Origin of the sequence: Amycolatopsis panacis (genome assembly GCF_003600245.1) — a bacterium.
Lineage (GTDB): Bacteria > Actinomycetota > Actinomycetes > Mycobacteriales > Pseudonocardiaceae > Amycolatopsis > Amycolatopsis sulphurea.
Genome location: NZ_QZFV01000068.1, coordinates 54,828 through 97,824, shown reverse-complemented (window position 1 = coordinate 97,824; position 42,997 = coordinate 54,828). Strand labels below are relative to the sequence as shown.

Here is a 42,997-nt window from a genome sequence, read left to right as displayed (position 1 = left end):
CCACATATCGCCAAGAAACTCCTGCGTCCCGTTATGACGCAGATACATGCACGCGATCTCCACCGCCCGGTGCAATCCACACGACTTCGGCCGCCCGATCTTCTTATTCCACGGCTCGGTCAACGATCCACGGACTCGCCACACAAGCTCCTGCATCTGCGACAACATGAGGCCTGTAGTACGATGGTAGCGCAACGGTTCTCCCGGGTATTGAGAATTCTTTGGTCGGAACTCTCAAATTTTCTCGCGAGGACCGTTGCCTTTCTCGGTGACACGCCGGAGCGGATCAGAAATTCGCGTAATTACTCACAATGGTTTTGAATAACGCTCACAGTTGGAGTTGACGACTGTACTGTTCCGGAAAAGAAAAAATAACGAATGTGAAGCCATGCTGTCCGACTTGATGCTCAAAATACGGCAAGGGCTCAGGTGGCACCATGAGATCGTGAAACATGCACATGAGATACAAGCACTGCTAAGAAGTGGTCACTGATCCGAATATCCTTTTTTCGAAAAATGTAATGTGTATTTGGTGAACACGGACCGGTCGGTGTTCGTGGCATCGCTAATAGTCTTAGGAGGTTGCAGTGGCCGGGTTGGGGTCCCGGCCTGGCTTGTGACGCCTGTCGCGAACGTAGACTGTTGCTTGTTTTCCTTCACCGGGAATGCGCCGGTCGAGGTCGAACAGCGTGGTTGCGGTGATGAGGTCGCTGAGCTTGGAGTAGCCGTAGGTGCGGGAGTCGAACTCCGGGCGTTGCTTGGTGATGATGCTGCCGACCGCGGACAGCGGTGCCCAGCCGTCGTCGTCGGAGGCGGCTTCGACGGCGTTGCGCAGCAGGGTGACCAGGGTCGTGTCGCCCTTCAGTTGGGCGCTGGAGGTAACCGATTTCGGTGCGAGCGTCGTCTCGGCCGTCGCTGCGGAGTGTACGGCGTAGGCCAGGTTTTCGACGTAGACGAATTTGTCGCAGGCGGCGACGAAAGGCTTGGGTGTCTTGCGCTCGCCGAAGCCGTACACGGTGAGCCCGGATTCGCGCAGCCGCGCCGCCAGCCGGGTGAAGTCGGAGTCGCTGGAGACGATGCAGAACCCGTCGAAGCGTTGGGAGTAGAGGAGGTCCATGGCGTCGATGACCATCGCGGCGTCGGTGGCGTTTTTGCCGGTGGTGTAGGCGAATTGCTGGATGGGCTGGATCGACTGGGCGAGCAGGTGGTCTTTCCATCCTTTGAGGTTGGTGCCTGTCCAGTCGCCGTAGGCGCGTTTGACGTGCGCGGTGCCGTACTTGGCGACCTCGGCGAGCAGGGCTTCGGTGATTGAGGGCTGTGCGTTGTCGGCGTCGATGAGCACCGCGAGTTTCGCAGTGCTGTCGCTGCTCGTGGCCACCTGCTGCCTCCTCCGCTGACAATGCCAGCTGTCTTGCCCGCAGCCGCTCGCCCGATCGCCGCTGCGGTGGGCAACTACGGTTCGGTCGGACGTTTCAGCGCCGAAGAGTACGTCGTGCGGTTGCCTGTGTTCCCGAGCATACGGTGGTGTAGGTGACTCAGCACCCCGCTTTGATCTGCGCTGGCGTGGAGTCCCAGGCGATCCAGCGGACGCTCAGTCGGTGAGTGCGCGGGGTGTGGGGCTGAATCGGTCTGCGAGCAGGTCGTCGAGCAGGGCAGGCACGGCGGCGGGCAGGAGCTTGTCGCGGCACTGCCGTAGCTCGTCTGCTGTCCACCAGCGGCGCTCGATCAGCCCTGTCTTCTCGTTCTCGGTGGGTTTGAGTGCGACTTGCGGCGCGGTGGTCGGTGTGCGGCTGAGGAAGACGTGCTCGATGCGATGGTGGTCGCGGTTTTTTGTAGCGGAAGCGGGATTCGCGGATCCACAGCTCGCGGTCGAGAGTAGTGAGCGTGATCCCGGATTCCTCGGCGAGTTCGCGGCACGCTGCGGTACGGAGGTCTTCGCCTTCGTGGAGGCCGCCGCCGGGCAGTTCCCACCAGTGGTGTTCGGGGTCGGTGGGGTCGAGAGCGTGGATGAGCAGTACGCGGTCGGCGGGGTCGAGCAGGAGGACGCGGGCACCGATTCGTGGCGTGACCGTGCTGGTGGAGGCAGGCATCCTGCGGCAGATCCCTCGCGTTCGGCGGACGGGCATGCGGCCCAGCAGCCGACGACGAGCTATGGAGGCCGAGCGAGTTAGAACAGAGTCGGCTCCGGTTCGGCGCGTGTGGCCGCCGTGGCGGGGTTCGATGTTAGCAGTGAGATAGCCGCGGTCATCGACACCCGCACGGCGAGTCCCGAATGGTCGGTGAGCCGTGGGCGTGGTCGTAGCGGTAGCCCAGGTCCGCGCGTCGTGCCCAGCTGTGCGCGACGGAGTCGGGGTGCAGGTGCCGGTACAGGTCCGCCAGGCCGTGCTGCTCGGTCAGCCCGGTGTAGAAGTCGTACTCGACCGGGGCGAACTGGCCGCGATGCGGCGGCTGGTGGGCGGGTTCGAGCACGTTGAGGTCGCCGAGCAGCAGCGGTGCCTTGCTCGCGGTGGCCTCGAGGGCACGGCTGAAGTGCTGGATCCAGGTCTTCTTCCGTTCGGTCTTCGCGGCGGTGGCGTCGTGAGAAGGCACGTAGGCGCCGATGACGCGCAGGGGTCCGTCGGCGGTGTCGAGCACGATGCCGGCTGCGCGAGCGGGCAGGTAGTCCAGCGTCGCGCCGAGCGGGTCCGGGGTGGAGGCGAGCTTGCTGACGATCATCACGCCGAGTTCGCCGGGCGCGTGGTCGGGAAAGGTCACCGCGTAGCCGGCGGCGGAGAACGCCTCGGCGAGGAACTGGCTTCCCGCGGTGGCCTTGGTTTCGGTCAGGACCAGCACGTCCTCGGTGCGTTCGGCGAGCCAGCACAGCTGGCGCTGGGCGCGCTCCAGCGACGGGGCGCCGACGTTGACGGTGATCAGGCTCAAGACATGCCGGACTCTTCTCGGTCAGGACGTGCTGGACGAGGGACGCGACCGTCGCGGCGATCGCGTCAGGCGGGCCAATGGTGGCGTTCAGGCCGACGACTGGCCAGCCCCGGTGTTCCAGGTCGGCAGGGCGTCGGCATAGAGGGCGGTCTCCCTCTCGCTGTTGTCTTTGGCGCGCTCGAAGCGGCTGTTCCCTCCGCGCGCTCGCAGCCGGGCGTCGATCACCTGCGGGACGCCATTGAGGATGATCGACAGGTTCGGCCGGTAGATGCCGTGGTTGAGCTGCCACACGGTCTGTGCGGGGACATCATCCAGCTCTTGCAGCACCAGGGAGGACGCCACGTAGCGGTCGCACACCGCCACGTGGCCCTTGCACAGCGCGAGCAGGATCTCGGCAGCGAGCTGGTGATGCCGGTCGGCCGCGCACAGGCAGGCCAGGGCCATGCCCCGCGGAGCAAGGCGCGCCCACCGACGGAATGGGTCAGGTTTGAGCGGGCAGGGTGGTGGCGAGCCATTGCTGGTCGTCGCCGTTGCTGTCGGCGAACTGCTGGATGGGTGCGCCGTTGTGGGTGGCGGAGTCGAAGGCGGTGGCGACGCCGCCGCTGAAGACGCTCTGGAGCTTGACGGCGCCGTTCTTGCCGGTGACGAAGGTCCATTGCTGGTTGATGTCGAGGCGGCAGGGGTACTGCGTGAGTGCGACGCCGTTGCGGGCCTGGTAGCCGGTGACGTCGAGGCACTTGCGTGAGTTGGCGTTCTTCAGCGCGTATTTGTGGGCGCCGAGGTCGACCAGTTCCCAGCGCTGTTTGCCGTTGTTCACGCAGTCCCAGAGTTCGGTGCCGCGGCCGTCGGCAAGGGCGTCCTCGGCACCGCCGGAGACCTGGACACAGCGTTGGGACTGGACGCCTTTGAGTTCGAGGACGCCGGGTTGCATGGCGATGGTCTTGCCGGTGTGGTTGACGTCGATCAGGCGCCAGGCCTGGTTGCCGCTGTGGGTGTTGGTGTACTGGACGACCAGGGTGGCGTTGTCGGTGCCGCCGTTCGCGGTGCTGGCGGCCTTGCCGCTCTTGACGTTACGCAGCTCCATCATGCCGTCGTCACCGACCGGTATGAACTCCCACATCTGCTCGGTCGCACTTTCGACGCAGTCGTTCTGCACGAGGGCGTCGTTGTTGTTCACACCGCCACCCGCGACCGCGAGGCATTTCAACGAGTTGACGTTCTGCAGCGCGTACTTGTCGTTGCCCTTGGCCCGCAGCACCCAGCGCTGCTTGTTGCCGTTCACGCAGTCCCAGAGTTCGGTGCCGGCGCCGTTGTTCTCCGCGCCCTGCCCCCACAGTCCCGCGACCTGCAGGCACCGCCCGGACTGCAATCCCTTGAGTTCGATGACCAGGCCTTCGGCGGGCTTGGCGAGGTCGAGCTTGGCGGCATCGTGCTGCCCCTTGTCCAGGAAAGCGCTCAGCACGGCCAGCGTCGGAGTTTTCAAGGCCTCTCGGGCGGCGGCGGCCAGGTGGGGGCGGAAGCCGTCGCGCTCGGCGGCGTCGAGGATCTCCTTGGTCTGACGGGTCTTCAGCCCGAGGTCCTTGGCGTCGCGGGCTTCGATGTCGCGCTGGTGGGCCGCGTGCACCCCGGTGGCGATGAACTGCTTCAACGCGGCGGGGGTGTTGGCGTCGAGTGCTGTCCTGGCCGCGATCTTGACCTCGGCGCCGGTGGTCTTGGTCCAGATCATGTCCACGAAGTCCCGGTCGGGCAGGTTCTTCATGTTGTCATCGGCCACGACGCCGAGAGCCGCCGAGACGGCCAGCGCTTTGGCTTCCTGAGCCTCTTTCAGCTCCTTGGCTTTACGTTCGGCTTCTTTCGCGTCCGAGATCTCTTTCTGCCGATCGAGTTCACGCGCGTCGTAGATACCCTTGTTGATGAACTTCTGGTAATCTTCGGGGGTACTCTCCGGCCGGAGCGCGTCAGCGGCGGCGTTCTTGACCGCGGATCCGTCTTTGGCTTTCTGCCAGACCCGGAAGACGAATTCCTTGTCCGACAGGTTGATGACCTCGTCGGTGGCTTCCATGCCGGGCACCTGCGCGACAGCGTTGCGTTTGGCGGTGCGGGCCTTCTGCTTGGCGAGATAGTCGGCGATCTCGTTGTCGTCGTCGGCCTTCTTCGCGGTGTAGATGCCGGTCTTGATGAACCGGGTGCACGCGTACTCGTCGGAGCTGGTGAACGCCAGCAGCGCGGCGTTTTTGACCTCGCTGCCCTCCTTGGCCTTGCGCCACAGCGCGAGCACGAAGTTCTTGTCGTTGAGGACCAGCATGTCCTCCCGGGCGCTGATGCCCAGGACGGCGGCGGCCTTGAACTTCTCGTCGGTCGTCGACTCCTCCAGCAACGCCGGCGCCGACACGGCTGCGGGGGTCGGTGCGGGCGCGGCCATCGCGGCCGGCGGACCCAGCGTCGTCGCGAATATCGCCAGAGCCAGCGAACCGATGGCGACGTGACGCCCGCCACCCGAAATGGTCATTCCCCGCGCACGTCTACTACGCATTCATGCATCCCCTCGAAACGTGGTGAAACCGTTCCACCCATGAGCGCATCGATTACTGACTCCCCGGCGTTACGTCCGTTATGGCAGACCCCGTGTTTTGTGTCCTGGATCACCAGTGAGGTTTGTTTGCGCTTGCGCAGCGACCATCCCGTGCTGTTGGATGGATTACCGTGCGGGCCATTCGGTATGTCATACGAAGGTCACTGACCAGTCGAGGGGAATTGTTATGAACAGGCGATCGTTGGTCGCGGTCGCGTTGCTCGCGGCTACGACTGTCGAGATGGTGACTGTCGCACCGACAGCCGTCGCGGCTTCCGCGACGGCGGGGACCGTCGCCGGTCAGGTCGGCTGGAAGCAGGCCATGGTTCGGCGGCTCACCGAAAAGGACGCCCGATCCGAGGTGCGGCTCGCCGCGTGGAACGCGTTACTGAGCAAGGATGTCGACGCCGCGGTCACGCGATTCCTCGCACCGGGCGGGGGTTACGAGACAGCGAAGACGCGCGCCGCACGCAACGCCGCGCGCAACGAGGACATCATCCGTCGGGTGCTGTCGACCACGTCCGCGCTGGCCTCGCCCGCGGTGCACATCGCGGCAACCCGGGCTTCGCACGGAACCCTGGACGAGCAGGACGAGTTCGTGCGCACGGGATGGGACCAGGCCAGAGCACAAGACGAGAACTCCGATGGCCGGAAGGATCGTGAGGTTGCGCGCCAGGCGCAGGCCGATCGCGACTACGTCACCAGGCTCGCCGCGAACGCCCCGGGCCAGTGGGTGCGGGCCGCCGCCCAGCGGGCCATCGGGAGCGACGCCGGCCTCGTGGAGTTCTTCGGCTACGAATGGGCCGGCGCGGCCCGCTGCGACGTGCAGGCCTACCGGGTTCGGCTGGCCGATCAGGAACTGCTCTGGCAGGCACGGCTGAGCCAGCTTGTCAGTTTCGCCGAGGAGGCCGAGGCGGCGTTGGCGCGTGCCGAGGCGGCTGTAGCGGACAACGCCCGAGCTGCGGCCGTGCAAGCCTGGCGCACCGTCGCCGAGCATGCCACCGCTGCTGAACATGGCTGGGACACCGAGCGGCAGCGCGCGGCTGAGCAGGCGAAGTCGTGGGGCGCCGTCGCCGAATTCGCGAAGACCGCGAGCACGGCGCAGGACTGGACCACCATCGCCCGGCAAGCCGATGAGAGTCACGCCGCGTGGGCCGACGAACAGGCGTGGGCCCAGTCGCAGGCAGCACGGTGGCGGACACTCCTCGACACCGCCCGCGCCGGTGAGGCCCGCGCTGCGGCTTCCCGCTGATTTTCGTCCACACGAGACGTCACTCTGACTTCAGGAGTAGCTTTCCCATGCGCACCAACATCTTTAACGCCTTACTGAGACACGGGCGGGGGATTTCGCGCGCGCTGGTCGCCGTACTGGCCTTCGCGGTGTTCCTCGGTTTGGCCGCGCCCGCTCAGGCACTCGACACACCACCACCCACGACCGCCGCGCAGCCGATCTCTCCGCCGATCACTGAGGAAGAAGCCGCGTTCAACCGGCAGCTGGTTCATGACATCGTCGATTTCACCAGCGATGCCGAGGTTCGTGACGCGGCGAAAGCCGCCTTGGCGACCAACGATCCGGTGAAGATCAAGGAATACCTCGACGTCGGCGACGCGCTCGCCAAAAAGGCCGCCGCCGAGCGGAAGAAGCGCGTCGTCGTCGAGAACCGCGCCCAGGTCGCCGAATGGGCACGCACCGCCGGCCCCACCGCACGGGCCCGCGCCGCCGAACTACTCGCCGGTGGCGACGACGCACGGATCGCCGACTTCGTCGCGTTCGGCAAGCGACTCGCCGACGACGAGGACAAACAGATCGCCGACGACGCGGTCAAACGCGCCGCGGTGATCGAAGCGCGTGTGGTATCGATGGTCGCCGCAGGCGGCCCCGAGGTGAAAGCCGCCGGACAGGCGGCCCTGGACACCCACGACCCAGTAGTCATCGCCGAGTTCTACAACCACGAGTACGCCATCGCCAACCAGCGCGACGCCGATGCCCGCGCGGCAATCGAAGCGGCCATGGAAGCGCGGAACAAGGCGCTGGCCGAACTCAAGGACCTCGCCGAACGCTCCACCCGGGCGGCGAACGCGCGCACCGAGATCCTCAAGGCCAGCGTGCAGGCGGTGCGGTTCCTCACCAACGCCTCCACCGCCATGAACCTGGCCAACCAAGCCGCCAAAAAAGCCGGGAAAATCTTCGAGGTCGACAAATCCGGCCGCCCCGCGCGTCCCGGCCGAGCGCCGGAGCTGGCGCAGCAGACCCGCGACGCCAAACGCGAATGGGACAACGCCGTCGCCGCGGCCCGGGAAGTCACCATCGCCGCGGCGATGTCGGAGACCGCGACACGGCAGCTCGCGGAGACCGGTCTGACCCACGGGATCGAATGGGGCAAGGTCACCAAGTCCGTGGACACCGCGGCGCAGTCCGCGGTCAAGGCGGCCGAAACCGCGTTCCACGCCGCCGAAGCGACCGAAGCGGCCAGCAAGGCCCTCGACGCTGACGCGAACGCCCAGGTCCACGCGGACAACGCCGCCGCGTGGCGGCAATCCGCCGAAGACCACGCCAAGTCAGCTGCGGAGATCGCCGAGGCCGCCCGCCAGCAGGCACAGGCCGCCGCGGACGCTGCGTCGCGTACCACACAGGCCCGTGACGAGGCCGAACGCGCCGAACAACAGGCCTGGGCAGCGGCGAAACGTACCCGTGACGCCCGGCTGGTCGCGGAGAAGGAGCAGCGCACCGCGGCCGCCGCGCGAGCCCGCGCGGAGCAGGAAGCCCGTAACGCCGCCGGAGCCCGTGCCAAGGCACAAGCCAACGCCGCCATCGCCGCGGCCGCACGGGGCAACGCCACCCGCCTGGGGCAAGCCGCCATCGCGGCTGAACAGCTTGCCGGGCGGGAGGAGAAGAACGCTGTCGACGCCAGTGGGCGAGCGATTGACGCGGAGCGGGCGCAGAACGCGAAGCTCGCTCATGCCCAAGCCCTGGAGTCGATCGCCGCGAACGCGGCATCGGGAGAAGCGGCAAACAACGCTCGCGCCGCGGCCACCGCAGCGCGTGCCGAAGCCAATACCGCGACAGCGGCAGCCGGGCAGGCCAGGGCGGCGGCCAACGTGGCGACAGGTGCCGCGGTACGGGCACGTTCGGCGGCCATCGAAGCCGCGAGTGCGGCTGCTCGGGCGAACGCCGCCGCGAACAAGGCGGAGTCGGAAGCTGCCGCGACGCACGCGTCCGCGGTGACGGCCAACGCCGCCGCAGCGACCGCCACCGCCGAAGAAGCCCTCGCCGCCGAACACGCCGGCGCCGCGCAACGGCTGGCCGCACAGGCCGCGACCGAGGCGGCGCAGGCCCTGGTCGCCGCCAACCGCACCAAAGCCGAAGCCGACGCCGCGCTGGCTGAAGCCGTCGCCGCAGCCGTCCAGGCAGGAATCGCGGTGCGGGCGGCACAAGCGGCCGGAGCGTCGGCAGCCGGGATCGCCGACCCCGCCGGAATCGCGTCGGGTACTCCGGAAACCGCTAGCGACCTCGCAGCGGAGCTCGCGAAGCAGGTCGCCGAACAGGCGAAGATCATCGGTGCCGAGCAGGCCAAGGCCGCCCAAGACCGGGCAGCCGAAGCCACTGCGGCGGCGGCCCGAGCCGCTGAGGCTGCCAAGCGGGCCAGGGCGGAGGTGGCCCCGGCATACACGGCTGCCGCTGCAGCCGCTGAATCGGCGTCGGCCGCATCACGGTCCGCGGCTGACGCACAGCGTTCCGCAGCGGCAGCTGCCGAAGACGCTGCCGCCGCGCGCGATGCCGGTGCCCGAGCATCGCAAGCAGACGCCCAGGCACAAGGCGACGCTCAAGCAGCACGCCGCGCCGCCAACGCCGCCGCCAGCGACGCCGCCATCGCCGGCCGCTCAGCCGCCAACGCTGAATCCGACGCCGCCATCGCCCGCGGCGCCGCCAGCAAAGCCGAATCCGACGCCGCCATCGCCCGCGACTGGGCCGAAAAAGCCGAAGCCGCCGCGACATGGGCCGAGCAACACGCGAAGAACGCCGCCGCTGCGGCAGCCGAGGCCGTCGCAGCCGCCCAGCGCGCCGCGCAGGCCGAGAAACAACCCGACCCTGGGACAACACAGCCCTCGGGCGCCGCGGATGACCTCGGTGAACCCGCCCTTGGGCACGACCTGCCCGCTGACCGCCTTGAGGCGCTGCGTGGGATTGGTTACACCGGATCCAGCCGTTTCACCTGGCAGGAAGCCCTCGACTTCGCCGACCGCGGCCCCTGGCCGCAAGCCGAAGTCTGTTTCGCCCTCGGCGGCACCATCGACCAATGCCGCCCCGGCGGACCCCTCCGCGGCTTCGCCGGATTCATCTACGACGTCTTCCTCTCCGACATCAAAGCCTGCGCACTCCTCGACGCCAAAGCCTGCGCCAGCTTCGCCGCCGGCGCCGTCGGACGCGGCGCCAAAATCATCCGCGAAGCAGCCCAAGCCGGGAAAATGGCGGGCCGCAAGGTGCCCGGCTACATGCCGGCCCCTGATGATCCGCCGCCTGGAGTGAAGGGCGCAACGTGGGCAAAGCGGAAGACGTCAGTTCAAGGTGGTGGCGGACTCCGCAAAAGGTGGAAGGACGACAAGGGAAACATCTACGAGTGGGACTCGCAACACGGCGAGTGGGAGATGTATAACAAACGCGGCAAACACCAAGGCGTCCTTGACCCCAACACGGGGGAGCAGATCAAAGGCCCCGACCCCACCCGGAGCGTCGAACCATGAACGATCCCGCAGTCGGATGGCAGATCGAAGCGTTTCGCAAGTCGGACGAACTTTTGGACTGGGTCCTGGATCTGCCTCCGGGGATCAGTCATCACACCCTCGAGGACATACTCGGCTATGACGATATGTCCAGGCCCGAGGGGTATCCCGCCACTGCTGAACAGGTCCGCGCCGTCCTGAACCACTTCGACGTGCCAGCAGATACTGCTTGCCCGCTCGACGACACCAAACTCAAGTACTACGTGGCAGCCTTCGCCGACACGCGCACGACTCAAGCCGACCCCGATCCCACCCGGAGAGTCGAACCATGAATGATCATGCCGTGGGATGGCGAATCGAGGCATTCCGCGAGTCGGACGAACTCGTGGAATGGTATTCGGACCTCCCTCCGGGGACCAGCCATCACGTCCTGGAGAGGGTGCTCGGTGTGGACGACATGTCCATGCCCGAGGGGTATCCCGTCACGGCGGAGCAGGTTCGTGCCGTTCTGGACTACTTCGACGTGCCGGAAGGCGCTGCCGGCCCGCTCGACGACGCCAGATTCGCGTATTTCGTCGCCGCCTTCGCCGATACGCGCACCACGAAGCCAGCTTCAGGCCCGTCCAGTGGCGGGCAGACACCGCCCTAGGAGTAGATCGAGTGGTCTGCCCGTTTGAGCGTGACCGTTGCCCGCTCCGGCGCGACTGGTGATCACGCTCTAGTGTCGCGCGTCGTTAGTTGGTTTACGGTGGTGTGTTTGCGATGATGGGTCATGCCTTCGTCGGGTTTGGTGGTCAGTGACGAGGACCGCGTGGGTCTTGGAGCCGTGGGCACGGTCGCGGGCGATCCGGGCGAGCCATGTCGAGCGGGCCCGGATCGTACCGGCGTTCGCCGGCGGGAACGGGACCCCGGGCACTGCCCGACTGCTCGGGGTGTCCCGCCCGACAGTGATCAAGTGGCGCGATCGGTTCGCCGAGCACGGCCTGGCGGGTTTGGACGACCAGCCGCGTTCCGGGCGGCCGAAGACCGTCGACGCCGCCTCCATCATCGCCGCGACGCTGGAGCCGCCGCCGGAGGTGCTGGCGGTGACGCACTGGTCGAGCCGACTTCTGGGCCGGCACCTCGGGATCGGAGACGCAACCGTGGCCAGGGCGTGACGCAAGTATCACGTGCAGCCCTGGCGGCAGGAGACGTTCAAGTTGGATTCGACGTTTGAGCCTGGCCGATCGTATGGACAACGACGTACGAACAGCTCGTGAACGAGGGGCACATGGCCGTGACGGACGTGCCCTACGAGCTGACATCCGAGGAACGCGCGGTGCGCGGCGACGCAATTCGCGTGCTCCAGGACAGTGCCGCCCACCGCGGCCACCCGTCCGCGTCGCCTGGCGACAGCGTCCCGGTGCTCCACGCCATGTTGCTCGCGCTGGCCTCGGATCCAGCTGAGAGCGAACTCTCTGAGCGTGCCTGGGCGGTGTTGGACCGCATGGAGGCCATGCAACGGTCGACAGCCGGCTCGTCGCGGTGGACAAGCTCGCGCAGCAGGCCACGAAAAGGGTGGCCGATGTGTGATCATGGCGTTCGCCAGAGCCGACGTGCGGTACATCGCCGACCACCTCGCCAGCCTGGGCAAGGTGCCATCCGCGGTCATTGACGCAATGACCCCCGCTGAGGATCGACGCTCGGCCCTGCGCGAGCTGCCGCCAGGTGGCCTGATTGTCGCCACCACCGCCCTATGCGAACCGGCAGACCTGTGGCCGACACGGATAACCGTGGTGCTGTGGCCCACGCCGAACCGCCGGCGACAGGTGCCCTCGGAGCTGTCGCTGGTCGTGGAGGTGCGACCAGACATCGCGATTCACGCACTCTATTCCGCAGAGACAACAGATTGACACAATCTGGGACTACGCAGGAGGGCCAGCTCTATCCCATGATAGGCAAACCCTGAGGTTGGAGGGCAAAGCTGACGGCACCTGACGGCGTCGGGCACCACCACCGCCGGACGGCGCAGGCTGATGACAGGCAGCGTTCTCAGATCGGGCTGCATACGTGCCCTGCCTGCCATCGGGAGTTTGGCTGCGCCTCGCAATGTGTAGCCCCGGCTGAGTGGTCTACCGCCGGGACCGCTGGCCCGGGTGTCGTCGCCGCGGACTGTTGGTGGTGGCCGTTACCGTGGGTCCGGCTGGCCGTGAACGTGCACGTCGTTGCGTGTTTACGACAACCGGCGGGAGGGATGTGAGTGGGTGACAGATCAGGAGTTGTTCTCGCGTAGCCAGCGCTCTCCGGGTGCTCTGAAGCCTGCGGGTTTGGCGATGCGATGCGCGGGGCTGGCCGCGGCGGCGATGAGGCCGTCCGCGATGGCTCGGTTGGCAATGGAGTCCGGCGCGGAGCGCCGGAGGCAGGACCACGCTGGTCTACCGCACCGACCTTCCGCGACTGCCGCAATGGAGTCCGGCGCGGAGCGCCGGAGGCAGTCGGAAGTTCTAGTCACAAGGCTTGGTGGATTGCCGCAATGGAGTCCGGCGCGGAGCGCCGGAGGTAAGACTCGCGGATTCTATAGGTCGTGACCTGGGACGTTACCTGGCCCTGCGAGCGGTCGTCGATGTACGCCTTGAAGTCGGATGGTCGAGGTTGGATGGAGGCAGGATTCGCGGTCTGATCTGCGCGCGAGCGGTGCTTGGGAGTTGGGTGGGTGCTGGACCGCTCGCGGTTCATATGATCTTGGCGTTGGGGTCGGGTAGCGTTCGAGGTTTCCCGAGGGTGCGGATCGGTGCCGCGGATCGGAGCGGGCCGAGGTCGATTTGGATGATGCTGGCGTGGGTGAGGTCGATGACGTTGGTGACGAGTGATTCGAGTTCCGCTCGTTCGGCGAGGGACAGGTCGCAGAGGAAGACCGAGTATTGGAGGCGTTCGCCGTGGTCTTCCATGAGCGTGCAGACTCGTCGGAGTCGCGCGGGGTCCGCGATGTCGTAGGCCATCATGGATCGATGCCGGGCCATGAGTGCTTACCTGGTGATCATTGGTTTGTATTCGGGGATCTCGCCGACGAGGGCACCGGCGAGGAGCCGGGCTTGTACGTCCATGACTCGACGGTACGAGATGCGGTAGCCGAAGACCGGATGCCGGATTTCGGTGTCGAGCCGGCGTTCGTAGGCGCGGAGGACGGTGCGCCGACCGTCGGCGGTCAGGGAGACGGCACCTGCGCGGCGGAGGAAGTCCGAGTCGTTGATTTCGCCGTTGTTCAGCAGGCCGACCACGACCGAGTCCGCGATCAGTGGCCGGAACTCTTCGGCGAGGTCGAGGGCGAGCGCAGGTCTGCCGTGGCGCGAACGGTGGTAGATCCCGAGGTAGGGGTCGAGGCCGACACCGAGTGTGATCGCGACCAGGTCCTTGGTCAGCATCGCGTAGCAGAACGACAGCAGGGCATTGAGCGGGTCCGTCGGTGGTCTCCGGTTGCGTCCGAGCTGTGAAAACGTGTGGGCGATTTCGTCGGCTGCGGGAGCGATCATGGCTGGGAAGGCAGCAAAGTACAGTCTCGCTGCGGTGCCTTCGATGCCCAGGAGAGTCGGGAAGGTCTCGGCGGATCGTGCTTGGCCCGCAAGTCGCTTGAGTGACGCTAGGGTAGCCTCCACGTCGCCTCGCGTATTGCGGCGGAGCAGGGTCCTGGCGTTGAGGATCTTGCCGCCGATGATGCTCTGCGCGAGCCCGGTACCGCCTTGGGCGTGCATGGCGGTTTGCCTCCGCCGCAGCTCGGCGTATTTCGGGGGTTGCCCGAGCGCGTAGCCGTGCAACCAGCCTCCGGTGCTCAGCCAGAGGACCGGTATTTGCCGGGCGAAGCACGCTTGCAACGCTTGCGTGCTGACCTGGACTCGGCCGAACACAGCGAGCTGGGCGACATCGATCAACCGGAACGAGGCGAGCTTCTCGTTGTCCCGGGTCACGTCCAGCCGCCCGCTGCGGACTCCGACGAACGATCCTGGCTCGGTGACGTACACCGGCCGTTGGTCTGGAGCGCTGGGCACCAGCGGCCGCGGCGGCTGGTCTCGACGCGAGAGAATCGCGTTCGTTTCGTCGGGCAGGCACAGGCCGACGAGCGGGCATCGAACGCATTTGGGACTGTCCACCAGCGGCAGCGGTGCGGTGGAGTGCTCGGCCACGCTGCGGGCATCGGCGACGATGGCTTCGACCCGGGCTATGCGTTCCGCAGTCAGGTCGATGCGGACCCGTTGCCTCGTGGCGGCGTAATACAGTTCCGCGTGCGTGCACGGGTATCCGTTGTCGCGCAATGCCAATGCCTGTAGGCATACCTGGACTTCGTCGCTTGGCCACGGGCTGCCGTCGGACTGCGGCTTGCCCTTCTTGTAGTCGATCGGGACGACTGCTCCGGCACCATCGCTTTCGAGCAGGTCAAGTTTGGAGATCACGCCAAGCCGGGGCGAACTGACTGTGACCGATCGCGTGGCCTTCACTGGGCCGTCCTCCGGAAGCGGCACTGCTCCGGACGCTCGGTCGACGTTGCGGTGGATCTGCTGGCCGAGACGGGTGTCGTCGTTGTCGGCGAACCGGGCCTCGACCCATTCGAGGTAGAACAGGCGCGGGCAGTAGACGAATTCGTTGACCATCCGCGCGGGTAACAGGTCTTCCGTCGTTGCCGCTCCTCATGGTTCGGGTGCGAACAAGCCGAGCCCGAAGTGGCTCAAGTGTCCCAGTGTAAGTGGTCCGGCGATTTCCCGGTCCAGTGTGACGGTGACGGACGCGGATGGTCGGCGGCGGGCAGGGGCGGATGGCCTGGCCTGTCTGAACGGGGCGTTTTCTGGCCGCAGGGTGAGTTCGTGGACGTGCAGGTCGTTGTGTCCTCGGTAGGCGAGTTCTCGTTCGATCTCGGTGCGGAGGAAGTCCGGCCAGTCTTTCTTCTTCGGGTACCGCGCTGGGGCGAGCGGGGTCAATGAGGTCCAGCGGCGTGAGGGCCGGGCTAGTTCCGGGGCGATGTCGTGGATGTCTCCGGTGTCAGCGGCGCGGAGTGTGAGGCGCCATTTCTCGTTCATTCCGGTCCTGAGTTGCGTCACGGCGGTCAGGGCGTCGAGTTCGTCCCCGCCGAGCCCGGCGGGGATCCAGACCAGCAACCCGGTCAGGTGACGGCCTTGGGTCAACGGCAGGTAGTGCGCATGCTGATGGTCGTCGCGTGTTGTGGCACCGGCGGCGGTTTTGCCGCCGAGCAGGCTGTCCGCGGGTTCGGCGCGGCGGTCGCCGAGTTTCCGCAGCGCGGCTTTGCGCAGGAGGTCTGTGTAGATCAGCGCGTCAGCGCGGGGCGGTCGTACGCGCTGTGCGACGGCGAACCGGACAGCGGTCACGGTGGGTTTCCGGCGCTGTCGTCGCGGTCGGGGTGCGCCGGGCTCTTTCTGGTAGCCGGCGAAGCGGGTGCCGCGGGGGAACAGCAGTCCGCCTTTGCGGACGTTGACCGGCCGTGCAACCAGCGCCTCCAGGTCGAGGGGGTGTGTGGCTGCCAGCACGGCGGTGACCTCGGCGTTGTCGGGGATCATTTCGGCCGTGTTGACGGGTATCCAGGTGTCGTGACCTGCTGGTGCCCAGCGATCGGTCAGGGTGGCTTCGCAGATGCTGTCGGCACGGCCCAGGTACGGCAGGGACGCGGCGAGTGTGGCCAGGGCGTCGCGTTGCGGGCCGGTGAGTTCCAGGCCGTGCCATTGGAGGGCGAGTTCGCTGTCGGGGTCGAGGACGGCGAAGGCGTCCAGGGTCTTGTCGATGCTGGCGGTGGCGGCGGTGTGTTTGCTGTCGGGGTAGTAGTGCCGGGTGTGGGCGATGGTGTGGGCGGGCACGAACATCGTCGGCGGGAGGGCGAGTTTGTCTAGGAGCGCGTGAACCACGTGCTTGTCGAGGTCGGGGGCTCGGGTGCACCAGACTGCGTACAGTGCCCGCAGGATCCGCCAGGGCGACGGTGGGAGTTCGACCGCGCCTTCGTTGACGTGCCGTCCCCAGGGGGTGGCGTGGTAGCGGCCCCAGGGGAAGCGCAGTGCGAGGGTGATGGTCATTTCTTCTTGCCTTTGTCGGCCCAGTGCACGGTCAGGGGCTCGCTGGTGCCGAGTATGTCGGAGCAGCGGGGCACCAGTTCTGCGATCCTCGCGGTCAGCTCGTCGAGTTTGGGCAGCGGCGGGCTGTTGCGGCGGGCCTGCACGTCGCCGTCGAGATCGAGGTCGCAGGCGGTGCGCAGCCGCAGACCGCCGGACAGCAGGGACCTGATCTCCCACAGCGCCACCGTTTCGAGGAGGTCGGCGGCGGGCGCGGGCAGGCTGTAGGAGCGCAGCAGTTCGGTGTCCAGGACGAAGGAGGCGCGGATGAGTTTGGCGGTCCATTCGGTCCGGGCGAACGGGACTGATCCGTAGCCTTCCGAGGTTCCCCCGGCGTCGTCGGAGATCTGGTGGCGGACGCGGTCGGATTTCCGTCCGCCGCTGTCGGCGCGCTCGACGTGGTGGGCTTCGATGACGCTGGACAGTGCGCGGGGGAACTTCGGCTGTCCCCACCATTCCTTCTGGGCGAAGAACACGCCGTGGATGAGGCAGAACGGGTCCAGCCCGGCGACGGCCGCAGCCATCGCGGACCGGTTGAGGGGGGTGTCTTTGGCCAGGCCGAGACGTTCGCGGATGAGGTCGAACACGGGTTTGCCGTCCACAGTGGAGGCGTGGACGAACGGGGAGGCGAGCCGGTGGGCCTCGAGCCGGCTGGAGGTAAGGAATTCGTCGGTGCCGTTGCGGACCACCCGGATCCAGGGCAGGCCGTTCATGGCGGACACGGGCTGGTTGCTCGGTTCGTCCCATGCTGTGGCTTCGAGCCGGTTGGCCATCGACTGCACCGATTCGACCAGCAGGGCCGGGACGTCCTGGCCGTCCTCGAACCGGGTGAAGGTCGCCGCGCCCAGGTCGGGGAACCCGGTTGGCTGGAAGGTGCTGCCCAGGATCGGGACGAGATCGGCTTCGTAGGCGATGCGGGTTGTCACTGTGCGGACCTTTCTGGAGTGGGCAGGACGGCGATCCGGTGCAGAGCCCGGATCCGGTCGCGTTCGGTGATGCGGAACAAGAGCACGGCGGCCAGCCGATCGCCGCTGACGCGGGCGTCGGGCGGCGGCAGCACCTGGGGGATGCCGGTGATCGTCAGGCGGCGGGCCGCGTCGTCGAGCACGTCGGCGACGCGGCCCGCGATCAGCCGAGCGGGCCACGCATTGCCGGGACGAAGCCGCACCCAGGTCGTGACACCGTCCTTGCCAGGCAGTTCCAAGGCCGCGGTCGACGCGAAAGGCAGCAGGTAGTTCACCGTGCTGACCAGGAGCCCTGGCTCGACGGGAGGCAGCCGAAAGTCGGTTCCGGCCCAGTCGACGGTGACCAGCCCGGCCAGCAGATCGGCGATCCTCAGCTCGTCGAGATGACCGGCGAGCAGAGCCTGCACGTCCGAGGGCCGGGCGAACATGCCCTGGTCGAATGAGATCCTGGCACCGCGCACTGCAGGGAACGGAACTGCGTTGTCGGGTTCGTCGGGGCGGGGCATCGAACGACGCCGCGCGAGCGACGCCAAGGCTGGGACAAGTCCCTGGCCGAGCGAGACCGTGCTGGGACGGCCTGACCACACCGGGCGTCGGCGCGGGCCGGCAGCGACCGGGGACAGCAGGGCACGCAGTCCTCCGAGCGTCGGGCAGTCGGCACCGGGGTCCCGCGCTGTCGCGAGCGCGAGCGCCACCCGCAGTTCCGGATCGTCGGGCAGGGCGTGTCGCAGTTCGTCAGCGAGGGCGCGGCCGTGGGGAAGGACCAGTGGCGACACGAACTGGCGGGTGCGCCCGGCGCGGGCGGCCGTCTCGTGGCATCGCCCGAGAGCTGCGAACACAGCTACCAAGTCGGCCGGGTCTCCGGTCTTCGCGTGGGCGAACAGCGTTTGCTCGACGCCGCGAACCCGGGCTGCGACCGCGTTGCTCGCCGAGCTGCGCAGCGCGTCCAGCCACGGATCCAGCCCGGCGAGCAGTTCGACCGGTCGCCGTGTCCTCGGGACGACGATGGCTCCTGCGGGCACGGCAAGCGGGTTCTGGCCATGGCGGTCGACGAAAGCGTGCCGGTGCATGGCTGTGATGCGCCGGTCTACAGCAAGATTCGCGGCTGCGCGGACGAAGTCGAGCGCCGATCGTGCCGGTTTCGCTCGCCACAGTGCTTTGCCCTCGCCGAGCAGTGCCGCCAGTTCCGGCAGGCGGGTGGGCTCGGCCCATTCCGGGGCCAGGAACTCGCCGAGAGCCGATTCCCCCGGGGCTGCCGTCGCGAATCCGCTGGCCGAGCCCTGGACCTGGAACGGCAGCGCCGCGCCCGCGTAATCGGCACCGTGGCGACGGACCACGGCGGAGGCGAACAGCAGCGTTCCCTCGACCGTCATCAGGAACGCCCAGGGGTTGACGAACCCTTTGTCGTCCGCCTTTTCCAGCGGTGACGACTGTATGCCGCCGGCGCGGCCCGGGTCGAACTGCCCGACCGCGTCCCGCAGATACGGTGCTGATTCGTCTCCGGTGAGCAGTGCGGTCAGCCAGCGGCGGCTGCGCCGGTCGCCTGTGATCGTCCGGACCCGGGCCAGGTAGGTGACCGACAGGTCCTGGCGGCCGAAGTTCCCGCCGGTGCCCAGCAACCGGCTGAACGCGACGTCCGTGTCACCGGTCAGTGCCGTCGCAGCGTCGAGCCAAGCCAGCGCGGCGTCCGGGAACTCGTTGCGGCACAACTGCAGCACGTCGCGCTTGCGGGCGGGGTCCCACAGTGCGTCGTTCTTGCCGCCCCATCCCCGCTGCCGCCCCCGTGCGACCACTCGGTCCGCTGCTTCGACCGCGTCGCGCAGAGCGGTCAGACTGGGTTCGTGCGAGGCGCGTACCCAGTCCAGCGCGGCTTCAGCGGTGGTGTTCTTGCCGTTACCCGCGAACCCTGAGCCGGCGTTCCACGGCGACACGATCGCTTCCGGTTCGAACCGCTCGTCCAGCACCGCCACGAGCGCCTCGACGGTCGGCACGGTACTGCGCAGGACGAACGCGCCGCGTCGCCAATAGCCCGCAGCCTCGTCATCAACGCATCGCGTCACGGCCCGCAAGATCCCCAGGGCCGACAGGTAACCGGCTAGCGGCGTCGTCCGGCAGCCCGGCAAGACGAGATCCGGCATCACGCGCCTCCCGTGGCGCTTGCCCGGCCGTCCGCGGCGCGGACGAGAGCTTCGCAGAACGCCAGCCGGAACGGCCCGAGATCCTCCCGGTCCCGCAGCCGCAGGGCACGGTCGGTCAGCGAGCCGACGCCCAGCCGCGTCGCGGCCAGCGACAGGGCGCGCTCCTCCAGACGCGGCCGGCCCGGCAGGTCGGTCGCTGCTGTCACGGAGCCGTCCCGAACACCCAAGACGGTGTCTTGCGGTTCGTCTTCGAAGGCACGCACGGTCAGCCGCGCCTTTCCGTGATGCGCCAACGCGAGATACACCACGAGGTCACGCTCCGCCACGCCGTCCAGCAGCCCGGTGTCCGGGTCGAGCAGCAGCAACGCGCTGACCAGTTCGTGCCGGAAGTGCCGAGGATCGTGACGCAGCGGTGCCCGGCTGGGCGACTTCGCCCACACGATGCCGGTCGTCGGCGGCGGGCTGTCCGGGTTGGCTTTCTCCAGGGACGCGACGAAGGTGGGGTGGGCTTTGCCGAGATCGTGGTAGCGCGCGGCCAGCGCGATCGCCTCGCGCATCTCCTCCCCGAGGCCGGGGTTCAAGTCGTCCAGCAGCGTGCGGGCGGCCTGCTCGGTGTCGGCAAGATGCTCGGCCAGGCCGACCCAGGCTCGCCCGCTCGACTCCGGGTCGCGGTCCAGTCCATCCGGTCCGGACCGTTGCATTTCCGCGACGGGCTCGACGGGCTCGACCGGGCTCGTGCTTCTCGGATCGAATCCGGCCTGGGGTGTGTAGCCGCCGCGCCTCGCGTCCAAGACCAGCAGCGCGGTCGGACGGACATCGTCCTCGCGGGCGAAACGCCAATCGCCGTCACGCTGGTCAAGCACCACAGACTTCCCCGCCGACACCAGGCGCTTGACCGTGCCCACGGGTGCCGGGCACAGCTCCTCGCGCCGCGGAGCCGGCATCGTCGTCCACTCGTCATCCGACAGATCGCGCCACGCGACCGACACCGTCCGGTCGCTGGCGTCGCGGATGAACGGGCTGACGTCGATGTCGTTGCCGGACAAATCGGGTGCGGTGTCGAACAAACTGATCAGGTCACGCCGCCGCAACACCGGATGCAGCTCCTCGCGCTCGACGACGCCCTGCGCCGCGAGTTCCGACCCCGTCAAGCCGCGCCCCTCCAGGCTGCGCAACTGGCGCACCGAGGCCTCGACATCGGCGGACTCATAGGGCAGGTACATGTCACGGCTTTGCGGTGGCACCACCCACAACAACCGAGCCGCCCGGCTCTCCCCCTACCGATTGCATCGGCCCGCGCGTTGGACCAGCGACGACCACGGCGCCGCCTCCGTCACCAGCGTCTCGGACGTGACGTCCACTCCCGCCTCCAGGACCTGCGTGCTGACCACGATCGTTCCCTGTGCGCCCGGCTGCGTGAGCGCGCCGTCGACCTGGCGTCGCCGATCCCCGGGACGAAACCGCGAATGCAGCAGCACCAGCCGCGCCGCCGGTGCCGCCCTGCGCAGTTCGGCGAACACCGCGGCTGCCCGGTCGACCGTGTTCACCACGACCAGCGTCCGAGTCCCCGCTCGATGCTCGGCCAGCACCCGCTCGGCCAGCGCCTTCGGATAATGCCGCCCGTCCGGGTCGCCCAGCCGAAGCTCAGCCACGGTTCTCCGGGCATCCAGCTTCTTCCACAAGCCCTCGTCACGATCGTCGTCTCCCAGCTCGACAACCGACAAATCCCTGGCGAAGTCCGGGGCTCCCAAGCGATCCGGATCCAGCGTCGCCGACATCCACATCGACCGACACGGCAATGCGGTGCCGAAACTGTCCCGCAGTCCCTGCAACTGCAACGACGTCGGCAACCCGGGCCCCATCAACTGCACCTCGTCGAACACGAACTGCACCCCGGCATGCAGCAACCCGAAACTGCGCGGCCAACTCGACCGCGCCTCCCCGAAACCGCGCATCAACAACCGCGACAACACCATGTCCTGCGTGCCCACGAACACCCGATCACCCACAGGACCGGACGTCCACTCCAGAGCCTCGGGATCCTCCCCGCCCATCAGCACATGCACACCGACCGGCAACCCCAGCCGCTCAACCCACTCCCGAACCCGGGCAACCGTCTGCTCGACCAGCACCCGCTGAGGCAGCACGAACACCAACCACCGCGGAGTGACACCAGGCTCCACCTGACGCCGATACAGCCACGGCAGCACCGCCGCTAACGTCTTCCCCGTCCCGGTCGGCACCCGCAGGACATCCGGAAGCCCCTGCTCGGCCAAACGCGCCTGATACCGGTAAGGACGATTCTTTCCGCCTGTCGCCTTAGCGACGAAGTCCTCGAAACTCCTGACCGCCACGCCCGTTCCTTTCCTGGTCTCCGCCGATCGTCTGTGACGCACCTCCAGGATCGGCCGAGTACTGCGCTGGCATGCGCATCGCGCGGGGCGCCTCTACTACGCATAGCGCAGCATAAGAGCGTCGATCGCTGTCGCGATCGTCGCGATGGGAACGCATGCGGGCATCGTCGATCACGCCGACATTGGAACTCACTGTGCTCACCTGGCGAACTGTAGGACCGAACCCCCGATAGTTTTCTGTTCCGACGAAATCCGGAGACCATGATTGTCTCAGCCCATGCCTCCTCAGCTTCCGTCGATCGTCAGTGGTCTCTCGTGTGACGCCGCCGCGGCTGTCTGACCCGCCCAAACCGTACCGCCCGCAGCAATGAAAGTCGAAGTTGCCTGCATTGTGGATTTTCGATGTGTGCAAACAGGCACGATGTGAAATGGTGCTGCTGTGGGTGCTATCGTCCCGCCGGGACCGCGTCCGACGTGCCTCCATTGGGGCTGAGGTGTCACCTGATGACCGAGTAGTTCGCCGCTGGGCGTGGTCCCTCATCCGCATGCACAACCTGCCTGGGCAAGCGCCGCGGTCGTGCCACTGCGAAGGAGTTGCACGATGCCGAGCCTGGCCAGGAATACCTGGCTGGACTTTGGAAAGGAACATTTGCGGTGACCACCGGCAACACCGTGGGTCGATCGCTGGATGTACCGCGAATTGGCAGCCACTCGGGACGGCCAACTGGTTCGGAAACGATTGGATGTGAGTCCGGCAGGCTCGCCACGCCGTCTGGAGCTACGGCACTCGTCGTTGTCCGGGGACCGACACCCGAAGCCCCGACAACACCGCGTGCCATGTCCGCACTGCAATGTCGCGGCGACGCAGATGAGGACACTCATGATCGAACTCGCGACGATCACAACCGTGGCCACGAGCCTGTTCGCTTTCCTCAGCCTGATGGCCACTCTCGTGTTCCTCTGGAAGGTTTACAACCGCGGCGGACCTGACCATCTCAAAGCCGCCGCACGAGCGCTGCGTGACTCCCGCCCGCACCGGCTGCCCGGCATCAGTTCTGGACTGAGATGCCCGCGCCGACGAAGATCTCCGGCCGAGTGGCACGACCGCGACCTGTCTAACGACGGTGACAAGTATTGAGGTTTCAAAATGCCCTCTTACACGCCGCTGTCCAGCGGGAACGAGAGCAGCGCCTTGCCGCCCTGCGACGCGAGATCGACGACACCACCCGGATGGTCAAGAACCTCGTCCGCAACTTCTCCCGTATCGACAAACCGACCGAGGACTTCGTCCGCGACATCAACGAGGAGCGCGCCGAACTGCACCAGCGCAAGACCCAACTTGAAGCCCAGCTTGCCGAAGCCGAAGAGGCCAACCAGCAGGCACCCAACCCCGACCTGCTCGACACGCTGCCCATGGGCGAGGTCCGGATCGAGGAACTACCCGAAGACACCGCGCGGCGACTGTTCGAAGCCCTCCGGCTCGAACTTCGCTACCGTAAAGAGACTAACCAGATCAAGTGCACAGTCACCCTGGCCGGAACGACGCTGCCAGCGGCGCGTCACGCCGCCCACGCGGCCGTCGTCCTGCCGTTCAGCCGAGAACGGCGGGCTGACCAGCTCAAACACGAAAATGAGAACGAGGAGGATGCCATGTCTGACATCTCTCCCGTTCCCATCCTTGTGGTGCCCTCGGCAGGATTCGAACCTGCGACACCTGCCTCCGGAGGGCAGTGCTCTATCCCCTGAGCTACGAGGGCTTGCCGCTTGCGCGACTGGAGAAAGCTTAGCGCACCCCGGTTTCACCCCCGCACCGGAGGGGGCCCGCCCGTCCGGAAACCCGATAATGTCGATCTTGCCGGGCCAGTGAGGGGACAGCAGAGGGGAGACAGCCGTGACCGCAGAGCCGTTCCGGATCGAGATTGACGAAGCGGACATTGCGGATCTGCGGGAGCGGTTGCGGCGTACGCGGTGGCCGGAGGCGGAGACCGTGGCGGACTGGTCGCAGGGGATTCCGCTCGGATACGTCCAGGAGCTGTGCCGCGCCTGGGCCGAGGACTACGACTTCGGGTTCGGCGCCCGGCTCAACGCGTTTCCGCAGTTCCGGGACACCGTGGACGGGCTGGGGATCCACTTTCTGCACGTCCGCTCGCCCGAGCCGGGGGCGTTTCCGCTGGTGCTCACGCACGGGTGGCCCGGGTCGGTGCTGGAGTTCCTCGACGTGCTCGGGCCGTTGACCGACCCCCGGGCGCACGGCGGGGATCCGTGCGACGCCTTCCACGTCGTCGCGCCGTCGTTGCCGGGGTTCGGCTGGAGTGACAAGCCGGCGGAGGCCGGGTGGGGCGTGGAGCGCATCGCGCGGGCCTGGGATCGGCTGATGGTCTCGCTTGGCTACGAGCGGTATGGGGCGCAGGGCGGTGACTGGGGGTCCGCGGTGTCCGGTGCGCTCGGCGAGGTCGCGCGGGAGCGGGTCGCCGGGGTGCACGTGAACATGGCGTCGGCGCCCTCGGGGGTGTTCGACGACCCGACGCCCGAAGAACTCGCGGCCGCGGAAGCGTCGAAGGAGTTCGCGCGCACTGGGCGTGGTTATTCGGGTCAGCAGGCCACTCGGCCGCAGACGCTCGGCTACGGGCTCACCGATTCGCCCGCGGGGCAGGCCGCCTGGATCGCCGAGAAGTTCTGGGCCTGGACGGACAACGACGGGCATCCGGAGGATGCGTTGTCCCGGCAGCAGATGCTCGACATCATCTCGGCCTATTGGTTCACCGCGTCGGCCACCTCGTCCGCGCGGCTGTACTGGGAGAGCTTCGGTGCTTTCCGTCGCCAGGTCACAGCGCCGTCCGGGGTTTCGGTCTATCCGCGGGAGATCAGCCGGCCGTCGCGCCGGGAGGCCGAGCTGGGGTACCTCGACCTCCGTTGGTACGAGCAGCTGCCGCGAGGAGGGCACTTCGCGGCGATGGAACAGCCGGAGTCGCTGGTGGCGCAGATCCGCGGGTTCTTCCGGCTCGTGCGCTGACTCCCACTTCCCGGGAGGGGGATGGGCAGCCCCCGCCCTCCCGTGCTAGAAGTGAAGTGAGCCTAGCCTGTATTGCACATATGCGCATTCGACTATATATTCCGGTCGAGGGTAGGCGGCAATGCGCGCTAACGGGAGGCAGGCAATGGGACACGGGCACGGACACACCGCCGCTCCGGCGAGCGCGTCCGGTCGTTACCTGCGGGCGCTGCTGATCTCGCTGGTGATCGGCGCCGGGTTCATGGTCCTGGAGTTCGTGGTGGGCTTCGCCACCGGCTCGCTGGCGCTGGTCTCCGACGCGGCGCACATGTTCACCGACGTGCTCGGGGTCGGCATGGCGCTCGTCGCGATCATGCTGGCGCGCCGCAGCGGGCCGACGCCGAGCCGCACGTTCGGCATGTACCGGGCCGAGGTGCTGGCCGCGCTGGCCAACGCGGTGCTGTTGTTCGGGGTCGCCGGATACGTGGTGGTCGAGGCGATCGGGCGGATCACCGACCCGCCGGAGGTGCCCGGCCTGCCGGTGCTGCTCGCCGCGACGGCCGGGCTGGTCGCGAACGTGGTGTCGTTCTTCCTGTTGCGCTCCGGCGCGCAGGAGAGCATCAACGTGCGGGGGGCCTACCTGGAGGTGCTGGCCGACCTGATCGGCTCGGTCGGCGTGCTGGTCAGCGGCGCGATCACGCTGACCACCGGCTGGCGGTACGCGGACCCGATCATTGGCGTCGCGATCGGGCTGTTCGTGCTGCCCCGCACCTGGACGCTCGCCCGCCGCGCGCTGCGGATTCTGTTCCAGCACGCGCCTGTCGGCGTGGACGTGTCCCAGATCAGCAGCGAGCTGTCCGCCCTGCCGGGCGTGGCGGACGTGCACGATCTGCACGTGTGGACGCTGACCTCGGGCATGGAGGTGGCCTCCGCGCACCTGACTGTGGCCGGGGAGGCCGAACAGTCCGCGGTGCTGACCAGGGCGCAGGACTTGCTGGCGAAGCGGTATTCCATCGAGCACGCCACGTTGCAGGTCGAAGCCCCGCAGTCCGCCCGCAGGTGCACGGAGCTGTCCTGGTAGACCGGGAGTATGCGCAAGGACTTCGACCCCGCGGAGATCGCCCCGCATGTGTTCTACCGGTTGCTGACCGCCACGGTGGTGCCGCGCCCGATCGCCTGGGTGTCCAGCACTTCCGCGGCGGGCGTGGACAATCTGGCCCCGCATTCGTTCTTCACGGTCGCGTCCACCTCGCCCGCGGTGCTGCAGTTCACCTCGGTGGGCCGGAAGGACACCCTGCGCAACGTCGAGGAGACCGGGCAGTTCGTGGTGAACCTCTCGCCCGAGGAGCTGTTCGAGCAGGTCAACGAGACTGGCACGGATTTCCCGCCGGAGGTCAGCGAATTCGACGAGGCGGGCCTGACCCGCGAGCCCAGCCTGCGGGTGCGCCCGCCCCGGGTCGCCGAGTCCCCGGTCTCCTTCGAATGCGAACTGCACAGCACGCTCGGCTTCGGCGGATCGACCGTGGTGTTCGGCCGGGTGGTCCACCTCGCGGTGGCCGAAGCCGTCCTGGACGGCGACCACCCGGTGATCGACCGCCTCCGCCCACTGGCCCGCCTCGGCCGCGACGAATGGTCGACGATGGGCGAGGTGCGGGAACTGCGACGGCCCCGATACTCCGACCGGAAGCCCCGCTGACGCCGGTCGGTTGCGCTGCCTCGTGCTCGCCCGTGCCGTGAAGGGACCCTTCACGGACTCTGAGACCGTGAAGGGTCCCTTCACAGCCCCGCGCGTCCCGGAGTGCGGCCGGTCGGTGACCCTGGATGGCCGCTCGGGTCCGGAGTGGACAGACCGCCACCGCAGAGAAACCGTTGCGCAGCCCTGCCGTGCCCGTGCCGTGAAGGGACCCTTCACGGACTAAGAGGCGGTGAAAGACCCCTTCACGGCCCCTGAGTAGAGCTGCGCCGGTGAATCGGATCAGGCGGCAGGCAGCGGCTGCGCTCCCCGCGCCTGCAGCATCTGCTTCATCTGCGCCATTTCCGCGCCCTGTGAGGTCAGGATGCTCTGGCAGAGCTGCTTCACCGCGGTGACGCTGGTGTGCTGCTGGGCGTATTCGGCCATCGGCACCCCGCCCTGGTGGTGGCGGAGCATCAGCTGCAGGAAGTACACGTCCATCGCCTGGCCGCTGAGCGTGCGCAGCTTCGCCAGCTCGGCGTCGGTGGCCATGCCGGGCATCAGGCCATCGGCGATCGGCACGGAGGTGGCCCCGCCGGACATCTGCATTCCGTTGTGGCCGCCGGGTTCGCTCATCCAGCTCATGTACTGCCCGATGGACTGCTCGGGCTGATCCCACAGCATGAGCCAGCCCTTCATCCGGCCGACCTGCTCGGTCTGCGTGCTCGTGATGTCGAAGGCGAGCTGCCGGACCTCCGGATCGGCGGTGTGATCGCGCGCCCAGTTCGCCATGGTGACCGCCTGCAGGTGGTGCACCGACATGTCCTGCGCGAAACCGACCTCGACCGAACCCGCCTCCGGGCTCGCGGTGGTCGAGTCCCCGCCGGAGAGCCGGGCCGCGAACAGCCCGAGGGCGGCGCCGGCCAGCAGCACGGCCACCAGCGTGCCGGCGATGATCACCCAGCGCGACCAGTTCGGCCGCTCAGGACCGGCAGAACCGGCAGGACCGGCGGCGTCGGCGGTCTCCGGGGACGGCTCGGCCTCGGTCATCGGATCACTGCCCGGCCGGCATTCCGGGCTTCTGCTCCTTGGCCGCGCCGGTGCTGCCCTGGTAGTCCATCGGCTTCGCGTCCGGGCCCGGCTTGCTCGGGTCGAACTTCGGCGGGTTGGCCGGGTCGAACTGGCCGGGGCCGAGCGCGTCACAGGACGCGCCGATCTCCGGGTACACCCCGTTCGGGTTGGTTCGCAGCGCGGCGATGAACTCGTCGATGCGCGGGTCGTCGGCCTTGTCCAGCTTCAGCTGGTGGCCCCAGGACTGCAGCGAGATCGGCTTGTCGAGGCCGGGGTAGGGCGACATCATCGTGTAAGGCTTCCCCTTGACCCGCGCCGAGAGCAGGTCGATCTGGTCGCCCTTGACCTGGTCCGGGTTGTAGGTGATCCACACCGTGCCGTGCTCGAGCCCGTGCACCATGTTCTCGTTGCGCACCGCGGTCGGGTAGACGACGCCGTTGCACGCGGCCCAGTAGCCGTCGTGCGGACCGCCGAAGGGCGGGCTCTGGTCGTAGGCCACCCGTTCGGTGGGCAGGATGTGCACCGAGCCGGTGTACTGCTTGGTGCTCACGCCGGGGATCTTCTTCGACGGGTCGGGATCGCTCGCCGTCGGCGCGAACGCCGCGGCCGCTTCGTCCCGGGACTTCTGCTCGCGCTGCGGGGCCGACTTCACCAGGTAGTAGGTGATCACCCCGGCCAGCAGGCAGACCACCAGGATCACGCCGGTGATGGTGCCCCACGGCGTGCCCTTCTTGGTCACGACGGAGCGGCCACGGGCCGCCTGCACCGCCGACTTGCCGGTGGTGCCCTTCTTCCCGGTTGTGCCGTTCGCCATCGTCCCGCGATCTCCTCGTGAGGGCTGGAGAGACCCGGACGGGCCCGCCGGAAGCCCAGTGTAGAGACCGGACGTCGGACCACCGTGAACACCCGGGGAGCCGTTCCGCGGGCCGGGCGGCCGGGGCGGGTGTGCGCGCGATCTCCTCTGTCCGGACCGCGGTGCGCCCCGCGCGCGTACGCGCACCTAGAATCCGGCGCGTGACTCCCGCCGCACTCGCCGACCTGGTTCGCAGCTCCGCCGTGGCCGTCCTCGCCGCCCGCGGGGTGGACGCCGCCGTGCTCCCGGACCAGGTGACCATCGAACGCCCGCGCAACCCCGACCATGGCGACTATGCGACCAACCTGGCCCTGCAGGTGGCCAAGAAGGCCGGGCTGAAGCCGCGGGAGTTCGCCGAGGCGCTGGCCGAGGCGGTCGCCGGGGAGGACGGCGTGGCCGCGGCCGAGGTGGCCGGCCCGGGTTTCCTCAACTTCCGGCTCGCCGCGGACGCCCAGGGCGAGGTGGTTCGCCAGGTGCTCGCCGCGGGCGAGGACTACGGCCGTGGCGACGCGCTCGCCGGCCGCCGGATCAACCTGGAGTTCGTCTCCGCCAACCCGACCGGCCCGATCCACCTCGGCGGCACCCGCTGGGCCGCAGTGGGCGATGCGCTCGGCCGGGTGCTCGCCGCGCAGGGCGCCGACGTCACCCGCGAGTACTACTTCAACGACGCGGGCGCGCAGATCGACCGGTTCGTCCGGTCGCTGATCGCCGCCGCGCAGGGTGAGCCCGCCCCCGAGGACGGGTACGCCGGCGCCTACATCTCCGACATCGCCGCCGAGGTGCTCAAGGCCGAGCCGGGCGCGCTGGCGCTGCCCGAGCAGGAGCGGCACGAGACCTTCCGCAGCATCGGCATCGAGCTGATGTTCAGCCAGATCAAGCAGAGCCTGCACGAGTTCGGCACCGACTTCGACGTCTACTTCCACGAGAACTCGCTGCACGAGTCCGGCGCGGTGGACGCCGCGGTGCAGCAGCTCAAGGATTCCGGCAACCTCTACTTCGCCGACGGCGCCTGGTGGCTGAAGTCCAGTGAGTACGGCGACGACAAGGACCGGGTGGTCCTGAAGAAGGACGGCAACCCGGCCTACATCGCCGGCGATCTCGCCTACTTCAAGGACAAGCGCAACCGCGGTTTCGATCTGTGCATCTACATGCTCGGCGCGGACCACCACGGCTACATCGCCCGGCTCAAGGCCGCCGCCGCCGCGTTCGGCGACGACCCGGCCACCGTCGAGGTGCTGATCGGCCAGATGGTGAACCTGGTCAGCGACGGCAAGCCGGTGCGGATGTCCAAGCGGGCGGGCACCGTGATCACCATGGAGGATCTGGTCGAGGCGGTCGGCGTGGACCCGGCGCGCTACGAACTGATCCGTTACTCGGTGGACTCCAGCCTGGACGTGGACCTGGATCTGCTGCGCAAGCACTCCAACGACAATCCGGTCTACTACGTGCAGTACGCGCACGCCCGGCTGTCCTCTTTGCAGCGCTCGGCCGCGGATCTCGGCCTTGATTCCGGAGTGTCCTCTTCGGACGTCCAATGGGGACTGCTGACGCTGCCCGCCGAGGGCGACCTGATCCGTACGGTCGGGGAGTTCCCCGAGGTGACGCGCCGGGCGGCGGAGATGCGCGAACCGCATCGGGTGGCCCGCTACCTCGAAGAGCTGGCCGGCGCCTACCACAAGTTCTACACAGTCGGCCGGGTTCTCCCGCAGGGCGACGAGGAGGCCACCCCGCTTACCTACGCCCGGCTGGCCCTGTGTGAAGCCGTCCGCCAGGTGCTGGCGAACGGCCTGTCGCTGCTCGGTGTCTCAGCTCCGGAACGGATGTAACCATGGCGCACCCCGCGGGACCCCGCCACGCCGACGTCTACCCCCATGCCGACGCCTCCGGGTTCCCGCCCGCGAGTGCCGTCGAACTCGACCAGCTGCCCGCGAAAGTGTGGCCGCGCAACGTCTACCGCGCCGCCGACGGGGTGGTCCGGATTGCCGGGGTGGACGTGCGCGACCTCGCCGAGACCTACGGCACGCCGCTGTTCGTGGTCGACGAAGCGGACTTCAAGTCCCGCTGCGCCGATTACGCCGAGGCGTTCGACGATCCGGCGCTCGTGCACTACGCGTCGAAGGCGTTCCTGTCCATCGAGATCGCCCGCTGGGTGGCCGAGCAGGGGCTGAGCCTGGACGTGTGCAGTGGCGGCGAACTGGCCGTGGCCCAGCGCGCCGGCTTCCCGCCGGAGCGGATCACCTTGCACGGCAACAACAAATCCGTCGCCGAGCTGGAGGCCGCGGTCGAGGCCGGGGTCGGCACGGTGGTGGTCGACTCGTACTTCGAGATCGCCCGGCTGGCCGAGATCGCCGCTCGCCGCGAGGTCGAGCAGCAGGTGCTGGTGCGGGTGACGGTCGGGGTCGAGGCGCACACCCACGAGTTCATCGCGACCGCGCACGAGGACCAGAAGTTCGGTTTCTCACTGGCCTCCGGAGACGCCGCGGAAGCGGTCCGCCGGGTGCTGAACGCGCCGTCGCTGCGGCTGGTCGGCCTGCACAGCCACATCGGTTCGCAGATCTTCGACGCGGACGGCTTCGAGGTCGCCGCGCGCCGCGTGGTCGGGCTGATCGCCGAGCTGGCCAAGGAACACGGCCGGGAGCTGCTGGAGCAGCTCACCCTCGTCGACCTCGGCGGTGGTTTCGGTATCGCGTACACCGAGAAGGACAACCCGCCCCCGCCGGCGCAGATGATCACGCAGATCCGCGAGATCGTGCGCAAGGAATGCGCGTACGCGGAGCTGCCGGTGCCGCGGATCGCGGGCGAGCCCGGCCGGGCGATCGCCGGTCCCGGCACGTTCACCCTGTATGAGGTGGGCACGACCAAGGACGTCGCGCTCGGCGACGAGTCCACACGCCGGTACGTGAGTGTGGACGGCGGGATGAGCGACAACATCCGCACCGCGCTCTACGACGCGGTGTACGACTGCCGGGTCGTTTCGCGCTCGGCGGCCGACGGCGACGAGCCCGCGCTGCCCACGCTGTCCCGGGTCGTGGGAAAACACTGTGAATCCGGTGACATCGTGGTCCGAGACTGCTGGCTGCCCGACACGCTGGCCCCCGGCGACCTGCTCGCCGTCGCGGCGACCGGTGCCTACTGCTACTCGATGGCGAGCACGTACAACCGGCAGCCGCGTCCGGCGGTGGTGGCCGTGCGCAACGGCAGCGCCCGCATGCTGCTGCGGCGGGAGACGACCGACGACATGTTGCGCCTGGAGGTGTGAGGAGTGCCCACTGTGTCCTCGAGTACGGCTGTGCCCGCGGCGGACGGGGAACCGCTCGTGGCCGGCCGCGCGCTCCGGGTCGCCCTGCTCGGCTGCGGCACGGTCGGCGGCGAGGTCGCCCGGCTGCTCGCCGAGCAGGCCACGGAGCTGGCCGCGCGAGCCGGTGCGCCGGTGGAGCTGTCCGGGATCGCGGTCCGCCGTCCGGACAAGCACCCCGAGCTGCCCACCGAGCTGCTGACCGACGACGCGGCCGGGCTGGTCGTGCGCCCGGACGTGGACGTGGTGGTCGAGCTGGTCGGCGGTATCGAGCCGGTCCGTGGCTGGCTGCTGGCCGCGCTGCGGGCCGGGAAGTCCGTGGTCACCGCGAACAAGGCGCTGCTGGCCGAGCATTCCGCGGAGCTGTTCGAGGCGGCCGACGCGGCCGGCGCGGACCTGTACTTCGAGGCCGCCGTGGCCGGGGCGATCCCGTTGCTGCGGCCGTTGCGGGAATCGCTGGCGGGGGACCGGATCACCCGCGTGATGGGCATCGTCAACGGGACCACCAACTACATCCTCTCCGCGATGGACACCACCGGTGCGGGTTACGCGGAGACGCTCGACGAGGCGAGCCGGCTCGGGTACGCCGAGGCGGACCCGAGCGCCGACGTGGACGGGTACGACGCCGCGTCGAAGGCGGCCATCCTGGCGTCGCTGGCCTTCCACACCCGGGTCACCGCCTCGGACGTGCACCGCGAGGGCATCGCCCAGGTGACCGCGTCCGATCTGGTCGCGGCCAGGGTGCTGGGCCGGACGGTGAAGCTGCTGGCCATCTGCGAACGGGTCACCGCCGACGACGGCACGGAGTCGGTCTCCGCCCGGGTGCATCCGGTGATGATCCCGCGCGGGCACCAGCTGGCCGGGGTCGGCGGCGCGTTCAACGCGGTGTACGTGGAGGCGGACGCGGCCGGGGAGTTGATGTTCTACGGCCAGGGCGCGGGTGGCGCGCCGACCGCCAGCGCGGTGCTGGGCGACCTCGTCGCGGTGGCCCGCAACCGGGTGGCCGGCGGCCGCGGCCCGCGCGAATCGGCGCACGCCGCACTTCCGGTGCGGCCGATGGGCCAGACGCCGACGCGGTATCACGTGAGCCTGGACGTGGCCGACCGCGCCGGGGTGCTCGCCCAGGTGGCGCAGGCCTTCGCCGGGCACGGGGTGAGCATCGCCGCGGTGCGCCAGCGCGACGCGAACGACACCGCGAGCCTGGTGGTGGTCACCCATCTCGCGCCGGACGCGGCGCTGCGGTCCACTGTGGACGAAATCGCGAAACTCGACGTGGTGCACGAAGTCGTCAGCGTGATGCGGGTGGAAGGCGAAGATCAGTGAGCACAGCTTGCCGGGGAATCGGCGCGGCACTGCCCGGCCGCGCGGGGAGAATCCGAAACGAGGCGACGGCATGAGCGCATGGCCGGGGATCATCGAGGCCTACCGCGAGCGGATCCCGGTGCCGGACGGCGCGCGGGTGGTGACGCTCGGCGAGGGCAACACCCCGCTGCTGCCCGCCCCGCACCTGTCCGAGGTCACCGGCGCCGAGGTGTACCTGAAGGTCGAGGGGGCGAACCCGACCGGGTCCTTCAAGGACCGCGGGATGACGGTCGCCATCACGCACGCGCTGGCGAGCGGGCTCAAGGCGGTGATCTGCGCGTCCACCGGCAACACCTCCGCCTCGGCCGCGGCGTACGCGGCGCGGGCCGGGCTGACCTGCGCGGTGCTGGTGCCGCAGGGCAAGATCGCGCTGGGCAAGCTGGCCCAGGCCGTGCTGCACGGCGCCCGCATCCTGCAGGTCGACGGCAATTTCGACGATTGCCTGGAGCTGGCCCGCAAGACCTCCGGGGACTACCCGGTCACGTTGGTCAACTCGGTGAACCCGGTGCGTATCGCGGGGCAGAAGACGGCCGCGTTCGAGATCTGCGATGTGCTCGGCAAGGCACCGGACGTGCACTGCCTGCCGGTCGGCAACGCGGGCAACATCACCGCGTACTGGGCCGGGTATTCCGAGTACGCCGCGGACGGGGTGGTCCCCGGCGCCCCGCGGATGTTCGGGTTCCAGGCGGCCGGTGCGGCGCCGCTGGTGCACGGCGCTCCGGTGCCCGACCCGGACACGATCGCCACTGCGATCCGCATCGGGAGCCCCGCCTCGTGGGCGGGCGCCGTGGCCGCGAAGGAGGCGTCGGACGGGCTGTTCGACGCGATCACCGACGAGCGGATCCTGGCGGCCTATCGCTTGCTCGCGCGCCGGGAAGGCGTGTTCGTCGAGCCCGCTTCGGCGACGAGCGTGGCCGGGCTGCTCGCCACGGCCGCCGACGGCCGGCTGCCGAAGGGCGCCACGGTCGTCTGCACGGTGACCGGGCACGGTCTGAAGGACCCGGCCACCGCGCTGGAGGGCAACGTCGAGGTGGAGCCGCTCGCGGTGGATCCGACCGCCGTGGCGGCGGCGCTGGATCTGCGGTGATCACCTCCGGCGGGCCGGCGTTCCGCGTCACGGTGCCCGCCTCGACGGCGAACCTCGGCCCCGGTTTCGACGCGCTCGGTCTCGCCCTGGCCCGCTACGACGTGGTGGAGCTCCAGGTCACCGGCGGCGGTCTCGCGATCGAGGTGATCGACGCCGGCGCGGGCGATGTGGCCGAAGTGCCGACCGACGAATCGCATTTGGTCATCCGCGCATTCCGCCGGGCATGCGCCCATTGGGACGTACGGCCGCCCGGTCTGCATCTGCGTTGCCACAACGCCATTCCGCACGCGCGCGGGCTCGGCTCGTCCGCCGCCGCGGTGGTGTCCGGAGTGGCGCTGGGGTACGCGGTGGCCGGGCGCAAGCTCGACGAGACCGCGCTGCAGCTGGCCGCGGAATTCGAAGGGCACGCGGACAACGCCGGGGCGAGCTTACTGGGCGGCCTTGTGGTGGCGTGGTTCGAGAACGGCCGGTTTCGCGCCGAACGGGTGATTCCGAGCGAGCGGATCCGGCCGGTGGTCGCGATTCCCGCGGAACGCTCGTCCACCGTCGCGACCCGTGGCCTGCTGCCGCCGCAGGTCCCGCACGCGGACGCGGCGCACAGCGCGGGCCGCGCCGCATTAACGGTGCTCGCCATGACCGAACGGCCGGAGCTGCTGCTCGCGGCCACCGAGGACCGGCTGCACCAGGATTACCGCGCGGAGGCGTATCCGGCCAGTTCCGGGCTGGTGCGCGCACTTCGCGCCCAGGGCGTGCCCGCCACCATCTCCGGCGCCGGTCCCACTGTGCTGGCGCTCACCGAAACGGGAATACTGCCGCCCTCGGTGGACGTTGGTGCCTTCAGCGTCGCCGAGTTGCCTGTCGACCGCTCAGGTGTGCAGGTGGAGGCCCGGTGACGAGGCAGTCACACCACGGGTGGGATGGGGCGCCACACGGGGGGTGGTTGTTGCACGCGGAGTGGGTGCGGTCTACCCTCGGGGGCGTTCGATCACCGTGCGTTTCCGCACCCGGTGCGGTTCTGCGCTCCACGTGAGTCCCGGAGTCCGCATCCTTCGACGATCCGCCGATCCGCACCGCCTGGCACGCGGGACGCGGAAGGACGCAAGGCGGGTTCCGGAGTGTCGGCGGTGCCGAATTCCGTTTCCTCCTCCGGAGGAGGCAGCAACCAAGACCCTGTGCCGGCGGCGTTTCGCCGTGTCTCGCACGCCGAGGCACGGTTCGCCCGCATCGGAGGCAGAAGCCGTCTCTCGCGATCGGAAGCGAACGGCGGCAGCCCGCTGATCCACCTGAGGCGTGGGTCGGTCAGGAAGGACATGTGTGAGCAACACCGATCTGTTGAGCGGCGACGTGGCGACCCCGGCCGCGGCCGCTGAAGACAATGGGGCCGCGGCTGCTCCGAGGCGCCGCGCCGGGGGACTGTCCGGGATGGTCATCGCCGAGCTTCGTCAGCTGGCGGGCGAGCTGGGTGTGGGCGAGACCACGGGGATGCGCAAGGGCGACCTGATCGCCGCGATCCGCGAGCGACAGGGCAAGAGCAGCCGCAAGCGGGCGGGCACGGCGGAGCCGCTGCCGCTCGAAGGCGTCGGCGAAGCCGCGCCGAAGGCGGAGAAGCCCGTACGGGCGGCGAAGGCCGCGAAGGCGGAGGCGGAGCCGAAGCCGGAGGTCAAGGCCGAGGCGCTGGTGGCGAAGGCGGAGCCGGAAGGCCAGGCCGAAGCTCCGCAGGCGCAGCCGGAGGAGGGCGGCCGCGGCCGGCGGCGCCGCGGGGCGAACCGGGACGGGAACCGCGAAGGCGGGAACCGGGACGGTGGCAACCGCGAAGGCAACCGTGACGGCGGCCGTGATGGTGGCAACCGCGAAGGCAACCGAGATGGCGGCGGAAACCGGGAGCAGCGCGGCAGCCGCGACGGCAACCGTGATGGCAACCGGGACAACAACCGCGACGGCGGCAACCAGGACAACCGCCAGCGCGGTAACCAGGACAACCGTCAGCGGGGCAACCAGGACAACCGCGCCCAGAACGACGACGACGAGGAAGGCGGCCGCCGTGGCCGGCGCTTCCGCGACCGGCGGCGCCGGGGCAGCGGGGGCGGCCGGGGCGAGGGCGGCGCGCCGGACACCGAGATCCGCGAGGACGATGTCCTGCTGCCGGTCGCCGGCATCCTGGACGTGCTGGACAACTACGCGTTCGTGCGGACCTCCGGCTACCTGGCCGGCCCGAACGACGTGTACGTCTCGCTGTCGCTGGTCCGCAAGTTCGGCCTGCGCCGCGGCGACGCGATCACCGGCGTGGTGCGCCAGCCGCGCGACGGCGAGCAGCAGCGGCAGAAGTTCAACCCGCTGGTGCGCGTCGACTCGATCAACGGGCTGGAGCCGGACGAGGCCAAGCGCCGCCCGGACTTCACCAAGCTGACCCCGCTCTACCCGAACGAGCGGCTGCGGCTGGAGACCGAGCCGCACAAGCTGACCACCCGCGTGATCGACCTGATCATGCCGGTCGGCAAGGGCCAGCGCGCGCTGATCGTGTCCCCGCCCAAGGCCGGTAAGACCACGATCATGCAGGACATCGCGAACGCGATCACGACCAACAACCCCGAGGCCCACCTCATGGTCGTGCTGGTCGACGAGCGGCCGGAAGAGGTCACCGACATGCAGCGGTCGGTGAAGGGCGAGGTCATCGCCTCCACCTTCGACCGCCCGCCCTCCGATCACACCTCGGTGGCCGAGCTGTCCATCGAACGGGCCAAGCGGCTGGTCGAGATGGGGCACGACGTGGTCGTGCTGCTGGACTCGATCACCCGGCTCGGGCGGGCCTACAACCTGGCCGCGCCCGCGTCCGGCCGGATCCTCTCCGGTGGTGTCGACTCGACCGCGCTGTACCCGCCGAAGCGGTTCCTCGGCGCGGCACGCAACATCGAGAACGGCGGCTCGCTCACCATCTTCGCCACCGCGATGGTGGAGACCGGGTCCACCATGGACACGGTGATCTTCGAGGAGTTCAAGGGCACCGGCAACGCCGAGCTCAAGCTGGACCGGAAGATCTCCGAGCGTCGCGTGTTCCCGGCGGTCGACGTCAACCCGTCCGGTACCCGCAAGGAGGAGCTGCTGCTCTCGCCGGACGAGCTGGCGGTCACCCACAAGCTGCACCGGGTGCTGCACGCGCTGGACTCGCAGCAGGCCATCGATCTGCTGATCTCCCGCCTGCGCAAGACGAAGACCAACATCGAGTTCCTGATGCAGGTCTCCAAGACCGCCCTCGGCGGCGGCGAAGACGACTGACGCCCGCGTTCAAAGCTGTGAAGGGTCCCTTCACGGACTCAGCGTCCGTGAAGGGACCCTTCACAGCTTTTTGGCCGGGAATAGCTGGTCACGGGGGTGCGTTGGAGCGGGTGCCGGCTGGTCTGGCAGAATGTTCCGCTGAAGTCCGGCACCGGTTCACCCCGCATCCGGGGACCCGGGGCCAACGAGAGAGGACACCATGAAGAGCGGTATTCACCCCGAATACGTGACCACGGCCGTCACGTGCAACTGCGGGAACAGCTTCACCACCCGCAGCACGAAGGAGTCGGGTCAGATCCACGTCGAGATCTGCTCGAACTGCCACCCGTTCTACACCGGCAAGCAGAAGATCATGGACACCGGTGGCCGGGTCGCGCGGTTCGAAAAGCGCTACGGCAAGCGGCAGAAGAACGACGCCAAGTAGCTCGGCCGACGGCGCCCACCCGAACCGGGGTGGGCGCCGTTGTTCTGTCCGGGTGGGGTGTGGGAAGGGAAGGCGGCCAAGTGGATTCGAGTTCGCTCAAGGGGCTGCTCGACGAGTACGCGCGGCTGGAGCGGGACCTGGCCGATCCGGCCGTGCACGCCGACCAGTCCCGGGCCCGGAAGCTGGGCAGGCGCTACGCCGAGCTGAGCCCGGTGGTGCGTACCGTGCGCGAGCTGGATCAGGCTCGTGACGATCTGAGCGCGGCCCGGGAGCTGGCGGCCGAGGACCCGGCGTTCGCTGCGGAGGCCGAGGAGCTGGCCGCCGCGATCCCGCAGCTGGAAGCGAAGCTGACCGAGCTGCTGCTGCCCCGCGACCCGTACGACGGTTCGGACGTGGTCATGGAGATCAAATCCGGCGAGGGCGGTGAGGAATCCGCACTGTTCGCCGGTGATCTGCTGCGGATGTACCTGCGCTACGCGGAGCGTCACGGCTGGAAGGCCGAGGTGCTCGACTCCACCGATTCCGACCTCGGCGGGTTCAAGGACGTCACGCTGTCGCTCAAGAGCAAGACCGCGGACGTGGACGGCGTGTGGTCCCGGCTGAAGTTCGAGGGCGGGGTGCACCGCGTGCAGCGCGTGCCCGCCACCGAATCGCAGGGCCGCATCCACACCTCCGCGGCCGGTGTGCTGATCTACCCGGAACCGGAGGAGGTCGAGGTCGAGATCGACCAGAACGACCTGCGGGTGGACGTGTTCCGCTCGTCCGGTCCCGGTGGGCAGAGCGTCAACACCACCGACTCCGCGGTGCGCATCACGCACCTGCCGACCGGCATCGTGGTGTCCTGCCAGAACGAGAAGTCCCAGGTGCAGAACCGGGCGCGGGCGTTGCAGGTGCTGCAGGCCCGGTTGCAGGCGATCGCGGAGGAAGAGGCCGCCGCGAAGGCCTCGGACGCCCGCCGCTCGCAGGTCCGCACGGTGGACCGCTCGGAGCGGGTGCGCACGTACAACTTCCCGGAGAACCGGATCTCCGACCATCGGGTGAACTACAAGGCCTACAATCTGGACCAGGTGCTCGACGGCGAGCTGACCGGCGTGCTGGACGCGCTGGCCGCGGCCGACCGCGAGGAGCGGCTCGCCGCGCAGTCCGGCTGAGGTCAGCCGACCACGGGCAGCACCTCGGTCTGCTGGTCCTCGTCCCCGGTCGTCAGTTCCTCCGCGTCTTCGGTGTCGCGGGGGAGCAGGCTGAGGATCCCGAACACGATCGCCAGCACGGTCGGGAACAGCGTGAGCACCTGGTGCTTCACGCCCTCGATGCCCTCGCCGAGCGCGGACAGCCCGAACTGGCCCACCGCGAAGAACATCAGCAGGAACAGCACGATCCCGTACTCCCGGCGTTGCCGCCGGAACGCACGGACCCCGGCCACGGCGACCAGCACCCAGATCGGGACGAGCACGAACAACCCGAGTGGAGCGGCTAACGCGGCCAGCCCGGAGAACACCGGCACCCGGTACTCCTTGGCCAGCCGTGGCTCGCCGGAGGATTCGCCGAAGCTGCCCAGGTTCTCCGGCCTCGCGGTCAGCGTGTCGACCCCGCCCTGCTGCAGGATTTCCGTCACCCGTCCAGGGTGCGTCGCGTAGTAATGCGCCACGTTCCGGCGGCTGATCTGCTTCTCGTACTTCGGGTAGAGCGGGTCGTGCCAGGCCGCGTTGGCGCTCCACCAGCCGGTGCCGATGTACTGCGCGAACGAGGTGGGCAGGCCCAGCGCGGTCAGATCGCCGTTCGTATCGTGCTTACCGTCCACAATGGAGCTGAAGATCGCGTTGTACATGTTGGCCTGGCGGTATTCCGTGTTGGCCGGATCGCCTTGGGACTGCATGGCGAGAGTGCCCGCGGCGACGATCGCCAGCACGGCGCCCGGCAGCGCCCAGCGGGCCTTTCCCCGTACCCGGCCCGGCCGCACCAGCAGCACCGCGAGCACGAACAGCGGGATAAGCACCAGGGTCTGCGATTTCGCGTTCAGCCCGATCAGTCCACCGAGGACGGTCACCACGGCACCGGCCCGGCGCAGCCCGAGCGGCCGGTGCATGAGCAGCAGGCCACCGCAGATCAGCAGGATGCCCAGGAACGCGGCGCCCTCGCTGAGCACCGAGGCGAAGTAGCCGAAGAACGCCGAATCGGCCATCACGAGCAGCAGCAGCGCGGTGGCGAGCCAGCGGTGCCACCCGCGCAGGCCGAGCCCGGCCACCGTGGCGGTGATCGCCACCGCGACCAGCACACAGCTGAGCACCCCGAGCACGATCAGGTTCAGCACCCCGGGCACGCCGAACAGCGCACCGAGCTTGCTCGCCGTCCAATCGAGCCAGGTCTGGCTGGACACATAAGCGGAATCGCATGGCGGCGCGGCCCCGTAGGTGAACCGCACGAAGCCCTCGGACGGCCGGTCCAGCTGCCGTCCGCCGAGCTTGCACAGCAGCCGCCAGCCGTCGCCGTTGTCGGCCATGCCGACCGGGCGGGGAACGAGGAACCGCACCAGCAGCAGGGTCAGCGAGACAGCGAAGACCGTGAGGCCGAAGCGCAGTTGCCGGAAACGCACTGGGCGAGTGTAGGAGATGCGCTCGGCCCGCTCCGGCCGGACGGCACCGACCGGGCGGCACCCGGCGGCGCGCCGGAGTCGATACCCTGGGCGGCAGCCCTGTTGTGTCAGGCTCGAACAGTGAAGGATCACCAGTGAATCGGCAGCCGCTGCGCCTGGCCATCATGGAGGCGACCCGGATCCTCAAGGACGCGGGCGTCGACTCGCCGCGGGCGGACGCGGACCACATCGCTGCGTACGTGCTCGGGGTGGAACGCGGCCGGTTGCCGATGGTGCCGCTGGTGGATCCGCCGGTGATCGAGGCCATCGGGCAGCTGGTCGCGCAGCGGGCGAAGCGCATCCCCCTGCAGCACCTGACCGGCTGGGCCGCGTTGGGCAATGTCACGGTGAACGTCGGCGCCGGGGTGTTCGTCCCCCGTCCGGAGACCGAGCTGCTTCTCGAATGGGGGGTGCAGTTCTTGCAGGGCCGGGAGTTCCCGGTCGTGGTCGACCTGTGCACCGGTTCCGGCGCGCTGGCGCTGGCGCTGGCGAACGAACGGCCGGACGCGGTGGTGTACGCGGTCGACGTCGACCCGCAGGCGCTCGCCTGGGCCCGGCACAACGCCGACGTACACGCCGACGCGGGCCGTACGCCGATCCGGCTCTACTCCGGCGACATCGCCGATCCGACCATGTTCGCCGAGCTGGACGGCTTGGTCGACCTGGTGCTGTGCAACCCCCCCTACGTCCCGGACGGCACCCCCGTACCGCCCGAGGTGGGCGAGCACGACCCGGCCGTCGCGGTGTTCGCCGCGGAAAGCGGCCTCGCGGTGATCCGGCACGCCATCGCGGCCGGCGCTCGGCTGCTTCGCCCCGGCGGCGGCCTCGCCATCGAACACGACGACACGCACGGTTCGGCGGTGCCCGCGCTGGTCCGTTCCCGCCGGGTGCTGACCGGCGTCGAGGACCACCCGGACCTGACCGGCCGTCCGCGGTTCGTCACCGCCCGCCGCCTCGGTTGAAGGCTGTGAAGGGACCCTTCACGGACTCTGGGTCCGTGAAGGGTCCCTTCACAGCGGCTTGCCATAGCGCGGTGGGGGGGGGGCGACTTTCGTTGTGGGGCAAGGGGGTGGAGGTGGCTCCAGCGTCCGGATTCCGGCGCTAGCGTCGAGCGGAATGCCCGGCGCGAAGGAGTGCGGATGGCCCGGAAAACGTGTGTGCTCACCGCAGTGCTGCTGCTCGGGGCGGCGCTGACCGCCGGGACTGCCGCTGCCGACCCACGCACGCGCGACTGGCCCGCGCCGCTGGACTCCGCCCGCTGGGTCGACCAATCCGCGATGACCTGGCAGGACTACCGCGCGATCCCCGGCACCGACTGGGCCGATCCGGCGCGCAAACCCACGCAGCGCACGTTCAAAGGCGCGGTCGTCCTCACCGATTACCCGGACGAGGACTTCGTGGTCACCCGATCGCCGCAGGCCACCGTGTTCGGCAACCCCGGCCCGGAGGCCAGCGGGCTGCGCCGGGACCAGGTCGCGCAGTACTACCAGGATTTCCTCAACAAACCGGGGCAGCTCAACCACGGGCACACCATCAACGAGTACTGGATGGAGGACTCCGGCGGACGGCTCGGCGTGGACCTGACCGCGTTCGGGCCGTACCGGATGCCGGGAAAGTCCTTCGAATACGGCATGGAGTTCCAGCAACAGGACTGCCCGGAAGGCGCGAACTGCGTGCGCAACCTCCGGACGGACGCCGCGGCCGCCTGGCGGGCCGACGTCGGGAACGCGGTGGCCGACAAGTTCGACTTCGTCTTCTTCCTCTCCGCCGGCCAGGACGAGAGTTCCACCTGGCAGGAATTCGGCGAGATGAAGTTCGGCTCGCGCGAGCAGGTGCCCGCCGAGTTCGGGCCGCCGGGCGGCGGGCGGAACTGGGCGCACACCCGGTACGTGCCGTGGACCTCGTGGGCTTCGGCCGCGAGTCTCTGGCCGAACGCCGCGAACGGCTCGTCCACCCAGGCGGAAAGCTCCGGCCAGGCGGTGTTCGCGCACGAGTTCAGCCACATCCTCGGCATCGGGGACAACTACAACAACCCGTTCGGCGACCCACCGCAGCGCGCGTACACCGGACCGTGGGAAATGTTGTCCCGCGGCAGTTTCAACGGCCCCGGCGGACCGCACACGCGCTGGCGGATCCCGGCCACCCAAGGTGGTTCGATGGGTTCGCACCACATGCTCCGCAACAAGCTCAAGCTCGGCATCGTGGACCCGCACGAGGTCCTGCAGCTCGACCGGAACCAGCTCGCCACCACCGGCCCGGTCACCGCACGGGTCACCGCCCGCGAGGCGGCCCCGGCGCCGGGTGCCTACCGCGGCCTCACCATCGCGCTCACCGGAGGTGACCGCGAACCGCCCTGCGACCAGGCGACCGACCCACGATGCGACGGCGGCGGCTACGACGGCTACAGCCTCGAAGTCGTGGACCGGATGGGCTCGGATTCCTTCACTCCGGACTCCGGCGTGCTGCTGGCGAAGACCAAGAAACAGGACGACGCCCCGTTCGAGTGGATCGTGGACGCCAACCCGCAAGACCTCGGCCTCACCGACTACGTCCGCCCGGACGGCACCCCGGTGAAGATCACCA

Annotated in this window: 36 protein-coding genes, 1 tRNA gene and 1 pseudogene (1 of these 38 running past the window's edge); 20 read left to right on the top strand and 18 right to left on the bottom strand. The window is 68.8% G+C overall.

Translation table 11 applies throughout. From position 1 onward, the window contains the following. Nucleotides 1-574: 574 nt before the first annotated feature. The 5 genes from D5S19_RS09720 to D5S19_RS09700 all read right to left on the bottom strand — a co-directional run bounded on the left by D5S19_RS09720 (nt 575) and on the right by D5S19_RS09700 (nt 5,452). A complete protein-coding gene (locus D5S19_RS09720) occupies nt 575-1,378 on the bottom strand; it encodes an NYN domain-containing protein (RefSeq protein WP_120023016.1) in 804 nt (267 codons plus the stop codon). Between the two features lie 157 nt (nt 1,379-1,535). After that, on the bottom strand, nt 1,536-2,090 hold the full coding sequence (locus D5S19_RS09715) for an NUDIX domain-containing protein (RefSeq protein ID WP_233573794.1): 555 nt from the start codon (nt 2,088-2,090) through the stop codon (nt 1,536-1,538). A gap of 154 nt (nt 2,091-2,244) precedes the next feature. Then, entirely contained in the window at nt 2,245-2,919 is a 675-nt protein-coding gene (locus D5S19_RS09710) for an endonuclease/exonuclease/phosphatase family protein (protein ID WP_233573793.1), read from the bottom strand. Nucleotides 2,920-3,006: 87 nt separating this feature from the next. After that, complete coding sequence (locus tag D5S19_RS09705) at nt 3,007-3,363, bottom strand: dTMP kinase (protein ID WP_233573792.1); 357 nt, start codon at nt 3,361-3,363, stop codon at nt 3,007-3,009. A gap of 37 nt (nt 3,364-3,400) precedes the next feature. Further along, on the bottom strand, nt 3,401-5,452 hold the full coding sequence (locus tag D5S19_RS09700; protein WP_147397360.1) for an RICIN domain-containing protein: 2,052 nt from the start codon (nt 5,450-5,452) through the stop codon (nt 3,401-3,403). 226 nt (nt 5,453-5,678) lie between these two features. Here D5S19_RS09700 and D5S19_RS09695 point away from each other — a divergent pair, with 226 nt between their 5' ends. The 6 genes and pseudogenes from D5S19_RS09695 (at nt 5,679) to D5S19_RS09670 (ending at nt 12,105) form a co-directional block, all read left to right on the top strand. After that, entirely contained in the window at nt 5,679-6,743 is a 1,065-nt protein-coding gene (locus D5S19_RS09695; RefSeq protein ID WP_158605511.1) for a hypothetical protein, read from the top strand. Between the two features lie 47 nt (nt 6,744-6,790). Next, nucleotides 6,791-10,234 carry a colicin E3/pyocin S6 family cytotoxin gene (locus tag D5S19_RS33540; protein WP_120023013.1) on the top strand — a complete coding sequence of 1,148 codons (3,444 nt, stop codon included), beginning with the start codon at nt 6,791-6,793 and terminating at the stop codon, nt 10,232-10,234. Further along, a complete protein-coding gene (locus D5S19_RS09685; protein WP_120023012.1) occupies nt 10,231-10,545 on the top strand; it encodes a hypothetical protein in 315 nt (104 codons plus the stop codon). Before D5S19_RS33540 ends, D5S19_RS09685 begins: the two co-directional genes overlap by 4 nt. After that, nucleotides 10,542-10,862, top strand: a complete 321-nt coding sequence (locus tag D5S19_RS09680; RefSeq protein ID WP_120023011.1) for a hypothetical protein — start codon at nt 10,542-10,544, stop codon at nt 10,860-10,862. Before D5S19_RS09685 ends, D5S19_RS09680 begins: the two co-directional genes overlap by 4 nt. A gap of 123 nt (nt 10,863-10,985) precedes the next feature. Beyond that, a pseudogene (locus D5S19_RS09675) lies at nt 10,986-11,367 on the top strand (helix-turn-helix domain-containing protein); the annotation flags it as partial. A 414-nt stretch (nt 11,368-11,781) separates the two neighbouring features. Then, on the top strand, nt 11,782-12,105 hold the full coding sequence (locus tag D5S19_RS09670; RefSeq protein ID WP_120023010.1) for a hypothetical protein: 324 nt from the start codon (nt 11,782-11,784) through the stop codon (nt 12,103-12,105). A gap of 819 nt (nt 12,106-12,924) precedes the next feature. Here the strand turns inward: D5S19_RS09670 and cas2 are convergent. Genes cas2 through cas3g form a run of 7 tightly spaced genes read right to left on the bottom strand, consistent with a single transcriptional unit; the run spans nt 12,925 to nt 21,753 of the window. After that, the gene (gene cas2 / locus D5S19_RS09665; protein WP_199730419.1) at nt 12,925-13,194 is read right to left on the bottom strand and encodes a CRISPR-associated endonuclease Cas2; all 270 of its coding nucleotides are present in this window, start codon (nt 13,192-13,194) and stop codon (nt 12,925-12,927) included. 24 nt (nt 13,195-13,218) lie between these two features. Further along, on the bottom strand, nt 13,219-14,850 hold the full coding sequence (gene cas4g/cas1g, locus D5S19_RS09660; protein WP_456061902.1) for a CRISPR-associated endonuclease Cas4g/Cas1g: 1,632 nt from the start codon (nt 14,848-14,850) through the stop codon (nt 13,219-13,221). 21 nt (nt 14,851-14,871) lie between these two features. After that, a complete protein-coding gene (csb2, locus tag D5S19_RS09655) occupies nt 14,872-16,260 on the bottom strand; it encodes a type I-G CRISPR-associated protein Csb2 (RefSeq protein WP_120023007.1) in 1,389 nt (462 codons plus the stop codon). Continuing rightward, the gene (cas7g, locus tag D5S19_RS09650; protein WP_120023006.1) at nt 16,257-17,222 is read right to left on the bottom strand and encodes a type I-G CRISPR-associated RAMP protein Csb1/Cas7g; all 966 of its coding nucleotides are present in this window, start codon (nt 17,220-17,222) and stop codon (nt 16,257-16,259) included. Before cas7g ends, csb2 begins: the two co-directional genes overlap by 4 nt. Continuing rightward, complete coding sequence (gene cas8g1, locus D5S19_RS09645; RefSeq protein ID WP_120023005.1) at nt 17,219-19,399, bottom strand: type I-G CRISPR-associated protein Cas8g1/Csx17; 2,181 nt, start codon at nt 19,397-19,399, stop codon at nt 17,219-17,221. Before cas8g1 ends, cas7g begins: the two co-directional genes overlap by 4 nt. Further along, nucleotides 19,399-20,622 (bottom strand): CRISPR-associated endonuclease Cas3'', encoded by a 1,224-nt coding sequence (locus tag D5S19_RS32405; protein WP_199730418.1) that lies wholly within the window; start codon nt 20,620-20,622, stop codon nt 19,399-19,401. The genes cas8g1 and D5S19_RS32405 overlap by 1 nt, the downstream gene beginning before the upstream one ends. Nucleotides 20,623-20,676: 54 nt before the next feature. Continuing rightward, nucleotides 20,677-21,753, bottom strand: coding sequence for a type I-G CRISPR-associated helicase/endonuclease Cas3g (gene cas3g / locus D5S19_RS32400; protein WP_199730417.1), 1,077 nt, complete (start codon nt 21,751-21,753; stop codon nt 20,677-20,679). Between the two features lie 880 nt (nt 21,754-22,633). Between cas3g and D5S19_RS09635 the strand changes: the two genes are divergently transcribed. Beyond that, a complete protein-coding gene (locus D5S19_RS09635; RefSeq protein ID WP_120023004.1) occupies nt 22,634-22,891 on the top strand; it encodes a hypothetical protein in 258 nt (85 codons plus the stop codon). 17 nt (nt 22,892-22,908) lie between these two features. On the opposite strand, the gene D5S19_RS09630 is transcribed toward D5S19_RS09635, so the two are convergent. The 3 genes from D5S19_RS09630 to D5S19_RS09625 all read right to left on the bottom strand — a co-directional run bounded on the left by D5S19_RS09630 (nt 22,909) and on the right by D5S19_RS09625 (nt 23,510). Next, entirely contained in the window at nt 22,909-23,091 is a 183-nt protein-coding gene (locus tag D5S19_RS09630; RefSeq protein WP_120023003.1) for a hypothetical protein, read from the bottom strand. 99 nt (nt 23,092-23,190) lie between these two features. Then, nucleotides 23,191-23,379, bottom strand: coding sequence for a hypothetical protein (locus tag D5S19_RS31625; protein WP_147397359.1), 189 nt, complete (start codon nt 23,377-23,379; stop codon nt 23,191-23,193). Nucleotides 23,380-23,434: 55 nt separating this feature from the next. Further along, a tRNA-Arg gene (locus D5S19_RS09625) sits at nt 23,435-23,510 on the bottom strand. Between the two features lie 134 nt (nt 23,511-23,644). Between D5S19_RS09625 and D5S19_RS09620 the strand changes: the two genes are divergently transcribed. The 3 genes from D5S19_RS09620 (at nt 23,645) to D5S19_RS09610 (ending at nt 26,441) form a co-directional block, all read left to right on the top strand. Continuing rightward, nucleotides 23,645-24,766 carry an epoxide hydrolase family protein gene (locus D5S19_RS09620; protein WP_120023002.1) on the top strand — a complete coding sequence of 374 codons (1,122 nt, stop codon included), beginning with the start codon at nt 23,645-23,647 and terminating at the stop codon, nt 24,764-24,766. A gap of 145 nt (nt 24,767-24,911) precedes the next feature. Further along, the gene (locus D5S19_RS09615; RefSeq protein WP_120023001.1) at nt 24,912-25,826 is read left to right on the top strand and encodes a cation diffusion facilitator family transporter; all 915 of its coding nucleotides are present in this window, start codon (nt 24,912-24,914) and stop codon (nt 25,824-25,826) included. A gap of 9 nt (nt 25,827-25,835) precedes the next feature. Beyond that, nucleotides 25,836-26,441, top strand: coding sequence for a flavin reductase family protein (locus D5S19_RS09610; RefSeq protein ID WP_120023000.1), 606 nt, complete (start codon nt 25,836-25,838; stop codon nt 26,439-26,441). 279 nt (nt 26,442-26,720) lie between these two features. Here D5S19_RS09610 and D5S19_RS09605 read toward each other — a convergent pair whose 3' ends face one another. Both D5S19_RS09605 and D5S19_RS09600 read right to left on the bottom strand, forming a co-directional pair. After that, complete coding sequence (locus D5S19_RS09605) at nt 26,721-27,467, bottom strand: DUF305 domain-containing protein (protein ID WP_120022999.1); 747 nt, start codon at nt 27,465-27,467, stop codon at nt 26,721-26,723. Nucleotides 27,468-27,471: 4 nt separating this feature from the next. After that, entirely contained in the window at nt 27,472-28,302 is an 831-nt protein-coding gene (locus D5S19_RS09600; protein WP_199730416.1) for a DUF3105 domain-containing protein, read from the bottom strand. Nucleotides 28,303-28,502: 200 nt separating this feature from the next. Here D5S19_RS09600 and argS point away from each other — a divergent pair, with 200 nt between their 5' ends. The 8 genes from argS to prfA all read left to right on the top strand — a co-directional run bounded on the left by argS (nt 28,503) and on the right by prfA (nt 38,933). Continuing rightward, a complete protein-coding gene (gene argS, locus D5S19_RS09595) occupies nt 28,503-30,167 on the top strand; it encodes an arginine--tRNA ligase (RefSeq protein WP_120022998.1) in 1,665 nt (554 codons plus the stop codon). A 2-nt stretch (nt 30,168-30,169) separates the two neighbouring features. Next, nucleotides 30,170-31,600, top strand: coding sequence for a diaminopimelate decarboxylase (gene lysA / locus D5S19_RS09590; protein ID WP_120022997.1), 1,431 nt, complete (start codon nt 30,170-30,172; stop codon nt 31,598-31,600). A 12-nt stretch (nt 31,601-31,612) separates the two neighbouring features. Beyond that, on the top strand, nt 31,613-32,959 hold the full coding sequence (locus tag D5S19_RS09585) for a homoserine dehydrogenase (protein ID WP_120022996.1): 1,347 nt from the start codon (nt 31,613-31,615) through the stop codon (nt 32,957-32,959). A 70-nt stretch (nt 32,960-33,029) separates the two neighbouring features. Further along, the gene (thrC, locus tag D5S19_RS09580) at nt 33,030-34,085 is read left to right on the top strand and encodes a threonine synthase (protein WP_120022995.1); all 1,056 of its coding nucleotides are present in this window, start codon (nt 33,030-33,032) and stop codon (nt 34,083-34,085) included. Further along, nucleotides 34,082-34,978 (top strand): homoserine kinase, encoded by an 897-nt coding sequence (thrB, locus tag D5S19_RS09575; RefSeq protein WP_233573791.1) that lies wholly within the window; start codon nt 34,082-34,084, stop codon nt 34,976-34,978. The genes thrC and thrB overlap by 4 nt, the downstream gene beginning before the upstream one ends. 421 nt (nt 34,979-35,399) lie before the next feature. Then, nucleotides 35,400-37,358 carry a transcription termination factor Rho gene (rho, locus tag D5S19_RS09570; protein WP_120022994.1) on the top strand — a complete coding sequence of 653 codons (1,959 nt, stop codon included), beginning with the start codon at nt 35,400-35,402 and terminating at the stop codon, nt 37,356-37,358. A 199-nt stretch (nt 37,359-37,557) separates the two neighbouring features. Then, nucleotides 37,558-37,782: a 50S ribosomal protein L31 gene (rpmE, locus tag D5S19_RS09565; RefSeq protein ID WP_098513565.1), complete on the top strand. Its 225-nt coding sequence runs from the start codon at nt 37,558-37,560 to the stop codon at nt 37,780-37,782. Between the two features lie 80 nt (nt 37,783-37,862). Then, nucleotides 37,863-38,933 carry a peptide chain release factor 1 gene (prfA, locus tag D5S19_RS09560; RefSeq protein WP_120022993.1) on the top strand — a complete coding sequence of 357 codons (1,071 nt, stop codon included), beginning with the start codon at nt 37,863-37,865 and terminating at the stop codon, nt 38,931-38,933. Nucleotides 38,934-38,935: 2 nt separating this feature from the next. Here the strand turns inward: prfA and wsfD are convergent, their stop codons facing one another. Then, the gene (gene wsfD, locus D5S19_RS09555) at nt 38,936-40,375 is read right to left on the bottom strand and encodes a glycan biosynthesis hexose transferase WsfD (protein ID WP_120022992.1); all 1,440 of its coding nucleotides are present in this window, start codon (nt 40,373-40,375) and stop codon (nt 38,936-38,938) included. A gap of 134 nt (nt 40,376-40,509) precedes the next feature. On the opposite strand from wsfD, the gene prmC reads away from it, so the two are divergent. Together prmC and D5S19_RS09545 are read left to right on the top strand one after the other, a co-directional pair. Further along, the gene (prmC, locus tag D5S19_RS09550) at nt 40,510-41,376 is read left to right on the top strand and encodes a peptide chain release factor N(5)-glutamine methyltransferase (protein ID WP_120022991.1); all 867 of its coding nucleotides are present in this window, start codon (nt 40,510-40,512) and stop codon (nt 41,374-41,376) included. A gap of 177 nt (nt 41,377-41,553) precedes the next feature. Continuing rightward, nucleotides 41,554-42,997 carry the 5' portion of a M6 family metalloprotease domain-containing protein gene (locus D5S19_RS09545; protein WP_120022990.1) on the top strand. It continues 521 nt past the right edge of the window, so only the first 1,444 of its 1,965 coding nucleotides appear in the window; it begins with the start codon at nt 41,554-41,556; the stop codon falls past the right edge of the window.

Bases quoted from the DNA above. Each gene is read 5' to 3' on its own strand.
- D5S19_RS09715 (WP_233573794.1), bottom strand. From the start codon at position 2,090: ATGCCTGCCTCCACCAGCACGGTCACGCCACGAATCGGTGCCCGCGTC.
- D5S19_RS09705 (WP_233573792.1), bottom strand. From the start codon at position 3,363: ATGGCCCTGGCCTGCCTGTGCGCGGCCGACCGGCATCACCAGCTCGCT.
- D5S19_RS09700 (WP_147397360.1), bottom strand. From the start codon at position 5,452: ATGCGTAGTAGACGTGCGCGGGGAATGACCATTTCGGGTGGCGGGCGT.
- D5S19_RS09695 (WP_158605511.1), top strand. From the start codon at position 5,679: ATGAACAGGCGATCGTTGGTCGCGGTCGCGTTGCTCGCGGCTACGACT.
- D5S19_RS33540 (WP_120023013.1), top strand. From the start codon at position 6,791: ATGCGCACCAACATCTTTAACGCCTTACTGAGACACGGGCGGGGGATT.
- D5S19_RS09685 (WP_120023012.1), top strand. From the start codon at position 10,231: ATGAACGATCCCGCAGTCGGATGGCAGATCGAAGCGTTTCGCAAGTCG.
- D5S19_RS09680 (WP_120023011.1), top strand. From the start codon at position 10,542: ATGAATGATCATGCCGTGGGATGGCGAATCGAGGCATTCCGCGAGTCG.
- cas2 (WP_199730419.1), bottom strand. From the start codon at position 13,194: ATGATGGCCTACGACATCGCGGACCCCGCGCGACTCCGACGAGTCTGC.
- csb2 (WP_120023007.1), bottom strand. From the start codon at position 16,260: ATGACCATCACCCTCGCACTGCGCTTCCCCTGGGGCCGCTACCACGCC.
- cas8g1 (WP_120023005.1), bottom strand. From the start codon at position 19,399: ATGCCGGATCTCGTCTTGCCGGGCTGCCGGACGACGCCGCTAGCCGGT.
- D5S19_RS32405 (WP_199730418.1), bottom strand. From the start codon at position 20,622: ATGTACCTGCCCTATGAGTCCGCCGATGTCGAGGCCTCGGTGCGCCAG.
- D5S19_RS09635 (WP_120023004.1), top strand. From the start codon at position 22,634: ATGATCGAACTCGCGACGATCACAACCGTGGCCACGAGCCTGTTCGCT.
- D5S19_RS09615 (WP_120023001.1), top strand. From the start codon at position 24,912: ATGGGACACGGGCACGGACACACCGCCGCTCCGGCGAGCGCGTCCGGT.
- D5S19_RS09610 (WP_120023000.1), top strand. From the start codon at position 25,836: ATGCGCAAGGACTTCGACCCCGCGGAGATCGCCCCGCATGTGTTCTAC.
- D5S19_RS09605 (WP_120022999.1), bottom strand. From the start codon at position 27,467: ATGACCGAGGCCGAGCCGTCCCCGGAGACCGCCGACGCCGCCGGTCCT.
- D5S19_RS09600 (WP_199730416.1), bottom strand. From the start codon at position 28,302: ATGGCGAACGGCACAACCGGGAAGAAGGGCACCACCGGCAAGTCGGCG.
- lysA (WP_120022997.1), top strand. From the start codon at position 30,170: ATGGCGCACCCCGCGGGACCCCGCCACGCCGACGTCTACCCCCATGCC.
- thrC (WP_120022995.1), top strand. From the start codon at position 33,030: ATGAGCGCATGGCCGGGGATCATCGAGGCCTACCGCGAGCGGATCCCG.
- rpmE (WP_098513565.1), top strand. From the start codon at position 37,558: ATGAAGAGCGGTATTCACCCCGAATACGTGACCACGGCCGTCACGTGC.